Origin of the sequence: Dietzia sp. IN118 (assembly GCF_032905965.1) — a bacterium.
Taxonomy (GTDB): Bacteria; Actinomycetota; Actinomycetes; order Mycobacteriales; family Mycobacteriaceae; genus Dietzia; species Dietzia kunjamensis.
In genome coordinates this window covers 519,118-575,997 of the sequence record NZ_JAUMSR010000001.1, presented here as the reverse complement: position 1 = coordinate 575,997, position 56,880 = coordinate 519,118, and the positions used below count along the sequence as shown (strand labels likewise).

The following is a 56,880-nucleotide window of genomic DNA, read 5'->3' as shown; positions in this document are numbered from 1 at the left end:
CAGTTCCGACAAGGTGACATCCAGAGCGGTTCCGAACGTTGCCATCATCGCCAAGAACGACAGACGCGCATCGCCGACTTGTACGAGCAGCGGAGCATACACGGGATTCGCATCGGTGTCGGTCGGCTGTCGGTCATCGGAACCGTGGTGGGGGTAGGCGGCCAGCTCATCGTGGAGCGAGAGCATCTCGTTGTCAGCGAACGCCAGGGCACTCCGACGAAGTCCGCCGAGCACGAATGCGCGCCACTGAGAGAAGTTGGCGATGTGAGGTGCCATGCCCTCCGGATGCAGCGTCATGCGCAGTGCGTTGAGTGGTCGCTCGGCGAGCAGATCCGGGGAGACGACCTGGGTGAGTACACCGACCGCAGCGTTGGTCTCGATCACATTCCACATCCGGTCCACCGCCAGGGCCGGGTACGGCTCGTGGGCTGCGAGAATCTCGCGCACCGCAGTCCGAGCCGATGCCATTCCGGGAGAATCCAGGTCATTCTCGGAGTAGCGCGGCGCGAAGCCGGCAGCCATCAACAATTGGTTGCGGTCCCGCAAGGGTACATCGAGGTGCTCTGCAATCCGAAGCACCATCTCTCGGCTGGGTTGGGACCGCCCGGTCTCCACAAAACTGAGGTGACGAGTGGAGATTGCTGCCCCGTTGGACAACTCGAGCTGGCTCACTCGCCGATGCATGCGCCATTGCCGGAGCAGTGCGCCGACAGAAACGGAGGCGGCGGTGCCGGTGTTCGTCGTCATGGGACAAGTCTGTCCCAGTGAACGACCCGGTTCCATGACCTCCCAGGTAATCGACGCCACGACTCGGCTGAGTTCAGAGTGGAGTCCGGACGATCGGAACCGCTGATAGTCCGACTTCGTGGGAGGGCGACATGACCGACATCTACTACGCGGACGATCTCGAACCCGGCCAACAGATCCCACTCGGGAGCTACACCATCACCGAGGAGGAGATCGTCACCTACGCACGGCAGTGGGATCCGGTGTTCATCCACACCGACCCGACCGCGGCCGCGACAACCCCGCTCGGTGGCGTCATCGCCAGTGGACTACACACCTTGGCGATCTACCAGCGCTTGGCCGTGCCCGCCTTCTGGTCCCGTTTCACGGGAGGGGTGGGACGCGGTTTCGAGATTCAGTTCCGTCGGCCGGTGCGGCCGGACACCACGTTGATCGGACACCTGACAGTGCAAGAAATGACTCCACGACCCGAACGCGGCGATGCGAAAGTGACCATAACCGCAGAACTCGCCGACACCAGCGGCGAAACCGTTCTCGAGCTGACCAACCATTCCGTACTCCCGCTCCGCAGCGCTGCCGCAGGCTCAGCTTGATTGCTGCCAGCACACCGGGAGGAGCGCTGCGGATCTCTGGATCGCGCGGCTGTCGGTGGGGGCTAGGCGGACTTCTTGGCGGGCGTCTTGCGGGCTGTCGACTTCTTGGCGGTCGACTTCTTGGCGGTCGACTTTCTCGCCGCTGATTTCTTCGCCGGCTCCTTCTTTGCCGCTGCCTTCTTGGCGGGAGCCTTCTTCGCCGCCGTCTTCTTGGCCGGGGTCTTCCTTGCCGAGCTCGAGCTGCGCTTCTTGGCCGACGACTTCTTCCCGGAGCCGGAGTCCTCGTCGTCGTCTTCGTCGTCGCTGTCGTCTGCGTCGCCGCCGCGATCCTTCACACTCGCCCGCAGGGCGGCAAGCAGGTCGGCGACCTCGTCGTCACCGTCGTCGTCGCTCGCCTCCTCACGCTCCTCGACCGTGAACGCCTCTCCCCCGGCCGCCTTGGCCTCGATGAGCTCCTTGAGCTGCAGCTGGTAGTCGTCCTCGTACTTCTCCGGCTCGAAATCCGTCGCCATCGTCTCGATCAGCGAGGCCGCCATCTTGACCTCCTGCGGCCGGACCTTCGCCTCCTTGTCCAGGCCCTCCAGAATCGCCGGGCGGATCTCGTCCGGCCACAACAACGTCTGCAGCATCAGCACGTCCTTGTACACCCGCAGCGCACACAACCGAGTCCGGTTACGCAGCGTGAACGTGCAGATCGCCAGCCGGTCCGTCGACTCCAGCGCCTCGCGCATCAGCACATACGCCCGGTTCGAGCGCGACGCCGGCTCCAGGAAATAGGCGTTGTCGAAAGCCACCGGATCCACCTGGTCGGCCGGGACGAACTCCGTCACCTCGATCTCGTGGGACTGCTCCACCGGCAGGCTCGCCAGGTCCTCCTTGGTCAGGATGACCATCTCGCCGTCCTCCGACTCGTACGCCTTGGCGATGTCGGAGAACTCGACCTCCTCACCGTTGTCGTCCCGCACCTTCTTGTAGCGGATGCGCACGCCGTCGGGAGTACGCGATAGACAGCGCCTTGCGGCAGCCGAACGCCGGTGCCCCCGCTTCGGAAGGCCTCCGTAGCCTGTATCCGTGAGACCACGCTTTCGACGCCGCCGCAGCATCGTGGTGCTGGCGTTCGTCCTGGTGGTGGGTCTTGCGGTTACTGGTCTGTCCGCCGCGCGGGCCGTGCTGTTTCCGCAGGTCGACTCGCCGGAGCACGTCGATGCGATCGTGGTGGTCGCCGGCTCCAACGACGACCGCTACGTCTACGCCCGCAGCCTCGCCGAAGAGGGCGTGGCCGACCACATCCTCGTCTCCCAGCCGCCCAGGGGCACCGGCCGCTACGCCGCCGCCATTGACTCCTACTGCGCCTCCACCCCGGTACTCGCCCGCGACGGCCGTCAGATCGATGTCGAGTGCTTCGCCCCCGACGTGGACACCACCGAGGGTGAGACCACTGCCGCCACCCGCATCGCCCGCGAGCGCGAGTACAGCTCACTGCTGGTGGTCACCTACTGGGGTCACGTATCGCGAGTGCGAATATACTTCGAGCAGTGCTTCGACGGACCCGTCTACGTGACCGACACGCCCCGGCCGCTGTCCAAGTCGAGGAAGGACGCCTTGCTGCACGAGACCGGTGGCTACCTCAAGGCGTTCATCAAGCCAGCCTGTTGAGCGTGCGTGCGTCGCGGAACGTCGCCGCCGGGAGTGGTGGACCAATGAGGCGCGGGGCAGAAAGCTGATAGGCGGTTTGCCTCCGTGGGCGCTGGTTCCCCAGCCGGTTCTCAAACGCCACTGGGTCGGCACCGACGGACTACTGAGCTCAAGACGATTGAGTCGCCGGGGCCGCGGAGGGGGAGCCCGCAGCCGCCGGCGACTCTGTCGCGCACGATGCAGGATCGCGACCAAACGCGGTCAGCGTAGTCCGCATCGTTGCGGAGCCGGCGACACCTCGAGGGGGGATAAGGCTACGCCACCGACTGCCAGCGACAATATCCGCAGAGTGGCTACTACACAACTGTCAAGTTTGTATGCATGCCTAACGAATCAAGGCCCGTCAGGGCGGGCCTCCGCCTCCCGCAGAGCGCCCAGGCGGACCGGGCCAACCTGTTGATTAATCAGCAGGACGAGTCAATCGCGTCCTATGGTCAAGGAACACCCCCGCATTCCCCTCACAAAGGACCACCATGACCACGCAGACCATCGACATCCCGCACCTGGGCGGCTCGACCATCGGCTACAGATTCGGCCGCACCTACGACCCCTCCCTGCCCACCCTGGTGATGGCCAACTCGTTCACCACCTCCGTCGAGCTGTACCGCCCGCAGTTCGCCGACGACTCGCTCAGTTCGCGGATGAACCTGCTGGCGATCGAGCCGTACGGGCACGGCGCCACCCGCTCGCGGCACCGGCACTTCACCTACTGGGACAGCGCGATCGCCAACCTGCAGGTGCTCGACGCACTGGGTATCGACACTGCATTTGCCCTGGGAACCTCGCAGGGCGGGTGGATCGTCACCCGGATGGCGCTGCTCGACCCCGACGCGATCCGCGGCATCGTCGTGGTCGGGACCTCGATGGACTACGAGAGCCAGGCCAGCATGGAGCGCGGCTGCTGGGACGGCTCCGACTTCTGCAGCCCGGCGATCGACGCACTCGCGGCCCCCGTCGGCGACGACTGGGTGGTCGACGACGACTTCGTCCTGGGCGTCCTCGCCGCCGGCCTCGGCGAGAACGTCTCCGACGCGGAGAAGCAGTTCTGGCTCGACACCTACCGCACCAACTATCGCGGCGATGAGGGCCGGCACCGCCTGCGCACCGCGTCGGTCAACCTCCGCGACCGCGACGGCCTGGAGGCCCGGCTCGACGGCGTCACCTGCCCGGTCCTGTGGCTCCAGGGCACAGGACCGGGCAGGTGTACTCGGTGGCCAACGCCGAGGACGGCATCACGCGCTTCACCACCTCCCCCTCCGCCGAACTGCAGATCGTCGACGGCGGCCAGCACTTCCTCACGGCCTCGGATCCCGACACCGCCAACACCGCGACCCTGGCGTTCGTGGAGAAGTGGAGCTGACGTCACCGCGCAGTGAGCGACTCCCCGATCGCCTGGATGTACTCAGCCCGCACACAGGGCGCGACCATAGCATCAGGCCAGTGAGACCCCGCTCCGTCGCCGCCTGTCCACACTCGTGTCGGCGCTGCTCGTGCTGGGTGTGCGGGGGACCGTCGTCGTCGCTGGACTTACCGCCGCGCAAGCAGCCCTCTTCCGCAGACCGATTCGTCGGACGCGTCTCCGCCACCGGCAACCTCGGCATCGCGATCCCCGTCGGCGACGACGGCCTTCTCCGCGTGGGCACGCTCTACCGGGGCCGGTGGCGTTCGTAGATGGGGATTAGGGGCGGGAGCGGTCAGGCCGGGACTTAGTGCGCGCAGCGCGTGGTGCCCCTTCCGCTCGAGGAAGGGGCACCACCGCGTTTGCGGCCGGTTCGAGCCCAAGTATCCAGCTAGCTCGTGAAAATGCAGCAGTACGCGATGGTTGGCTCCCTCGAGGCGGGGCAGGGATGGACCCTACTGTTCCGTCGCGTTCCAGTCTCACTCCTCGGTTAGTGCATTATTCTCCATGTGAAACTCTCTCTTGCAGCTCTGGCTTCGCTTACCCTCTTGACCGTCGTTGCTCTAGCAGGATGCAGCGAGCCCAGTACTCCAATCAAGCCTGCTCCAGACAACACCGTGGAGGCAGAAATTCCCGATGTGCAAACTATCGCAGGCAGGACCTTCGAGAACGGAGTGCTGACCACACCCGATATGAAACTCAGCATCACAGATTACCGTGTGATCCCGGTAGGAGCTGAGGGCAACGAATATGGGAATACTCCCCTGCTCGCGATCTGGTACGACACCACTCATCTCGGTACCCCCGACAGAGAGGTCTCACCTCTGGCCGCCTTCATCGTGAACTTCATGGCCTACCAGGACAACGACCCCAACATCGTTAACAAGCTCAGCATGGGAGCCCTGCCCGATGACACCTACTTCGATACCCAGTCAGCAACGCTCAAGCCCGGCGGCACCATTGCGAACGCCGTGTCGTATCAACTGACGGACACGACTACCCCCGTTGACCTCGTGGCGATCCACCCTCTCGGGGAGGTCGGTCGAATGACCTTCACCCTGAACTGAGCACTGCAGCGGCGAACACGGGGCGGGGTGCAGCGCACCCGCCCCACTTCAGGCCGCCACTTCGCACCTGAGCGGTGTGAAAGCCCTACTACTGAACCCTGGCAGGCTTCTGTCACGTCTTATTGGTAGTGGACGCGTGCTGCTCTTAGGTGCTCGTCAGCCGATCACCCCGCGGGTGACCGTACGCACGGAACCCTTACTTGTAGTAGCCAGCCACGCTGGCAAGGTAAGTCGGGCATTCCCTGCCATAGAGCTCTACCAAGAACGGCACCGATTCTCCGTCGGCCAACTCCTTATCATTCGCCCCCGATCCCCTGCCTGCCTCGAAAAGCAGCTCGTCGTCGTCGAAGCAGAACACACTAACGGTGTAGGAGCCATCTATTGGGACGCCGCTTCGATTCGTAGCTTCCCCCACGAAGGTGTCACCCAAATGGTTCATTTCGGTGATTACGAGCGGGGCACGGTGGTATGAAGCCATGCTGGCCTCGTCGTATTCCACATCGAATGAATACTCGGCGTCGGAGGGAATTTCGACCGACGATGGGATGTAGATGTAGGAAGTACCGATCGCTCCAGGCTCAACGTGCGCGGGCATGTCGCCTTGACTGCCTCCGGTCGCGACCAGCTGACCGCCGCTACGAACCGTCGCGGTCCATTCCATCTCCGCGATGTAGTCGTCCGTATTGTTCCTATAGACAAATAGCAGCTTAGACCCTGTCCTCGGACCGACCATGATGACCGACACCTCCCCCGGGTCGCCCTCAGCGAAACCGGGATCCGCCGTCCCGCTTAGGAGCTCACCGTCCTCGTACGGCCAGGGCACCCGCTCCGAACTGTCTGAGTCAGGGTATTCAGCGATGTCAGGGGGCGGCGCGACCGCGGTGACCTGCGCTCCCTGAGACGGCCCCTCGCTGGATGAACCGGCCGACGAGCCGCATGACGCGAGCATGACGGTACTGAGAAGGAGAGCGGTTAAGCCGGCTAAGATCTTCATGAGCAAGACCTTACAGATGTAGTCGGTTTCGACCAGCCATAGGCCACGACTGCCGTGTACCCGCCCCGGCCCGCGCCGGGCCCGCACTAGACGGAGTGCTGGCCTTCTCTGCACTGGCGCTGTTTTCAACTGGCGCTATTTTCAGACGAATAGTCCCGATCTTGAGCTTGGCGTGCCGCGTTCCTCGCAAGAGCAGACGCCGTGTTAGTTGCGTGCGCCGTCGGAAGCGCTGCTTAAGAGCCTCGAGAGTCGACTAAATCTGTCGCCCGAGGCCATGCGTTTGCAGCTCGGCGCGGTCGAGGGATGCCAGCGCCGCCACGACCTAGGCGCAAGTCAGAGTTCGCGGGGTCGGTTCCTCCAGCGGGGCGAAATGTGGTGAATGGTTGGCCGGGATCTTTCGGCCCACCGCGCCACGGGCCAGTGCGTCCGGGTAGCGGGCGGGGCCGATCGAGCCCACGGTCCAATACGTGCACGGCACCCCGAACGCATCCGGGATGCGAGAGAGATCCTCCGACGCGGTGACGCGGGTGGCCTCGTACACTACGGACTGCCCGAAGTGCTCGACGAACGGCAGTGCCTCCCGCATAAGCACCTAGGCGAGCGTCAGCGCACAGTGAGCGACTCCCCGACCGCCTGGACGTACGCGTACTCGTCCCCGAACAGCAGCTGATCGGCCTTCGCCCGCCGGAAGTAGTGATGCAGCGGATGCTCCCAGGTGAACCCGATCCCCCCGTGCACCTGGATCGCCTCCTCCGCCGCCGTCATCGCCGCGCGCGAGGCCAGCACCCGGGACGCCGCGGCGAGGTCGGCCACCTCCGCCGCGCTCGGCCCGTCAGAACCCTGCTCGGCGCCACCCGAGGCGTCCAGCACGGTGGCCTCGGCCAGCTCGATCGCGACGAGTAGATCGACGAGCTTGTGCTTGATGCCCTGGAAGGAGCCGATCGTCCGCCCGAACTGCTGACGCGTCCCGGCATACTCCACCGCCATCTCCAGGCACCTCCGCGCGAGGCCCACCTGCTCCGCGGCCAGCGCGATGAGGATGCGCGAGCGCACCCCCTCGAGACGCGACGCGACATCCGGCCCCGAGATGCGGCGCGCCGCGGCTTATCCCGGTCGAGTCCCGCGAATAGCCTCTCGGATAACCCGGTTCCGTGCCTACGCGAGAAGGTTGATCTCTTGCGCACGATCCCACCTAGAACAGATCGGACCTACCGTGACCTCTGCTGTCGCCAATATCGCCGCCTGGACCTTCGTCGCAGAGTGCCCGATTCCAGAAGATATCGGGCCTCTGCTCGTTCAGGGTGAGCAGCCGATCGCCGCGTACAAGACATTCCGCGACTCGGCGATCTTCACCACCAAGCGCCTCATCGTGCGGGACGCACAGGGACTGACAGGCAAGAAGGTCGAGATCTACTCCCTGCCGTACAACGCGATCAACATGTGGTCGTCCGAGAACGCGGGGAGGATGCTCGACTTCAACTCCGAGCTCGAACTGTGGACACGGGCCGGCCACATCAAGATCAACCTGAACCGGGGAGTCGACATCCGAAAGCTAGACCACCTCATCGCGCATGTCGTCCTGGAGTGTTCCCGCTAAAGTGGCCACTGCAATTAAGGCTCTTCGCATCTGAGTGTGGGTGAGGGCGACACGCCGGTGAAGCAGTAGGGAGCAAGAGGGTCGAGGCCCTGAAGGATTGGAAGTACCTCTACACCCAATCCCGAAGGGGCCTCGACCCATGTCTGAGCCTATCGGGTGCTGCCGGCCTGCCGCTGGCGCCGCACCTTCGTCTCGTTGTTCCCGCTGCGATGTTCTCGTCGGTCTCGATGACGTGTACGTCCTTGATGCGCGCATGGTCGACGAGCACCTAGAGGTGACCGTCGAGTCCGAGCCTGGGCCTGTCGGGTGCCCCGACTGCGGCGCCGTCGGAGTAGGCCATGGCCGGCAGGTAGTGCGTCTGGTCGACATCCCCTCGTTCGGTCGCCCCGTCACGATCATCTGGCGCAAGCGCCGCTTCCTGTGCCCGGGAGCGGCGTGCGAACGCTGCACCTTCGTCGAACATCTTCCCGGCCTGGCCTCGCCGCGGCACGCCACCACGACCCGCGTAGTGGAGTGGGCGGTACAGCAGCTGCGACGAGAGCACGCCACCGTCAACGGACTGGCCCGCCAGCTCGGCACCGCGTGGCACACCGTGTGGACGCCGGTCAAGGCCGTGCTGCAGTCGCTCGCCGATGATCCGGACCGCTTCGACGGCGTCCTCACCCTCGGAGTCGATGAACACATCTGGCACCACGTCTCCCGCCGCAAACGCGGGCCGAAAGAACTGACCGGGATGGTCGACCTCACCCGCGATCGGGACGGAAAGGTGCAGGCCAGACTGCTGGATCTCGTGCCAGGCCGCTCCGGGGCAGTGCTGGCCGACTGGCTCACCGGACGCGGTGAGGGCTTCACCAGCGGTGTCGAGATCGCCGCCTTGGATCCGTTCCACGGCTACAAGCGGGCCATCGATGACGAACTCGAGGACGCCACCGCGGTGCTCGACGCTTTCCATGTCGTCAAGCTCGCTCTCGGTGCCGTGGACGAGGTCCGCCGTAGGTTGCAGCAGCAGATCTGCGGGCACCGCGGACGTAAAGGCGACCCGCTCTACGGGATCCGCACCATCATCCGCTGCGACCCGGCACGGCTGACCGAGCGGCAGTGGCGACGGTTCAATGACGCACTGGCCGCCGACCCCAGGCACGAGGAACTGTTCCTCGCCTGGCAGATCGCCCACGAACTCCGACAGGCCTACCACCATAAAGACCTGCCAGCCGGGCGCAGCGCTGCGGAGAAGATACTCGCGACCTTGCCGTCCTGCCCGATCCCAGAGATCGCCCGCCTCGGCCGCACTCTTCGCAAGTGGAAGGACTCCTTCCTCGCCTACTGGACCACCGACCGATCCAACAACGGAGGAACCGAAGCGATCAACGGCCTCATCGAACTCCACCGGCGCCTGGCCCGCGGCTACCGCAACCGCGACAACTACCGCCTGCGGATGCTCCTCATCGCCGGCGGGCTACGGACCTGACCCCACACTTAGATGCGAAGAGCCGCAATTAAGCGGCGAGTTCGTATATGTCTCTGAATCCTAGTTCAAACTCGGCTGGTGTCAAATAGCCCAGTGTGGAATGTCGTCGGGCCCTATTGTAGTACTCCTCAATCCAGGTGAATGTGCTCTTTTTGAGTGCTTTTAGAGTGGGCCACGGGCGCGTGTGAATGAGTTCCTTCTTGTAGCTCGCGAAGAATGATTCTGCGACCGCGTTGTCGAAACAAATGCCAGTGCGCCCCAATGATCGTCGGATATTGTTTTTCGTGCAGTACTTATCGAAGTCGGTGGACGTGTATTGAGTTCCGCGATCGCTGTGGAATATGACTTTTCCGGGTGGTCGACGACGAGCGATGGCCATGTCCAGTGCGTCGGTGACCAGCTCGGTTCGCATGTGGTCGGCCACGGCCCATCCGACGACCATCCGGGAGTGCAGATCGATGACGGTGGCCAGGTACGCCCAGCCGTTCCAGGTCCGTACGTAAGTAATATCGCCGCACCATTTGGTGTTCGCCTCGGCCGCCGTGAAGTCGCGGCCGATGAGGTCAGGTGCCCCAACGGGGCTGTCTCCGGCGACGGTGGTGCGTTTCCACGCCTTCGGGTGGCGGCCTTCCAGACCTGCGACCTTCATGAGCCGCCACACCCGCTTGTGCGAGACCCGGTGGCCGCCGGCGGCGAGTTCCGCACGCATGCGCCGAACGCCGGGACGGCCGTTGAGGTGCTCGTAGTGGTACTCGATCAGCGCTGTTAACTCGTCGTCTCGGAGGTCTCGAGCTGAGCGCGACTTGCCGCGCCACTTGTAGTAGCCAGAAGTCGATACGCCGAGTTGAGCACACATGAACGTGACCGGATATGAATCGGATTCAGCCCAGTCCGCGATAGCCGCGAATTTCACCGCGGGTCTTTCGCGAACCAGGTCGCTACTTTTTTTGCGAACTCCACCTCCATCCGGGCGTGCTTCACTTCTTCGCGAAGGCGCTCGAGTTCCGCCCGCTCGTCCTCATTCAACGGGCGGTCAGACTCACCGTTTCCCTCGTCTCGAGTCTTCTTCACCCATTTCCCCAACGTCATCTCGTGAACGCCGATACTGCGTGCAACTTCGGCGATCGCACGGCCATCATCGATGACCAAACTTACCGCGTTGGCCTTGTACTCGGCAGTGAAGCTCCGACGAGTAGATCCCATAATCCGCTCCCTCTATCTTGGGGGAACTCACCGCTCATCTCCGGGTGTCCACCAGAGCGGGAACGGTCCATCCTGAACGCGTAGCCCGTCGCTAGACGTTGTAGCTAGGCCGACTTCTTGGTCGGAGCCTTCTTCGACGCCGTCTTCTTGACCGGGGTCTTCTTCGCCGAGCTCGAGCTGCTCCTCTTGGCCGACGACTTCTTCCCGGAGCCGGAGCCCTCGTCGTCGTCGTCGTCTTCGTCGTCTTTGTCATCGTCGTCGCTGGAGCCCGCGTCTCCCCCGCGGTCCTTCACACTCGCCCGCAGGGCGGCAAGCAGGTCGGCGACCTCGTCGTCACCGTCGTCGTCGCTGGCCTCCTCGCGCTCCTCGACCGTGAACGCCTCTCCCCTGGCTGCCTTGGCCTCAATGCGCTCGTTGAGCTGGATCTGGTAGTCGTCCTCGTACTTCTCCGGCTCGAAATCCCCGTGATCCGGACGCGGCCGAGGCCGCGATGGAGGTGTTCGTCGACCGCTCCGCCCGGTACTACCGCCGCTACCTGGCCGACGTCATCTCCCAGCCCGTGAAGTGGGAGCTGTAGCTCATACCCCGTGACGCGCCAGGTAGGCGGCGGTGGCCGGGTCAGCGGGAAGGAACGTCTCGATGACCAGTTCCGACAAGGTGACATCCAGAGCGGTTCCGAACGTTGCCATCATCGCCAAGAACGACAGACGCGCATCGCCGACTTGTACGAGCAGCGGAGCATACACGGGATTCGCATCGGTGTCGGTCGGCTGTCGGTCATCGGAACCGTGGTGGGGGTAGGCGGCCAGCTCATCGTGGAGCGAGAGCATCTCGTTGTCAGCGAACGCCAGGGCACTCCGACGAAGTCCGCCGAGCACGAATGCGCGCCACTGAGAGAAGTTGGCGATGTGAGGTGCCATGCCCTCCGGATGCAGCGTCATGCGCAGTGCGTTGAGTGGTCGCTCGGCGAGCAGATCCGGGGAGACGACCTGGGTGAGTACACCGACCGCAGCGTTGGTCTCGATCACATTCCACATCCGGTCCACCGCCAGGGCCGGGTACGGCTCGTGGGCTGCGAGAATCTCGCGCACCGCAGTCCGAGCCGATGCCATTCCGGGAGAATCCAGGTCATTCTCGGAGTAGCGCGGCGCGAAGCCGGCAGCCATCAACAATTGGTTGCGGTCCCGCAAGGGTACATCGAGGTGCTCTGCAATCCGAAGCACCATCTCTCGGCTGGGTTGGGACCGCCCGGTCTCCACAAAACTGAGGTGACGAGTGGAGATTGCTGCCCCGTTGGACAACTCGAGCTGGCTCACTCGCCGATGCATGCGCCATTGCCGGAGCAGTGCGCCGACAGAAACGGAGGCGGCGGTGCCGGTGTTCGTCGTCATGGGACAAGTCTGTCCCAGTGAACGACCCGGTTCCATGACCTCCCAGGTAATCGACGCCACGACTCGGCTGAGTTCAGAGTGGAGTCCGGACGATCGGAACCGCTGATAGTCCGACTTCGTGGGAGGGCGACATGACCGACATCTACTACGCGGACGATCTCGAACCCGGCCAACAGATCCCACTCGGGAGCTACACCATCACCGAGGAGGAGATCGTCACCTACGCACGGCAGTGGGATCCGGTGTTCATCCACACCGACCCGACCGCGGCCGCGACAACCCCGCTCGGTGGCGTCATCGCCAGTGGACTACACACCTTGGCGATCTACCAGCGCTTGGCCGTGCCCGCCTTCTGGTCCCGTTTCACGGGAGGGGTGGGACGCGGTTTCGAGATTCAGTTCCGTCGGCCGGTGCGGCCGGACACCACGTTGATCGGACACCTGACAGTGCAAGAAATGACTCCACGACCCGAACGCGGCGATGCGAAAGTGACCATAACCGCAGAACTCGCCGACACCAGCGGCGAAACCGTTCTCGAGCTGACCAACCATTCCGTACTCCCGCTCCGCAGCGCTGCCGCAGGCTCAGCTTGATTGCTGCCAGCACACCGGGAGGAGCGCTGCGGATCTCTGGATCGCGCGGCTGTCGGTGGGGGCTAGGCGGACTTCTTGGCGGGCGTCTTGCGGGCTGTCGACTTCTTGGCGGTCGACTTCTTGGCGGTCGACTTTCTCGCCGCTGATTTCTTCGCCGGCTCCTTCTTTGCCGCTGCCTTCTTGGCGGGAGCCTTCTTCGCCGCCGTCTTCTTGGCCGGGGTCTTCCTTGCCGAGCTCGAGCTGCGCTTCTTGGCCGACGACTTCTTCCCGGAGCCGGAGTCCTCGTCGTCGTCTTCGTCGTCGCTGTCGTCTGCGTCGCCGCCGCGATCCTTCACACTCGCCCGCAGGGCGGCAAGCAGGTCGGCGACCTCGTCGTCACCGTCGTCGTCGCTCGCCTCCTCACGCTCCTCGACCGTGAACGCCTCTCCCCCGGCCGCCTTGGCCTCGATGAGCTCCTTGAGCTGCAGCTGGTAGTCGTCCTCGTACTTCTCCGGCTCGAAATCCGTCGCCATCGTCTCGATCAGCGAGGCCGCCATCTTGACCTCCTGCGGCCGGACCTTCGCCTCCTTGTCCAGGCCCTCCAGAATCGCCGGGCGGATCTCGTCCGGCCACAACAACGTCTGCAGCATCAGCACGTCCTTGTACACCCGCAGCGCACACAACCGAGTCCGGTTACGCAGCGTGAACGTGCAGATCGCCAGCCGGTCCGTCGACTCCAGCGCCTCGCGCATCAACACATACGCCCGGTTCGACCGCGACGCCGGCTCCAGGAAGTAGGCGCTGTCGAAGGCCACCGGATCCACCTGGTCGGCCGGGACGAATTCCGTCACCTCGATCTCGTGGGACTGCTCCACCGGCAGGCTCGCCAGGTCCTCCTTGGTCAGGATGACCATCTCGCCGTCCTCCGACTCGTACGCCTTGGCGATGTCGGAGAACTCGACCTCCTCACCGTTGTCGTCCCGCACCTTCTTGTAGCGGATGCGCACGCCGTCCTTCTTATCGACCTGCCGCGCATGCAGATCGTGGTCCTCCGTCGCCGAATACACCTTGACCGGCACATTCACCAGACCAAAGGAGACCTCGCCCTTCCAGATGGATCGCATGGGGAAAGTATGCGATATCGGGGCGCGTGGCGCCGCCGGTCGCGGGCAGGCGCAACTGGAATGCTGTGGTGCATGCCCGCCGACGTCGGTCCCCTCCTCCTGCTAATCGCGGCGGCATCCGTCATCCTCGGCACGGTCCTGCAACGGGTCAGCGGGATGGGGGTCGGGCTCGTGGTCTCGCCGACGCTCGCGCTGCTGCTCGGGCCCGTCACCGGCGTGCTGCTGACCAACATCACGACCACCGTCTCCGCGGCCCTCATCGCGATCACGCTGTGGCGCGACATCGACTGGCGCCGCTATCTCCACCTGGCACCGCTGATCGTCGTGGGGTCCGTGCCCGGCGCCCTCCTCGTGGGCGCTGCCGACCGCAGCTGGCTCGAGGTGGTGATCGGCGCTGCCCTGCTGGGCACCCTCGTCTTCACAGCACTCGTGCGCATCCCGCAGGTGGGCGGTCGGTGGCCGGCTGCAGTCGCCGGGACGGCCGGAGGATTCCTCAACACCGCGGTGGGAGTGGCCGCGCCCGCGATGCTCGTCTACGCGCAGGCGACGGGCTGGAACCAGCGGTCCTTCGCCGCCACCCTGCAGCCGATCTTCTTCACCATGGGCGCTACCTCCGTCATCACCAAGGTCGGTCTCGGGGCCGCGCCGATCTCCGGGTTGCCGCCGATCGGCGTGATCGGGCTCGTCGTGGCGATGGTTCCGATCGGCATTCTTCTGGGTGGCGCGGTGGCCACGCGAGTGTCCGCCACGGTGGGGCGACGGGTCGCCGTCGTCGTCGTCACCCTCGGGGCTCTCACCCTCCTCGGGCGAGGGATCGGGGGGTTGGCCGGGGTCCTCTGAACGGTGGGCCGACCTCGCCGTGACAGCCGACGCGCCGTCGGCCTGTTCGCGCCGAGGAGACACAATGGGGCCATGGCATCCCCGGAACAGCGCGCACAGTTCGAACGATTCGCCCCGCTCCTGGTCCGAGAAGGCGTCGACGTACAGACCGCGACCATCGCCGACCTCCAGGCCGGAATGGAACGCGCACAGCAGCGCCACAAGGCCGCCGTCGAGCAGGTCCGGGCCGTTCTCTACGCCCACGAACGGGGCGACACCTCTGCCGCCGGCGAGCTCCTCGAGGCCCTGGAGCTGACCGCCGATACCTCTCCCCCGCCGATCCCCGACGCCCTGACCGTGGCCTCCCGCTTCGGCCAGCTCGCCCAGTCGGTGGCACCGGATCTGCCCGCCGCCGTCATCGCCACGGTCCGCGACAGCGCACGGCTTCCTGACGCCCCGGACGGCATGGCCGGCCTGTGCGACGCGGTCCTGCTCGACTGCGACGCAACCTCCGGCATGCGCACCGCGATCGGCGAGCACGGGCTGGCCTCCGCCCTCTACGCGGCCGCGGCCATGACCAGCGCGGTGTTCAGCCTGTGGTCGAAACAGTCCGGGCGGTCGATGGACGAGCTCATCAGTAGCCACGCCTGAGCGGTCAGGCGGTTACGCGGGCGTCGGCGACGGTCGGGACCACGGGTTGCCGTCGTCGTCGTCACCCTCGGGGCTCTCACCCTCCTGGGGCGAGGGACCGGGGGCCCGGCCGGAATGTTCCTCGGGGGCGCGTGGTTACTCGGCGGGGAAGCAGTCACTCGTACCACCAATCCAGCGGAGCCGTCCCGACTTACGGGTCCCGCGGGAAAGAGGAACAATGACCGTCTCAACCAGCACCGTCCGCGCCGTCGGAGTGACGACCTACGGGGGCCCCGACGCCCTGCAGGTCGTCGACGTCCCCGCCCAGGAACTCGGGCCGACCGACGTTCGCGTGCGCGTCACGGCCGCCACCATCAACCCCACCGACACCTACACGCGCAACGGTTCTCGCTCGAAGACCGGAACCCCGCGTGGAGCTGCCGACGTCCCGGGCATGGACATCGCCGGAGAACTCGTCGAGATCGGCGAGAACGCGCAGACCTCCCTGTCGGTCGGCGACCGGGTGATGGGGATCGTGGTCCCCCGCGACGAGCACGGTGCGTACCGCGAGGACATCGTCTTGCCTGCACAGTCGATCGCCGCCGCACCCCGCGATGCCGACGACGTCGCCGCGTCGACGCTTCCGATGAACGGGCTCACCGCCCGGCGCGCTCTCGACCTGCTGGGGTTGAAGCCCGGTGAGGTGCTCGCGGTCACCGGCGCGGCCGGATCGACCGGTGGGTATGTGGTGCAGCTGGCCAAGCATGCCGGCCTCGTGGTGGTGGCCGATGCGTCCGAGTCTGACGAGGAGCTGGTGCGGTCGCTCGGCGCCGACCAGATCGTGCGGCGGGGCGAGGGCGTCGCCGACCGCATCCTCGAGCGCTACCCCGACGGCGTCGACGGACTCTTCGACGGAGCCGTGCAGGACGCCGCCGTCCTCCCCGCGGTCAAGACCGGTGGCGGGGTCGCGACGGTGCGCTGGTACCAGGGCGACGGCAGCCGCGACCTCAAGGTCCACGCCGTGAGCGTTGCGGATATGGCCGAGGAGCAGGACAAGCTCGACGAGTTGCGGCGGTTGGCGGAAGACGGCGTGGTCACCCTCCGTGTTGCGGACAGCTACGCGCCCGCGGACGCGTGGCGAGCCCACGAGCGTCTTGAGGCCGGTGGGACTCGGGGGCGGTTGGTGATTGACTTCACGAAATGAGGGGTGGGGGCGGGTCGGTGGCCCGGCGGGTCGGTGGCCGGCTGCGGTAGTTGGTGCTTCCGGAGGGTTCCTCAACATCGCGGTAGCCGCGGCCCGCTGGGTCGTAACTAGGGCCACCGTCATCCTAACGAAGATAGAATCGTTCCCGTGGCCCTTGATTTTAAAACGTTCGAAGACGCTATCGCGTTCGCAGACGACATAGGCGGGCCGAGATCAGTACTTCTCGGAAATGGCTTCAGCCAAGCATACAGCGATAAATTTAACTACGGCAGACTTCGCGATGTAATCCCAGCGAGCAGCCTCAACGTGGACCCCGTCAAGCTTTTCGACAAGGCGAGCAGTTCCGATTTTGAGACTGTGATTAAACACTTGCATAATGCAGCTTCGATCCTGCAATTGTATGACAATTCCAATGAGACTCTCCACTCCCTGCTCATGCAGGACGCAGATACAGTCAAGCAGCTATTGGTTGATTGCCTAAGTGAGATTCATCCAGAGTCATCATTCGATATCGACCCTGGGAGGTACGAGTCAACAAAGAAGTTCCTTGCCCCCTTCGGAGAGATCTTTACGCTAAATTACGACCTCCTGCTGTACTGGTGTTCACTACAAGCGAGTATCGAACCTGCCATACCAAAGGGCGACGGATTCCGCAGCCGCGACGACACGCTGAAGTGGGAAACCCCTAGCAGCCTGGAAGGGCAGCAGGTGTTTTACCTACATGGCGCAATGCACTTTTATCAAGATGAATACGATGTCAACAAATTGAGACACGGCGGCCCAGGCGGTAAACGGATACTCACCCAGATCCGCGACAACGTGCAATCGGGCAGGTACCCCCTTGTAGTCACCGAGGGGAGTCAAGCAGACAAAGAAGCGCGAATCGGAAATAGTCCGTACCTGAATTATTGCCATATGCGACTTTCCAAGCTAAAGGGTCACCTATTCATACATGGCGCCGCATTGTCCGAAAACGACCAACACATCCTCGAAAAAATTGCCAGCTCCGAAGGACTAAATTACGTTTACGTAGGACTTTTCGGCGCCGCCAACGACGAACACGATAAGATTCAGGCTGCCATGCAGGGACTCATCCGAAAGCAGAAAGAGACCAGGAGAAGCGCAACGGATGACGCCGAACTCCAAGTGAGGTACTACCCCTCGGAGACAGCCTATATATGGCAAGAAGAATCGTGATCGAATCTCTGATCTCACAGGATCCCAGGCTCGCACTATCGGCCTAAGTGAACTCTACTCCGGCTAAGTGAATTCCCCCGGTTTCGACACTTCAGATCACTTCGCCGGAAACCCACTGGCAATTGGCGGAAGATTCGCGCCCCAGAATGAAGTGACGTCAATCCGTCGACCATTCGAAACTGGTTCCGACTGGTAGGTACCGGCAACGCCGGTCGCCAGTGTCCGACTCGAGTGCCAGAGTGAACCCATGGCGAGCAAGGGTGAGAACGAGTCGGTCGAGGTCGACGGGCGGACCATCCGGTTCACCCACGCCGACAAGGTGCTCTACGAGGCCACCGGCACCACCAAGGCCGACGTGCTGGAGTACTACCTGGCCGTCGCCCCGCTGCTCATGACGTACGCGGGCCGGCGGCCGGTGACGCGCAAACGCTGGCCCGACGGCACCGACGACAAGTCCTTCTTCGAGAAGAACCTCCCCTCCCACGCGCCCGACTGGGTCCCGCGCGTCGCGATCGAGCACTCCTCGCGAACCGTCCGCTACCCGGTGCTGGACTCTCCCGCCACGCTCGCGTGGTTCGCGCAGCAGGCCGCGCTCGAGCTGCACGTGCCGCAGTGGACCCTGGAGAACGACGAGCCGGGCCGGACGCGCCGGATCGTGATCGACCTCGATCCGGGCGAGGACGTGGATCTGGATACGACGGCGAAAGTGGCCCTCCGCGTCCGCGACCTGCTGTCCGAGGCGGGACTCGACTCCTTCCCGGTGACCTCCGGGTCCAAGGGGATCCACCTCTACGCCCGCCTGGATAAAGCCGTCACCGCCGCCAGCGCCTCCAAGGTCGCCAAGCAGATCGCGCAGTCGCTCGCCAAGCAGACCCCCGACCTGGTCACTGCCACCATGAAGCGCTCCATCCGCGAAGGCAAGGTGTTCGTCGACTGGAGCCAGAACAGCGGCGCCAAGACCACCGTCGCCCCCTACTCCTTGCGCGGGCGGGCCGAACCGTGGGTCGCCGCCCCGCGCTCGTGGGAGGAGCTCGGCGACGGCGGACTCGCTCACCTGCACTGGGACGAGGTGCTCAAGCGCCTGGACTCCGACGGCGACCTCCTCGACGGGCTCGAGGGCACAGCCCAGAAGACGGCCACCAAGAAGAAGTCGACCTCCTCCACCGGTTCGGCATCGCGGGCGAAGAAATCGGGAAGCGGCAAGAAGAGCTCGTGGTCGTCGTCCGATGACGAGGACCCCGAGCCCGCCGCCACAGCCTCCACCGACGACAACACCACGCAATCTACGGACGTCGAGGGCTGCAACGCCGAACCCGCCAGCGAGGACGCGGTGGTCACCAGCCTGGCCGAGTACCGGCGCAAGCGGGATCGTCGGAGTACGCCGGAGCCGTTCGAGGGTGAGGTCGAGACCGATCGCGACGACGTCGACGGGCCGATCTTCGTGATCCAGGAGCACCACGCCCGCCGCCTGCACTTCGACCTGCGGCTCGAGCACCACGGGGTGCTGGCGTCGTGGGCCGTGCCCAAGAACCTGCCGACCGAGCCCAAGGACCGGCGGCTGGCCGTCAACACCGAGGACCACCCGCTGGGCTACGAGACGTTCGAGGGCACCATCCCCAAGGGCGAATACGGCGCCGGCCACATGACCATCTGGGATCGCGGCTGGTACGAGTGCGAGAAGTGGCGCTCCGACGAGATCATCGTATGGCTGCACGGCGAGAAGGTCTCCGGCCGCTACGTGCTCGTGCGCACCAGCGCGGAGAAGAACCAGTGGATCGTGCAGTACATGAAGGGCCAGTCGCCGGACTCCTTCTACGGTGGGCGCGACAACCCGAAGTCGTCGTATCCCGAGGGCGATAAGCGGGCGAAGGGGTCCGCCGCGAAGCGCTCTGGGGCGAAGAGTTCCGGGGCGAACCGCTCCGGCGGGTCGACCAAGGCCTCCGACTCCGGCACGAACTCGGGCGCCGACTCCGGCGGCCGTCCCGACACTCCCCCGCTGCCGATGATCCCCACCGCCGCCGAGGTCACGGCGCTGCCGGAGGACAAATGGGCCTTTGAGGGCAAGTGGGACGGTTACCGGGTGACGGTGGCGACCAGCGGGGCCGGCGGGCAGGCACGCCTGGTCAGCCGCAACGGCAACTCCATGGACTGGCTCTCCGACGGGTTCCCCGGGCTGGCCGACGCCCTGGAGCGGCCGGCGGTGATCGACGCCGAGCTCGTGGTGCTGGGCTCCGACGGCGTCCCGGACTTCGCCTCGCTCGCCAAGCAGGCAGCCGCCGAGGGCGGCGATTCCTCGCTGCCGCCGGTCGAGCTGTTCGTCTTTGACGTGCTGCAGGTCGACGGCGTGGATCTGCAGTCGCAGGCATGGGAGCGTCGTCGCGAAGTGCTGGAGCTGCTCACCCCGGCGCTGGAGGGCGTGGACCGGGTGCACGTTCCCGCCGTGCTCGACGGCCCCGGTGACCGCGCCCTGGCCGAGGCGGAGGAGTTCGGCTGGGAGGGCATCGTCGCCAAACGCCGGAACTCCCGGTACGAGTCGGGCCGACGGTCCAAGGCGTGGCTCAAGGAGAAGCTGCTCACCACCACAGAGGCCGTCGTGGGCGGCTGGAAGCCGGGCAAGGGCGGACGCTCCGGCTCCCTCGGCTCGCTGCTGCTGGGCCTTCCCGCCGAGAAGGGTCTGACCTACATCGGCCGCGTGGGCACCGGCTTCACCGACAAGCAGGCCCGCGCGCTGCTCGAGGAGCTCGAGCCGCTCAAGCGCAAGACCAGCCCGTTCGTCGAGCAACTGCCCGCCGACGCCCGCCGCGACGCCAACTGGGTCCTGCCCAAGCTCGTCGTGGAGGTCCGCCACCAGGGCTTCACAGACGACGGCCACATGCGCCAGTCCTCCTGGCGCGACATCCGCCGCGACAAGCTGCCCGGGGATCTGTAGGCACCGGTGCGCACCCTACGGCGGCTCTCACCGGCCGTCCGGTACTGACGGGGGCTCCCGCTGAGCCCTACCTAAGGGCGGGTAGCGCTACCGCTCCGTCGCGCTCCTTCCGCGCGCTCCAGATCCGTCAATCAGGACGATCGTCCAGACCGGTCTGTTCACCCCCGCGAAAGCCGAGGGCCGCCTCAGATGCGGTGCAAATCAACGGTTGTCCCAGGTTCTGGCGGAATGTGACTTTCTGAACACTTCCCCACGCAACGGTTGCTACCCGACGGTAGATAAGCAACACTAAATGAGATGCATCAACAAGTTGAGTTGGTGCCCCAGTCGCTCTCTCAGAAAGGCTCGCCATGAGCACTGCGCCCCAGACCCCCCAGCCCGCCGCCAAGAACCAGAACCGCCGCAAGAAGGCCCGCGCCATCATGGCGTCCGGTCTCGTGCTGGGCGTCGGCGCCGCCGTCACCCTGGCCGCGTGGTCGGACACCGTGTGGGGCGCGGGCACCTTTGGTACCGCGGGCAGCGACTTCAACATCCAGGGCAACTTCACCGGCACCGAGGAAGGCTGGGATGAGTTCGTGACCGCTGATGACGCGGGCCCCATGACCTTCACCCAGAACGCCAACGCCCTCATCCCGGGCGTGCCCGTCTATCAGCTGGTCGGCCTCCGCGAGACCAAGGAGAACCTCGGCGCGGACATCACGCTGACCCGCACGACCTCCGACGCCGGCAAGCTCGCGAACCTCGTCAAGGTGGCCGTCGCCGACGCCGGCACCGCGCTCACTGCGCCCACATGCGATGCAACCGCCACCTTCGGCACAGCGACGGCCATCGGCGCAGCGATGACCGATCCCGTGCTGACAACCGACGTCGAGGCGGGCGGTTACCGCTGGCTCTGCTTCTCCGCGACCCTTGACGCCGGAGCCACCCTCGATGTCGCGAATGTGACTTCCGAGAAGATCCAGTGGCAGTTCGCCGCGACCTCCCAGGATCCCGTCTGATCCACTCGCATTGCCGTGGTGGGCGCATCGAGCCCACCACCGCAATGACTGAACACTCTTGTTCACGTTCCGGTTAGGAGACCGCATGAGCACGCCGACCGCGCCGACGCCGTCTGAGGCCCCCGCCGTTGCCACCTCGCACCGGGCCCCGCGAGGCCGGTCGGTGTGGTCGTACATCGGGGCAGGCATCGGCAATGTCCTGGCCGCCGGCGGCGTCCTCTGCGTGGTGCTGGTGATCCTCGCGATCACGATGAACATCTCCCTGATCATGTTCAAGACCGGGTCGATGTCCCCGACGATCCCCACCGGGTCAGTGGCTGTGGTCAAGGAGATCTCCGCCGACGAGATCCGGGTGGGCGACGTCATCACCGTCGATCGCGGAGAGGGCCAGCTCCCGGTCACCCACCGGGTGGTCGAGGTGTTTCCCCAGACGCCGGGCGAGGCGCTCGTGCAGATGAAGGGTGATGCCAACCCCGACGTCGACCCTGGCATGTACCGGGTAGAGACGGTGCGCAAGGTGCTGTGGTCGGTGCCCGAGTTGGCGAACGTCATCGTCTGGTTCAGCAACCCGTTTGTTCTGGGCGGGATCACCTTGCTCGCCGCGCTGGGCGTGCTGTGGGCCTTCTGGCCGAGGGACGAGAGTGATGACGAGGTCGAGAGGACGAACGCAGATGCGTAAGTCTCACCCGCAACTGCGGACCTCCTTAACGATCGCCGGAGTGTTCCTCCTCGTCGCCAGCGTTGCCCTGGTCGTCGGCTCCGTGCGTCCGACAGAGGCCAGCTGGCAGGACACCGTAACCGGAACGTCGTCATTTACGACCCACAAGGACGTCGGCAGAAACAGTGCTCGCGCGACTGCGGCGTACGGGAGCATGACCTACCGGATCGCTGACCAGGAAAACCTTCGCAAGGTCGAGGCGCTCGGCAAGTCCGATAGTGCGGTACTCGGGCTCTCCACCGGCCCGACCACACGTAGTGTCCGGGGCGCGCTCCTCAGCATTCCCGCGTCGGTCGCGGGAACCGTCTGTGCGCGTTCGACCGCGACCGGCGTGATCTGTTCCGAAGACCCGCAGTCGACAGCTACCGCTTTCGCCCAGGCGCAGTCGTCCAAACTCGAGGTGTCGACCGTCGGGCTTCCCCTCGTTCGTTACGCCACCGCGGACGACGCCAAGCCCACCATCGCAACCGCGGCGTGCACGCCGGGAAAACCGGGCGTGACAGGGTTTACAAAGAACGGCTCCGTATACGAGTCCGTATATCTCGGACGCGGAAGCAGCCTTGTAGAAGTGCCGATGCCGGGTCGCAACAGCGAGACGCGAAAGCAACGAACGTACGGGAGCGTCACCTACACCGCCCGCCTACAGCGCACCGAAGTCAGCGGACTCGGGTACGCCAGAGCTGAGCTCAGACTCCACGTGACCGCAGATGGCGCCACGGGTGATCCCTGGACTCTCCACCTCATCCTGGCCAATGCCGAGTGTGGTGTCTCGCGGGGGATCGAGGAGAACCTCGCCCAACCGACCGCAACGAACTTCCAGTCTTTGGCGCCGTCAGTTGCGTCCTTCCGCACCGCTCAGCCACCTACTGCGCTAAAGCCGATCATCGATGTCGTCGACGAGGATGCGCCCGAACGCCCTGACGACGGGACCACTCTTCCCACACTCGACGGCGCCGCTGACGACTCGGCCACCGGTGCCACTACGAGTGCGACCACATCCACCGAATCCCCGGATCCGCTCGACGCCGAGACCGCGGATCTTGATCCCCGAGCCGAGTCAGGCGAGTCCGCCGGCGCGGAGACCGCAGTCCCGACAGAGAACGCTGCGCCCACAACCAGCGAGCCGACTACAGCCCTCACCGCCCCCACCGGCCCCCAGGAGCTTGAGTCGGTGCGCGTCGGGCGAGAATTCGCAGTCGTGAACCGCGACGGCGTCGAACTGGGCACCGCGAAGGTCGACGACATCGTGCGGACGCCCGGCTGCGGAGTCGAGCTCACGCTGAGCATCATGACCTCCGCCGAGGCGGGCCCGGACCGGTGGGCGTCCGTCGCCCCGGACGACTTCGCCGAGGTTCGCCCCGGCGGGTCTACCCGCGAGGCCTCACGGATCAGCTCGGACTGCGAGCGAGCCGCGCGTTCGACGACCACTTCCCTGTCACCGGGACGGGACTACGAGATCGTCATCGCCTTCCAGCTCGACGACTCCGCCGACCAGGCCATGCTCCGGCCCGACGGCACCGCCGGGTGGATCTTCGACCTACCGTCGCTGACCACTGTCGCCGTGACGACCAGCCCGACGGCCGCCACCGCCACCGAGCAGGCCCCCGGCGCGAGTACCGACACCGGCACCGAGCTGACGAGCGCGGTCGAGACAACCGAAGCGTAGGAGCCCCGCACGGAAAGCTGCCCCGGCCACGGAAGGATCGTGGTCGGGGCCGAGCCCGTCCGCCGGTTCCGCACACCGGGTGGCGGCGAACGGCGGCCGGAGCTGACCTCGTCGTCGTACTCTCCGGCGACGCACCCACAGCCCCGAACCAGGACCGCTCTCGCGGACGAGTAGTCACCCACAAGTCGCTGACCTGCGGCGCCCTGCACGGGCCCTTCACGGCACCGCAGGTCAGGGCAGTGTTCAGGGGGCGTCGTGTGCCGCGGTCCGGCTCGGCGGTCAGTCAGAGACGTACGGATTCGTCGCGGCATGACGGCCGACACGGACCGGGACCGCGAACAACATGACCGCGACGAACGCGGCCATCACGGCCGCCGCGACGAGGCCCCACGCGGTGCCCAGAACCAACGGGAACACCAGCGCCACCAGACCCACCAGCGCGATGCCCAGGATCGCCAACCCGGTACGGGCCAGCCTCGCCGACAGCCGCAGCACCCGATCCTTGCGGTGGGAGCGGAACACCGCGCGGTGGATCATCACCGGCGCCAGCAGGAGCACCGTCGACGCCAGCGTCAGCGAGAGCACCGCCAGGTAGAGGGCGCGAGCGCCGTCGCCGATCTCAGCGAAACGATCCTGGAACGGCAACACCAGCAAGAAGCCGGTGAGCACCTGGCCGCCGGTCTGGACGATGCGCAACTCCTGCAGCAGCTCGATCCAGTTGCGGTCGATGCGCTGCGCTTCGGTCTCGTTGCGTTCAGAGGCCTCGTGGTGTTCGGTGGCCCGTCCGGGCTCGTCGGCTCCTTCGATGTCCATGCCGCTCCCCTCCCTCCTACGCGTGCCCTCGATGATCGTCCGGTTGCCGCGGCGGTGGGGTCCAACCGGCGATTCGCCCGGCCGGGCCGCTGACCTGGGGTGCCCTGAACGGGGTCTGCAGGGCACCCCAGGTCAGCGCGGTTGTCGGTCGCGGCTGGCGGCGTGGCAGTGGGTGGCGACGGCAATCGACGACCGCGGGCCCGGTGGTGCGGCACGATGAGCGCATGGTCAAGCCGTCCAACACCGCCGCCATCGCCTCCGCCACCGGCCGCCCGTGGGACGAGTGGGTCGAACTGCTCGAGCAAGCCGGGGCGCGGGAGAAGAACCACACCGCGATCGCCCAGCTGACGCTCGAGCACATGCCCGGGTCGGTGGAACGGGCCGAGTGGTGGGCGCAGGGCACGGCCATCGCCTACGAACAGCACGCCGGCCTGCGCGTTCCGGGGCAGTCCTGCGACGGCGACTTCCAGCTCTCCACCTCGCGGACCGTCGCCGGAGACAAGGACTCTGCACTGCAGGCGTGGACCGAGCTCGTCGCCGGGCGCGAAGAGTTCGGCGGGATCCCGGTGGACGGCGAGGCGTCGGTGACGCGGTCGGAAAAGTGGCGCTACTGGCGCGTCCCGCTGGCCGACGGCACGCGCGTGGCGGTCAACTTCAGCGACAAGGCCGGCGGCAAGGCCAGCGTGGGGCTGGCGCACACCAAGCTCGACTCGGCCGAGGCGATCGCCTACTGGCGGCCGGTGTGGAAGGAGCTGTTGGCGCAGCTCAGCTGACCGCCCGGCCGGTTCGGCGGGAGCGAGCGACTGCGTGCGGGGGCGGCGGTGGCGGCCGTTGTCGTCGTCGTACTCCCCCGATGGCTACGCGCTGCTGTTCAGTGAGGTCGACCGCGAGTTCGTCACGCAGTTCATCGAGCGCAACCTCGGCCCGGTGCGCGACTTCGACCGCACCCGCGGCACCGCGCTACTCGACACCCTCGAGGCGTGGTTCGGCGCCGACGGCAGCCCCTCCGCCACCGCCGAGCGACTGTTCGTGCACGTCAACACGGTGTACCAGCGGCTCGACCGGCTCGATTCCGTACTGGGCACCGGCTGGCGCCGCGGCGACCGCGCGCTGGAGCTGCGGCTGGCGCTGCGCTTGGCGGAGTTGCGGGGGGCGTGAGGCGCGGGGTGTTAGGGCCGCGGCCGGCTCCCAGTGATCCACGCACCCGCCCCCTCACGAGCGACGGATGGTCTTGGCATGGGCGCTCGCCTGCCGTACGCTTGCGTCATCTGCGACATGTACGACACGTGCAACATCTGCATTCAACGAAATTCCGCCTTGTCAGCGGCGAGCAGGAGTGACCTCTAATGCATGCTCTCGCGACCGAGAACGTTCCCGTCGACCAACTCGACGCCCTCGAAGATTTCGCGCGATCCGACGCTGGCCCTGAACTGCGCGACCTTCTCCTCGACCTGACCCGCCGGGTGCGTGACGGCGATGAAGTCATCACAATTGACGCTGATTCCACGCTCACCCCGAACCAGGCGGCCGAGCGACTCGGGATGAGCCGCTCCCACCTCTACAAACTGCTGGACCGCGGGGAGATCCTCTTCCATCGAGTGGGCCGCGACCGACGCATTCGCGTGCGCGACCTTCTCGAATTCCAGTCACGCCATAACCGCGATCAGCGCGAGCTCGCCGAGCGCTTCGCGCACCAGCAGAAGACCGCCGCCTCTGTCGAGGACGAAATCGCCGACCTGCTCTGACGAAGACCTCGCCCTGGGTTCTCTTCAGAACGACGCTGATGTGCGACTTCTCAAGCAGGAGACTGCAGCACGCCTCCGCACCGAGTGGGAACTGGAGGCCCAGCGAACAGTTCTTGACGCACTGCGCAGTGTTCACTCCGGTGGGGAGTACCGAGCCCGAGTCCACCATCCGATCCCCGGAGTAGGCGATCTCGCTCACGTGAGCTTCAGCGTGGAGGCCGTGCGCGAAGATGACTATCGAGCGGACGAAATCACCGTGGAGATCACGCCTGAGCCACGCTTCGCTGCGAGTGATCTCTTATGGCAATTGACGATTCGAATTTTGATCTCGATTGATCCACCAGAGCAGGGCTGGGATCGCTACGGGGATATCTACTCCAACATCGCGGACCCGGGGGCATGGGCGAAGCGACGGGAGGCGCTGGCGACTTTGGTGACAGCGGGCGACCTGGCTCTCTCTGAGCCGGGGTCGATGAGCCACTACACCCATCGTGAGCACCTTGCGGGCAAGACGATTAACGGGGAAGCCGTACGCGCACTCTGCGGCCCTTTTTTCGTCCCGCGGCAAGACCATCACTCTTTGCCCCTCTGTCCGAAGTGCGCGGAGAGATACGCGGCACTCTGAGTAGGCATCAGGGCATCAGGATAGTGACACACGCTGAGGTGGCCTCATGGCCCTGCGCCGCCGACCCCCAGTGGACAACCAGCGAACCGATTGGAGACGCGGGCCCCGCTCTCCCGGAGGCGCTGACCTGCAATGCCCTGAACGGGCCCTGCAGGGCACCGCAGTTCAGCGGTGGTTTCGACGCAACGCGGCAGGGGGGGGCCGACTGTCAGACGGCAGGCTCAGACCACAGTGCCCGGCACGACCACCGGGTCAACTGCCGGGAAGTTGCTCTTCGCGTAGCCGGCGATCGATCGGATGCCCGCGATGTTGATCGTCCCGCCGACGGCCGCGCCCGCCACGGGCACGACCTTGACCAGGTTGATGGACCCCGTGGTGCCGAACTTGGTGACCAGACGGAAGCCCACCGCCTTGTTGATCTTGGTCAGGACGGTGCCCGGCACCCTCTTCAGGGCCGCGACGGCCGTCTTGGTGCCGATCTCGACGCCGGCCTTGGACATCGCCTCCACACCGGCGGATCCGATCAGCGACACCGCGATGACACTGCGGACCTCGTCGCTGTCGACGTCATATCCGCGTAGGTGCGCAACGGCCGCGATCATCCGGGTGGCGCGGGTGTAGAAGACGGTGACATCCGTGGGAATGGCCACCGCCATCGTGGCAAGCCCGCCAAGCCCGGAAACGAACCCCGACGCGCCCACGACCCTGGTGTGCGTGGCGATGATCCGCTTGATGGCCTTCTCGGCGTCGCCACCGGAGTGCTTGAGCGCCTCGTCGCCAGCGGGAGCTGCTGGTCGGACGCATCTCGCACCTGCAGGAGATGGTCTCCGCAGTCGACCGCATGAAGGAGGCGATCGATATGAACGCACCACTGACCCCTCAGGACAGGGCGGCGATGGTCTCCGCACCCTTGACCGGTCCGAAGCCGTTCACTCACGAATCGAGGATGAAGTTGATGGTGGACGTGGCCGCCGCTTCCATATCGCCTTCGGAGATCGACTTGGTGATCTCCTTGACACGCTTGGGTTGGGCAATCGCCATGAGGGGGCGCCTTTCGCACAGGCCTGAGGGAACGGTTCGCTCTCACTGCGGCCGATCAGTGAGCCCGCGGCGCCGGGGAGGGAGTCTCGGCGCCGAGAAGAGAACAAGCAGTCTTTGCCCCGAGCGGTTAACGGTGTCGACAATTCGGTGTGGGACGCGCGCCCGCGGCGTGGCCGGTCCGACCCCTCTAACCTGGGGCGCCCTGAACGGGCTGAGCAGGGCACTCCAGGTCAGAGGCGGTATCGGCGGGCGGCGGTCCGGATGCAGGCGCCGGCGCAGGCGCGCGGGCGCGGTGTCAGATCGCCAGTGCCGACGAGACGTCGTGGGCGGCGGTCGCATCAGAGGCGCCTGAGTGCGAGATCCGCCCGGACTCCATGACGTAGTAGACGTCCGAGGCCCGCAGCGAGAAACCCACGTGCTGTTCGACGAGCAGGACCGAGAGGTCGCCGCGAGATGCGAGATCCACGATGATGCGCTCGATCTCGGCGACGACGTTCGGCTGGATGCCCTCGGTGGGTTCGTCCAGCACCAGCATCCGGGGTTCGGTGATGAGCGTCCGGGCGATCGCCAACTGCTGCCGCTGGCCGCCGGAGAGCAGGCCGGCCTTGCGGTCGAGCAGCTCCTTCAGCGCCGGGAACAGGTCCAGCGACTCGTCGATCAGCGCCTTGCCGCGCTTGCGCCCATCGGCGACGAGCTGCAGGTTCTCGGCCGTGGTGAGCTGGGTGAACGACTGCTGCCCCTGCGGGACGTAGCCGATCCCGCGGGCCACCCGCGCGTGCGGACGCAGGGAGGTGATGTCCTCGCCGTCGAACTCGATCGTGCCGCCCTTGCACGGCAACAGTCCCACCGCGGTCCGCAGCAGCGTCGTCTTGCCCGCGCCGTTGTGACCGAGGATCGCAGCCACTCCCCCGGCCGGAACCTCGAGGTCGACACCGTGGACGACCTCCGAGCCGCCGTAGCCCGCGCGGACGCCGGTCATCTTGAGCAGTGCGGTCATCGTGGGGTCTCCTCGGTCTCGTCTGCCAGCTCGGTGCCGGTCGCGGCGGCGGTGCCCAGGTAGACCTGCTGCACCTTGGGGTCGGCCTGGATCTCGGCGACGGTGCCCTCGGCGAGCACCTTGCCCGCGGCCAGGACGGTGACGGTGGTGGCGAAGGCCCGCATGAAATCCATGTCGTGCTCCACCACCACGACGGTGCGGTCGGCGGCGATCCGCTGCAGCAGTTCCCCGGTGGCCTGCCGCTCCTCGGCGCCCATCCCGGCGACGGGCTCGTCGAGCAGCATGACGTCGGAGTCCTGCACCAGCAGCATGCCGATCTCCAGCCACTGCTTCTGCCCGTGCGCCAGCACCCCGGCTTTGGTGCCGGCCAGGTGCTCGAGCCCGATGGTCTCCAGCGCCTCGGTCACCTTGTCCTCCCGGCCGTGGCGGCGCCGCAGCAGGGTGAGCGGGCCGCGGCGGGCGCCGGCGGCGATGTCGAGGTTCTGCTCGACGGTGAGGTCCTCGAACACCGACGCCGTCTGGAACGTGCGGCCGATGCCCATCTTGGCGATCTTGTGCGTCTTGAGCCCCAGCACCGGCTGGCCGGACTTGTCGACGGTGCCGGTGGCGGGCACGAGCCCGGTGATCGCGTCGACGACGGTCGTCTTGCCGGCGCCGTTCGGGCCGATGAGGAAGCGCAGGTCGCCCTGGATCAGGGTGAGGTCGACACCGTCCACGGCCTTGAATCCGTCGAACGTCACCGTCAGGTCGCGGACCTCGAGGTAGGTGCCTGCGCCTCCTTCACCGGAGCGAGTGCGGGCGGACGCGCGGGCGGCGGAGCCGGGCAGGCCGATCTCGGCACCGGTCAGGGTGCCGGCGGACAGCGCGGCACCGATGCCGAAGGCGGTGGACGGGGTCATCGGGACTCCTCGGGGGAAGCGGCGCCGGGCGCCGACGCATCGGGATCAGGTTCGGCGATGCCGGTGGTGGCGGGCCGGTCGGAGGTGGCGGAGTTCGTCGTCGTCGTTGTCGTCGTCGTTGTCGTTGTCATTGCGGGGGTGCCCTTCGCGCGGGGACGTCGCATCACGAACAGCGACGCCAGGCCGCCGGGCAGGAACCCCACCACCACGATGAACAAGATGCCCTGCAGGTAGGTCCACTGCGACGGGTAGGCCTCGGAGAACGCGGTCTGCGCCCACGCCACCCCGATCGCGCCGAGCACCGGGCCGAGCAGGGTGGCGCGGCCGCCGATCGCGACGCCGATGAGGAACGCGATCGAGGGCGCGATACCGATCGCCGACGGCGAGATGATCCCCACGATCGGCACGAACAGCGCCCCGGCGAGCCCCGCGGCGAAGGCGGCCACGGCGTAGGCGAACGACTTGACCATCGCCGGGTCGTAGCCGAGGAACCGCACGCGCTCCTCCTGGTCGCGGACGGCCACGAGCAACTCGCCGAACCGGGAATTCATGAGCTGGCGCACCAGCAGCACCACGAGAAGCAGCGCGCCGCCGGCGAGGAAGTACAGCATCCGCCGGTTGGCCGGGTCGGACAGCGCGAACCCGAAGAACCCGGTGAAGCGGTTGAGCCCGTTGGACCCGCCCAGCTCCGGCCGGCTCACGAGGAAGATCGCGGCGGCCGCCGCCAGGGCCTGCGAGAGGATCGCGAAGTAGGCGCCCTTGACCTTGCGGTTGAATACCAGGTAGCCGAACCCGAACGCCAGCAGCGGCGGGACCAGCAGGATCACCGCGAGCGTGAACCCGGGCGAGGCGAACGGCACCCAGTACCCGGGCATCTCGCGCATCCCGGCGATCTGCATGAAGTCGGGCAGCGCGTCGGCGCCTCCGCGGTCGCGGGCGTCGGAGATCTTGAGGAACATCGCCATCGCGTAGGCGCCCACGCCGAAGTACACGCCCTGGCCGAGGGTCAGCATGCCGCCGCGCCCCCACGCCAGACCGATGCCACTGGCGACGATCGCGTAGCAGAAGAACTTGGCCAGCAGGCTCAGCCGGAAGTCGCTGAGCAGCGCGGGCGCGAGGCCGAAGATGATCAGCGCGGCCACCGCGAGCGCGGCCCAGAACATCCACCGTGGCCGCTCGGCGTCGCCGGTGAGCAGGCGTCGGGCGCGGGTGCGCCGGGGCGGCGAGGCCGCGGGATCGGGGGCGGTGGTGGCAGCGGAGTCGGCGGAGTCGGCGCCGCCAGCCGCTCGGGTGACGGAGATGGTCTTGGTCATGCCAGGCTCCTGGTCTTGACGGCGAACAGGCCCTGCGGGCGCACCTGCAGGAAGATGATGATGGCGACAAACACGAGCACCTTGGCCACCGACGCGGTGGTGGAGTACTCGAAGAACGAGTGCAGGACCCCGAGCGCGAACGCCGCGATCACGGCGCCCCGCAGCTGGCCGAGACCACCCACGACCACCACGAGGAACGCGTCGATGAGATACGACTGGCCGATCGTCGGGCTCGTTGAGCCTATGAGCGTGAGCGCCACCCCGGCGACGCCGGCCAGGCCGGAGCCGATGAAGAACGTGGTGATGTCGGTGCGGCGGGAGCTGATGCCCGACGACTCGGCGAGGTCACGGTTGAGCGTGACCGCCCGGATGCGGCGGCCCATGGGCGTGAACTTCATCGCGGCCATGACCGCGGCGACGCAGGTGATCGCCAGGACGAAGATGAACACGCGAGTCAGAGGCACCGACGCACCGAGCAGTTCGACGCTGCCGCGCAGGAACTCCGGCACCGCCACGTTGACGGCCGGCGCGCCCCAGATGTCTCGGGCGATCTGCTGCAGGACCAGGCCCACACCGAACGTGACGAGCAGGGTGTCCAGTGGACGGGCGTAGAGGCGCCGGATGAGCGTCACCTCGAGCAGCACGCCGAGCAGGCCGCCGACGACGAAACCCAGGGCCAGGGACAACAGCAGGCTCATCCCAGAGGCGGCGGTGATCTGCTGGACGACGTAGGCGGTGTAGCAGCCGGCCATGATGAACTCGCCGTGGGCCATGTTGATGACGCCCATCTGGCCGAACGTCAGGCTCAGGCCGAGGGCGGCGAGCAGGAGGATGGAGCCGATGCTCAATCCGGTCGCGAGTTGTCCGATGAGGATGTCCACATCGGCTCCTTTCTCCGGGTCCCGCCCTCCCCCTCCCCCGCTCCCGACTGACGGGCCGGGAGCGGGGTGGGTCGGGCGGGGTGGGCGGGGCTGGGTGATCCGGGCTGACGGTCGGGCGTCAGTTCCCGGACAGGTCGCCGGCCCAGTCGTAGGACTCGAGGAACGGGTCGGGCTCGATCGCCTCGCCGGAGCTCCACACCTCGTAGATCAGGCCGTCGGGGCGGATCTCGCCGACGATCGCGGTCTTGGAGATGTGGTTGTTCTCGCCGTTGATGGTGACGGTGCCCTCGGGGGCGTCGAAGCTGACGCCGTCGGCGGCGTCCTGGATGGCGTCGACGGCGAAGGAGTCCGCCTTCTCGACCGTGTTCTTCCACAGGTAGACCGACGTGTACGCGGCTTCCATCGGATCGGAGGTGACGCGGTTCGCGCCGTACTTCGCCTTGAACGCGTCGACGAACGCGGTGTTCTCCGGCGAGTCGATCGTCTGGTAGTAGTTCCACGAGGTCAGCTGGCCGTCAATATTCGCGGCGCCGATGCCCTGGACCTCCTCCTCGGCGATCGACACGCTCACCACCGGGGTGTCCTCGGCGGACAGGCCGGCGTTGGAGTACTCGCGGAAGAACGCCACGTTGGAGTCGCCGTTGAGCGTGTTGAACACGGCGTCCGGGTTGGCGGTGCGCACCTTGTTGACGATGGTCGAGAAGTCGGTCGAGCCGAGCGGGGTGTAGTCCTCGCCGAGGATCTCGACCTCGTTGGCCTCGGCCCACGCCTTGATGACGCGATTGGCGGTCTGCGGGAAGACGTAGTCCGAGCCCACGAGGTACATGGACTCCACGCCCTGCTCCTTGAGGTACTCCAGGGCGGGGACGATCTGCTGGTTGGTGGTGGCGCCGGTGTAGAAGATGTTCTCCGACGCCTCGAGGCCCTCGTACTGCACCGGGTAGTAGAGCAACGCGTTGGCGTCCTCGACCACGGGCAGCATCGCCTTGCGGGAGGACGAGGTCCAGCCGCCGAAGATCGCGGCCACGCAGTCACTGGTGATGAGCTTCTGCGCCTTCTCCGCGAACACGGCCGGGTCGGAGGCGCCGTCCTCCACCACGGGTTCGATCTGCTTGCCCAGCACCCCGCCCTCGGCGTTGATCTGCTCGATCGCCAGCGCCACCGAGTCACGCACGGTCTTCTCGGAGATGGCCATGGTGCCCGACAGCGAATGCAACGAGCCCACCTTGATCGTGTCGCCGGAGGTGTCCACGCAGGACTCGGCGGCGGCCGCGGCGGTGTCGCCGGTCCGGCTTCCGCAGGCGGTGAGCGCACCCGCACCCAGGATCACGAGGCCGGCGGTGGCCAGTGCACGCCGGGTGCGGATCGAGCGCGGCGTCTGGCTCGCGCGAGCTGTCTTCCCAGAGGAGATGGAGGTGGAGTTCACGTGGTTGACCTGACCTTCACTGACCGGCTGTCGAGTGCTCCCGCGGGCTGCGGGGCTCGAAGCGCGATGTGGATAAAGGTAAGGACATGATGTGAGTCAGCTGAGTCGCCGGTGTTTCGCCACCGTTGCCTCTACCGGCGTTGTGTGAACGCTGTGTTTCTCGTCCACCCCGCGATACAAGTGCGCGGGCGCGGCCGGCTGAGCCCGCACGCCGCTCCTGCGCGGGGTTACGCGTCCCCTTCGGCTTGTGATGCCTCTATGTACGCGTACGCGCGGGATGTGCTGGCGGAACGGTCCATAGAGGGCGCATACCTGGGCGTCGGCGGGCTGGGCGGCGGCCGTCGTCTCTCGGGGCCGGCCCGGCTCTCAGCTCTTGCGCAGGTCCGGCGCCGGCGCACCGAGGAGATGCACTCGCGCGGCGGACCAGACCGCGCGCACCGCTGCCTCCACGTTCTCCTGCCCGCGGCCGAGCACCCGCAGCCAGGCGCCGCAGCCGTCGGGCAGGGTGCTCACCCCGCACCGCACCGCATCAAGGCCATCCGAGTTCGGGGTCGCGGACCCGATCGCCTCGGCCGCGTCGCGCATGACCGCCGCGAGCTCCTCCGCCGGGCCGGGCGCCACGACGAACAGGGTCCCGATCGCGTCGGCGTCTCCTGTGACCAGCGGGTGGCCGGCCTCGTCGCGAGTGATGTGGGTGGTGTCCACGGCGAGCAGGGTGCCGTCGGGGCGGGAGATCTCCACGGCCGAGACGTAGGCGGCCACGTCCCAGCTCTCCCCGCGGGCCACGCGTCCGGCGGTGAGGACGTCGCCGGCGATGAGCACGGCGTCCTCGGGCACCTCGGCCCGCAGCCGCTGCTGGAACCTGCTGCCGCCGTACGGAATGAGCGGGTCCGGCAGCCACTCGCACACCGCGCCCTCGCCCAGCGTCAGGGAGACGGTCTGCGTGGCGTAGCCGACGTCCATCCGGTGCACCCGGTTCGCGGCCTGCGTGGTGACCAGCGCCTGCGCGCCCTCGGCCAGACGGACCTCCATGTCCAGCCGGTCGCCGCCGACGATCCCGCCGCCGGTCGACATCACGTACACCGTCGGCATCTCGCGGAGGACCGGGTCGATGTACAGCGACCGCATCACCTGCAGCGGCGACTTCTGGAACCGTTCGGCCAGTACCGTGCGGCCGCGGCCGTCCCGGCGGAAGGCCAGGTCCAGCACGCCGACCTTGCCGGGCGAGCCGACGGGCAGCGCGCCGGGCCCGGACTGCGGTCCGGCGGCGACGGCGGGCCACACGAACCCCGGGTCGGCGGCCCGGGTCAGCCGGTCGCTCACCGTGCGGGCAGCAGTTCCACCCGGCGGGACTCGAAGTAGTCGAGCACCTCGGCGATGCCGGTCCCGGAGAGGCAGTCGGTGAGCGCGACGGGCTTGCCCGAGCGGACGCGGTCAGCGTCCGAGGACATGATTCCCAGATCGCAGCGCACGTACTGGGCGATGTCGATCTTGTTGATCACCAGCAGGTCGCACTCGGTGATGCCGGGCCCGCGCTTGCGGGGCATCTTCTCGCCTTCGGCGGTGTCCAGGACGAAGACGAACAGGTCGACCAGTGCCGGCGAGAACGTCAGGGTGAGATTGTCGCCGCCGGACTCGTAGATGAGGGTGTCGACGTCCGGGTGGTCCTCGAGCATCTCCGCCCCCACCGCGAGGTTCATGGTGGGGTCGTCGCGCACGGCGGTGTGCGGGCACGAGCCTGTCTCCACGCCCACCACCCGGGCGGGATCGAGGACTCCGGCCAGGGTGCGGCGGACGTGCTCGGCGTCCTCCTGCGTGTAGATGTCGTTGGTGATGACGGCCGGGGTGCGTCCCCGGGCGATCAACTCTGGGACCAGCGCCTCGATGAGAGCGGTCTTGCCTGAGCCCACCGGCCCACCGATCCCGATCCGCAACACCTGCTGTGCCTCTGCCATGCAACGAACGCTAGTGCAGCCGTGTTTCGGCAGTGTTGCGCGGCGTACGCAGCGCGGCCCTGCCCTCGGCGGGATCCGCCCTGACCTGCGATGCCCTGCAGCGCACGTTCAGGGCACCCCAGGTCAGAGCGCTACCGGGTACGCAGGTACTCCGGTCAGGAGGGTGGAGGCCGGGTCACGAGGCGAACAGCCGGGCGTCGGCGCGTTCGTGGTGGCAGGACGCCAGGTCCAGCACTGGCGCGAACCCGCCGAGTTCCTCCAGCGACCGGCCCACCGCGGCGTCGGCGACCTCGGCGATCACCGGAGCCGCCCCGCGCACCAGCGCCTGCGCGGTGCGGTGATCGGCCAGTCGTAGTCGCAGCGCGGCGCCGGACAGGCTGATGACCAACGCTGTGAGGTCTGCGGCCACGGCCTCCCGCCGGCTCAGCCCGCCGCGGGCGTAGACCACGCCCATGACCACCGACTGCGACCCCGGCGACCGGCGGGCCCGGACGTGGTCGTTCCATGCGGACACCACCGGGTCGTCGAGTAGCTCGGCGGCCAGGTCGAGCACCTGTTTGCCGGTGCGGGTGGCGCCGTCGCGGAACTCGCGGGTCAAGCGGGTGGCGTGCAGCCGCCGGTCGATGCGGGTCAGCGCGGCGAGCAGAGCAGCAGTGTCAGTGCAAGCAGGATTGGCGGCCGGCGGCGGGGCGAGCTCGTGGGTCGCCGCCCAGGCGAGGGCCAGCGCGGTCGCCTCGGCCGGGCCAGCGGAATACCGCAGGATCCCGTGCACGGCCTCGGCCACGGACCGCGCCCCGGCGGCGGCGTCGGCTCCGGCCCCGGCGTCGACAGCGCCCAACTGCCGGAGCCCCTCGAGCCCGTGCGAGAGCGTGTACATGCCCGAGGGGAACGACGAGTCGGTGAACTGCAGGGCCAGCAGAAGCGTCGACAGTTCGGCACGGCCCGCGCCCTGCACAGGGCCCGCAGGGCAGCCGCCGGCCGCGTCGTGGTCGTCGTGGTCGTCGTGGTCGTCGTGGTCGGACATCACGCGAGGTAGTGGAGCTGGGCCAGCGGCAACGTGGTGGCGGGGGCGATGGTGGCGGGCTCGCCGTTGACGGTCACCACGTAGGTCTCGGGATCCACCTCGATGACCGGGCAGCGGTCGTTGCGGACCATGTCCTTCTTGCCGATCCCCCGGCAGCCACGCACGGGCAGGCACGGCGAGGTCAGGCCCAGCTCCTCGGGCACGCCGGCCTCGATCGCGGCGGCGGACAGGAACGTCACCCGCGTGGACTGCAGCGCCCCGCCGTACGCGCCGAACATCGGGCGGTAGATCACCGGCTGCGGCGTGGGCAGCGACGCGTTGGGATCGCCCATCGGCGCCCACACGATCATCCCGCCCTTGATGATCAACGACGGCTTGGCGGCAAACGAGTCGACCGGCCACAACACGAGATCGGCGAGCTTGCCTGGCTCGATCGAGCCGAGGTGGTCGGCGATGCCCGCCGCGATGGCGGGGTTGATGGTCATCTTGGCGACGTAGCGCAGGACGCGCTCGTTGTCGTTGCGGTCGCTGTCCTCCGGCAGCGGGCCCCGCTCGACGCGGCAGTGGTGGGCGGTCTGGAACGCGCGCTGCCACGACTCCCCGATCCGGCCCATGGCCTGCGAGTCCGACGAGAAGATCGAGATGATCCCCTCGTCGTGCAGGACGGTCTCGGCGGCGATCGTCTCGGCGCGCACGCGGGAGTCGGCGAAGCTCACGTCCTCCGGGATGTCGTGCGACAGGTGGTGGCACACCATGACCATGTCCAGCAGTTCGTCCACCGAGTTCACGGTGTACGGCAGCGTCGGGTTTGTCGAGGCGGGCAGGACGTTGGGCTCGCCGCACACCCGCAGGATGTCGGGGGCGTGGCCGCCGCCTGCGCCCTCGGAGTGGAACGTGTGGATGGTGGAATCGCCGAACGCGGCACGCGTGTCCTCGTAGAAGCCCGACTCGTTGAGGGTGTCGGTGTGGATCGCGACCTGCACGTCGTACTCGTCCGCGACCTCCTGCACGCAGCGGATCGCCGCAGGCGTGGTGCCCCAGTCCTCGTGGATCTTCAGCCCCGCCGCGCCGGCCACGATCTGCTCGACCGCCGACTCGGGCTGCGACGTGTTGCCCTTGCCCAGCACCCCGATGTTCACCGGCAGCCCGTCGGCGGCCTGCAGCATCCGCCCGATGTTCCACGCGCCCGGCGTGCAGGTGGTGCCCTTGGTGCCCTCCGCCGGGCCGGTGCCGCCGCCGAACAGGGTGGTCACGCCGTTGCTCAAGGCTTCCTCGACCTGCTGTGGCGCGATGTAGTGGATGTGGGTGTCCACGCCGCCGGCGGTGACGATCTTGTGCTCACCCGCCACCACCTCGGTGCCGGGCCCGATCACCAGCTCCGGATGCACCCCGTCCTGCAGGTGCGGGTTGCCTGCCTTGCCCACGGCCACGATCCGCCCGTCGCGCACACCGATGTCGCCCTTGACCACACCGAGCACCGCGTCGACGATGATCGCGCCCGTGATCACCAGGTCCAACGCGCCCGACGCCCGCGTGCCCGCCGGGTCCTGCGCCATCCCGTCGCGGATCGCCTTGCCGCCGCCGTAGACGGCCTCGTCGCCGTAGCCGCTGCTGCCGTCGGTGGTCACCGCGTTGTGGTCGGTGGCGATCTCGATCACCAGGTCGGTGTCGGCCAACTGAAGTCGGTCGCCGACCGTGGGTCCGTAGATATCGGTATAGGTGGCGCGCGAGAGCACGGTCGGCGGGCCCTCGGCTGCGGGCACAGCGTCCGGGGCGGGCGCGACCTCGTCGTCGTCGTTGTTGTCAGGGCTGTCGCCGCCCCCGCCGCTGTGCAGGAACCCCCCGGCGACCATCCGCTCCAGCGCGCGCTCGCGCACGGCCGGGTCGTCGAGCGGGCCGTCGACCAACCCGGAGAACCCGTGGCACACGCGCTCGCCCGCGAAGTCGACCAGTCGCACCGTCCGCGTCTGGCCCGGTTCGAAGCGCACCGCCAGGCCCGCGCCGATCGCCAGGTGCCGCCCGTACGCCGCGATCCGGTCGAAGCGCAGCTCCCGGTTGGCCTCGAAGAAGTGATAGTGCGAACCCACCTGGACGGCGCGGTCGCCGGTGTTGGTCACGCGCACCTCGATGGTCGCGCGGCCGGCGCCCAGCTCGATGTCCCCGTCGCCGTAGAGGTAGTGCACCGAACCGGACATGTGTGGCTCCTGGGGTCGTCGGGGTGGGGTGAGTCGGGGTGGAGTGGCTGGGGTGGCTAGTGGGAGTGGGTGTAGACGGAGCCGTCGGCGGCGACGTGCGAGTGGGCGTACCCGTGGCCGTCCTCGGCGTCGAGGGCGGCGTCGATGCCGTCGTCGCCGTGGTCGAGCCGGTGCACGGCCTCGCGGACGCGGGTGTCGATCACGCTGCGCAGCACGGCCGGGCCGAACAGGTGCTCGCCCTCGCCGGGCAGCTCGAGTCCGGTGACCGGCGCGGGGGCGAGGGTCGCCGAGACCAGCACCGGGCGTCGGCCGCCGAGGGCGCGGACGCGCTCGAGCCCCTCGGCGAGGTCGGGATCGGGTTCGTCGCCGCCGTGGAACGCCACCTCGACCAGGCCGGGCTGCCCGTACTGCCGCGCGAGCCGGGCGAGGCGGTACAGCTCGGCGTCGGCGAACGGGTCGATCGCGCGGCTCACCACGAGCGCCGAGCACACCGCGCCGTGCCGCCTGATCACCGCGCGCAGCCGGGTGATGAGCATCGTCGCGTCGCCGAGCGGCGCCGCCAATGCCACCGGGCCCATGGAACCAGCGGAGCCCGGGGCGAGCCGTGCGCGGTCGGTGCTGCCCCGGACGTCGCGTAACGTCCGGGAGCAGTCGGCGACCATCGCGGGCGCGCGGCCGAACGTCATGGGGACGACGACGACGACACCGGCACCCTCTCCCGCCGAATCCGGTCCCCCGGGCCTTCGCGCCTGCTCCTCCACCAGGTCGGCCAGGTCGCGGCCCGGCCGTGCGGCGGGGATGTCCAGGTCCGGCATCTGCTCGGACTCCGGGCCCAACGCGAGGACGATCCGGGCGGTCGCCGGGTCGGTGGGCTCGTGGCCGTGCTCGTGGGCGTCGCCGTGCCCGTGGGCGTCGCCGTGCCCGTGGCCGCTCACGCGCTCTGCTCCACCGGCCCGATGGGGTCGTGCACGGTGACGAGTTTGGTCCCGTCGGGGAACGTGGCCTCGACCTGGATCATCGCCAGCCGCTCGACCACGCCGTCCATCACCCGGCCGGCGTCGAGCACCTGCCGGCCGAGGTCCATGCACTCGGCGACGGTGCGGCCGTCGCGGGCGTGCTCGACGATCTCCCACGAGATGAGCGCGGTGGCCTCGGGGACGTTGAGCAGCACCCCGCGCTCGAGCCTGCGGCGCGCGACCTCGGCCGCGGTGAACAGGGTGAGCTTGTCCAACTCGCGGGGGGTGAGCTTCATCCTGGGGTCCTCTCGTGCTCGGGCGGCGGCGCGTCCGGGGACCGGCATGTGCGTCCGCGTGCGCGTCGACGTTTCTGAACGCTAGCGACGTTGTGTGTCGGCAGTGTTACTTGGTTCCGGCCCGGGCCTTCCTCCCGCCGCACTCCCGCCGCGCCCTCGCCGCGCGAGCCCCTGACCTGCGGTGCCCTGCGGGCGGCGTGCAGGGCACCGCAGGTCAGGGCGCCGGGGCCGATTGTTACGCCGTGTTACGACTGCCGCGTCGGCGGTGTTCCGGGCCCCTGCCGCTGCGATGATGAGCCCGTGCCCGAGACCACCACACCCCCCGTTTCCTCTGATTCTGCCGAGACCGTCGATCCCGCCGTGAGCGGATTCGATGCCGCGCGCGCAGAGGAACTGATGCCGGTCCTGACCGAACTCTCCGGGTCGAAGACCTGGGCGCGCGCGGTGTTGGAGGGGCGGCCGTACGGCTCCCGCGACGCGCTACATGCGGCGGCCCGGCGGGTGCTCGACGAGCAGAAAGACGCCGAGGTGCTGGCCGCGGTCGACGCGCATCCGCCGATCGGCGCGGGCTCGGGCGGCGCGGGCGGCGGCGCAGACACGGGCGCGCCCCGGGAGGTCGGTCAGGCCTCGGCGCGGGAGCAGAGCGCAGCCGCCACCGCGGACGCCGAGCTCGCGCGCCGGCTCGCCGAGGGGCAACGTCGGCACGCCGAGCACTTCGGCCACGCGTTCCTCGTGTGCGCGACCGGGCTGTCGGCCCGGGACATCGTGGCCGAACTCGACCGGCGGATCGACCTCACCCCGGCAGAGGAGCTCGCGACCACCCGTGACCACCTGGCCGCCATCAACGCCCTGCGGCTGGACCGACTGCTCGAGACCGGAGCCCTCTGATGTCGCTGAGCACCCACGCCCTGGACACCGCCACCGGCACCCCGGCGGTCGGCCTGGGCTACCGGCTCACCGACTCCGCTGGCACTGACCTCGCCTCCGGGGTCACGGACGTCGACGGCCGGGGCCCCGATCTGGCGCAGGTCGAGGTCGGGGCCGGGGTGTACCGACTGGCCTTCGACACGGGCGGCTATCACCGGGCCGCCGGAGTGAGCGGCTTCTACCCGGAGGCGGTGGTGTGCTTCGAGGTGACGGACCCGGCCGCGCACCACCACGTGCCGCTGATCCTGTCGCCGTTCGGGTACAGCACCTACCGCGGATCCTGAGGCGCGGGGCTCTCCGACGCTCTGACCTGCGGCGCCCTGCACCGGGCCTGCAGGGCACCCCAGGTCAGTGCCGGTCAGCGTCCGATGCCCCGCCGGGCGCACTGCTCGCGCAGATCCGCGGCCAGGGCCCGCTCGTCGGCGGTGACGAGCTCGAAGTCCCGCACCACCACCTGGCCGCCCACCACCACGTGGCGGGGCCGGCGCCCGGGTGCGGCCCACAACAGTCCTCGGATCGGATCCGCGACGCCGGCGTCCGCGACCCCGCTGACGTCCCACACCACCAGATCCGCCGCCGACCCCGGGGTGAGCCGGCCCAATTCGGGGCGCCCCAGGCCGTCGGCGCCGCCGGCGGTGATCATCTCCAGCACCTCGAGCGCGTCCAGAGGCCTACCGGCGAGCGGGGCGACCTGTATCGCCAGGCGCGCGTCGGCCAGGAGGTGTCCGGCGTCGTTGCTGCCACCGCCCGAGGTCCCGAGTCCCACGGTCACCCCGGCGTCGCGCAGTCGGGCCACCGGCGCCACGCCCCACCCCATCGGAAGATCGCAGGCCGGGGCATGGGTCGCGGTGACCCCGCTCCCGGCGATCGACGCGATCTCGGGGTCGGTGATGTCGCAGAGGTGGGCGAGGGTGACGTCGGGGGCGAGCCAGCCCCACTCCTCCAGCAGGTCCAGGGGGCGACGGCCGTACAGTTCGGCGGCCCGGGCCACGTCGACCTGCTCGTTGGCCTGGGTGCGCCGCCGCAGACCGAGCCGGCGCGCGACCTCCCCCATGGCGGCGAAGGTCGCGGGCCCGTCTGCGTGCACACCCGACGGCCCCACGGCCAGCTGGCGCATCCCGTCGGCGGTGGTCCCGCCGGACGCGCCGGGCAGGTGCGCAGCGTGGATCGCCTCGACCGACGCCGCTGCGGCATCCGGGTCGTCTCCGGCGGTGCCGCGGACGAAGGCCAGTCGCGATCCCAGCGCCTGCGCGCCGGCGTACGCAGCACCGGCGATCTGCATGGGGTCCGCGCCCGCCGGCCAGGTGAGGTGGTGGTCGGCCACGGTGGTGACGCCGCACAGCAGTGACTCGGCCAGCGCCACGCGGGCGGACAGTTCGACCAGCTCATCGTCGACCCGCGCGGCGACGTAGGCCTCGCGCATCCGGGCCAGCCACACGGCCATCTCCACGCCGCGGGTACCGGGCAGGGTGCGGAACGCGCTCTGCAGCAGGTGATGGTGGGCGTTGACCAGGCCCGGGGTGACGACGCCGCCGTCGGCGTCAAGGGTCTCGACCACGGCAGCGCCGTCGGGCGCGGCGGCAGCATCGTCCGGCGCGGCGGCGATCCGCCCGTCCACGCACTCCACCGTGGAGGCGTCCGCCGACTCGAGCCCCGGCGACCAGACCGCCGAGGCACCGGTCACCCGCAACACCCGCGCGCTCACGCGCGGCCGCCGGTCGACACGGCGGCGGACGGGGTCCGGCCCGTCGCCGCGGGAGACCCGCCGTCGCGCGGCGCGAACGACCTCATCCACACCAGGTCCGGGGTCAGGGGGATGAGGTCCTGCCGCACTCCGGTGGCCCGCCGGACCGCGATCCCCACGGCCGCGGCGACCGGGCAGTACGGGGCCTCGGACATGGACTTGGCGCCCAGGACGCCCTCGGGCTCGACGGTGTCGGCGAAGAACACCTCGGTGCGCGGGACGTCGCCCATGCGGGGTGGGTGGTAGTGCCGCAGGGTCGCGTTGGTGACCGCGCCGGTCTCGTCGAGCATCACCCGCTCGTACAGCGCCGCCCCGAGGGCCTGGGCGACGCCGCCCTCCACCTGCCCCCTCAGCTGCTGCGGGTTGAGGACCCGCCCGGCGTCGACGGCGTGGACGCTGTGCAGGACCTTCACCGTCCCGGTGTCGGGGCACACGGCCACCCGCACGCCCTGCACGGTGAACGCGGCCTGCCGACCCAGCCCGTCGGCGCACCCCTCGGCGGACACCGGCAGGCGGGCTCCGGCGCGGAGCAGCTCGGCGACCCGGGTTGCCGCGCGGTGCAGGGCGCGCCCACCGACCACGGTGCCGGCGGAGCCGAACGCACCCGTGTCGTGGGTGAGCAGGGCGGTGTCGGACGCGTGCAGGACCACCGAGTCGGACGGCACGCCCAGCGCCTCGGCGACGATCTGGGTGTGCACGGTCGCTGTGCCGTTGCCGAATTCGGCCGTGCCCACGTAGGCGTGCACGGTGCCGTCGGCGGTGATCTCGACGCGGGCCGAACCGTGGTGGCCCCCGGGCGGATTGGTGGCGATCATGCACAGCGCGATCCCGGTCCCCTCCGCCCACCCGGGCGGCGCGGTCTCCCCGCGACCGGAGGCCAGGGCCCCTGCCACCAGGTCCAGGCAGTGGTCGAGTCCGTAGGAGGACAGGGCCAGCTCGTCGTCGTCGCCCGCGGAGCTCACCAACGCGTCACCCGGGCGCACCACGTTGCGCCGCCGCAGCTCCACGGGGTCCAGCCCGGCGGCGTCGGCGAGTTCGTCCAGCGCGCTCTCCAGGGCGAACCCCACCTCCCCCAGCCCGTACCCGCGGAAGGCCCCCGACGGCACGGTGGTCGTGTAGACGGCCTCGGCGGTCACCCGCTTGGCCGGGCAGCGGTACAGCTCCACGGACTCGGTGATGGAGTGGAACATCACGCCCGCGGAGTGGCCCCCGTAGGCGCCGGCGTCGGACAGCACGTCCAGCTCGAGAGCGGTGAGCCGGCCGTCGTCGTCGCAGGCCACGGTGACGGTGGTGCGGTACGGGTGGCGCACGGTGGCGGAGGTGAACTGCTCCGCGCGCGAGTACTCCCACACCACGTCGCGGCCGGTGCGCAGGGCCGCGAGCACGGCCAGGTCCTCGACGATCATCTCCTGCTTGGCGCCGAACCCGCCGCCCACCCGCGCGGCGTGGACGCGCAGCTCATCGCGGTCGAGGCCGAAGATCCACGCCAACTCGTCGCGCACGAGAAACGGCACCTGGGTAGAGGAGCGGATGTCGAGCGACCCACCGACCCGGGGCCCGCCGTCGACGTGCCGCACGATCACCGCGTGGGTCTCCAGGTGCGTGTGCTGGACCCGCGAGGTGCTCCACGTGCCGGTCACCGTGTGCGCCGCGCGGGCGATCCCGGCGTCGACGTCGCCCACCTCGCCGAACCAGTCGGCCACCACGTTGCGCGCGGGGTCGGCGATCCGGGACTCCGGACCCTTGTCGCCGTGGATCGCTGGCGCTCCGGGGGCACGCGCGGCCTCGGGATCGAGGACCGACGGCAACACCTCGTAGCGCACCTCGATCAGCTGGCAGGCCCGCCGGGCGAGTGCCTCCGACTCGGCCACCACCGCCGCAACGCGCTGACCGTGGTAACGCACGACCGGGTCGAGCACGCGGGTGTCGTCGGGATCGTCGGTACGTCGCTGGTGGCGGGCGGTGGAGAACAGGACGTCGGGGTCGTCGTGGTGGGTGAGCACGGCGACCACGCCGTCCATCGCGAGGGCGCGGGAGGCGTCGATCGACACGATGCGGGCGTGCGCGTGCGGGGAGCGGAGCACCGCGAGATGCGCGCAGCCCGTCAGGTCGGTGTCCAGGGTGAAGGGTTCGGCGCCGCGCACCACGCGCTCGGTGGCCGGGGCGGCGACCGGGCTCCCGATCCCCCCGGCGGCGCACGCATTCCGGGCCCCGTCGAGGGCGTCCTCGACCGCCCGGTAGCCCGTGCAGCGGCACAGGTTGCCCTTCATCGCGGCGATCCTCGGCGCCGGCCCGCCGTCCCGGGCGCACGGCGCGTGCCCCAGCCCGGTGACCGTGGTGACCATCCCCGCCGTGCAGAACCCGCACTGGAACCCGGCGGCGCGGGCGAACGCGGCCGGCACCTCGTCGGGCACCCCGGCGGCGGTGCGGACGTCGGCGCCCTCGGCGCGGTGCGCGGGCAGCACACAGGAATGGGTGGGCACGCCGTCGACCAGCACGGAACACGCACCGCAGTCGCCGGTGTCGCAGCCCTTCTTCACCGCGTGCACCCCCGACTCGCGCAGCAGCGTCCGCAGGCACTGCCCGGGGCGCGGGTCCAGGTCGTGGGCGCGTCCGTCGACGGTGATCAGCATGGTGCCTCCCGGTACGTGGGGTGGGTGAGTTCGGCGACGACGGCGAGGGACGCGATCCCCGCCACGTGACGCCGCCAACCCGGATCGCCCTGGGGGTCGTCGTGCCAGCGGGGCAGGTCGCGCACGGCGGCCTCGGCCTCGCCGGCCGTGGGGGGCCGGTCCCAGGTGAGCACCTCCGGGGCGGGCACTGCGGCGGTCACGACGAGCGTGCAGCGGCCGCCGGGGTCCAGTCGCCCGGTGACCAGGGAGCCGGAGCGGCCGCTGGGCACCAGCGAGTGCCGCCGGACCGCGTAGCGCGCCCGGCTCGCCGACGCGGGGATGACGAGCGCGCGCAGGATCTCGCCCGGGGCCAGGCAGGTGCGACCCGGGCCCACCACCACCTCGGCGGCGGGGACGGTGCGGGTGCCGCCGTCGGGGGTCCAGATCTCGGCGGTCGCGTCGAGCGTGCAGGCGGCGGCGGTCCCGGCGCCGGCGGGCAGGGCTGCGCAGAGGTTGCCTCCCCAGGTGCCGCGGCCCCAGATCTTCCACGAGGCGAGCAGGCAGGAGAACGCGTCGTGGAGGAACGGGCGCAGGGGCGCGGTGAGCGGGTGGTCGAGCACGGTCCGCAGCGTGGCGGTAGCGGCGACCCGCAGGCCGCCGTCGGGCAGCGGTTCGACGTCGGGCCAGCGCAGGTCGAGCAGGTCCACGAGCGCGGTGAGCGGGGTGGTCTCCCCCGGCGGGGCCGCGGCGCCGGCCGGGTGCAGGTGCGCCTCCCCGTGCAGGGCGGTCCCGCCGGCCAGGGCCGTGGCGCCGGCGAGCAGGGCCGCGTGCGCCTCGTCCCGGCTGCGCGGTCGGTGGAGTGCGGTGACGCTGACCAGGTCCACCGCCCTCACCCCGCCCGGGCGAGCAGCCGCCGGCGGGCGGCCACCACGTCGCGGGCCACGGCGTCGGTGTCCACGGTGAGGACCTGCCCGTCGGCCACTATCCGGAGCCCCTGCACCCACACCCCGGCCATCGGCGGGCGGGACCCCAGGACGAGCGCGGCCACCGGGTCGTCGATCCCTGCGTGGGCCGGGGTGTCCAGGCGCCACAGTGCGACATCGGCCTGGTATCCGACGGCCAGCCGCCCGATCTCGCCCTCCCGCCCGAGCGCACGGGCGCCGTCCACGGTGGCCATCCGCAGCGCCGTGCGCACGTCCATCGCCCGGGGCCCGCGGGTGGCGCGGGCGAGCAGGAGCGCGGTGTGCATCTCTTCCCACAGCACGCCCGACTCGTTGCTCGCCGAGCCGTCCACGCCCAGCCCCACCGGGATCCCCGCGGCGAGCATGTCCGGGACGCGGGCGATGCCGGCGCCCAGACGACCGTTGGAGACGGGGCAGTGGGCGGCCGCCATCCCGCCGGCGGCCATCGCGGCGATCGCCGGGTCGTCGAGGTGCACGGTGTGGGCGAACCATACGTCCGGGCCCACCCAGCCCACCGACTCCATGTACTCCATCGGCGTGCTGCCGAAGCGTTCGCGGCAGAATTCCTCTTCGTCGTCGGTCTCGGCCAGATGGGTGTGCAGGCGCACGCCCCGCTCGCGGGCGAGCTCGGCGCTGGTGCGGAGCAGGTCGCCGGTCACGGAGAACGGTGAGCACGGTGCCACGGCGATGCGGCACATCGAGTCGGGCCCGGCGTCGTGGAAGCGGTCGATGACGTCGGCGGTGCCGGCGAGGATCGCGTCGATGCCCTCCACCACCGAGTCCGGCGGCAGGCCGCCCGAGCTGCGGCCCAGGTCCATCGACCCGCGGCTGGGGTGGAAGCGCAGCCCCACTGCCGCGGCCGCGTCGATCTCGGCGGCGAACACGTCCCCGGCATCCGCGGGAACGACGTAGTGGTGGTCCGTGGTGGTGGTGCAGCCGCCCAGCGCCAGGTGCGCGAGCCCGCCGAGGGCGGCGGTGTGGACGTCGTCGGCGTCGATGCCCGCCCACACCGGGTACGAGGCGGTGAGCCACTCGAAGAGCGTCGCGTCGGCCGCGAGCCCCCGGGTGAGCCACTGGTACAGGTGGTGATGGGTGTTGACCAGGCCCGGGGTGGCCAGACAACCCGTGCCGTCGACGCGCTCCGCGCCGGCCGGGATCCGCGCCGGATCGCACGGCCCCTCCCCCACCGCGGTGATCCGGCCGCCTTCGAGCAGCACGTGGCCGGTGGTGTACTCGGCACCGGCCCCGGCCCCGATCCCGACCCCGGCCCCGGCCCCGGCCCCGGCCATGGTCGCGACCGCGCAGTTCTCGATGAGCACCGCCGCGGCTCCGGAGGTCATGCGCGCACCAGGCCCGGCGTGAACGCCGGGGTGAACCCCCGCGCCCGGGCCGAGCGGATCATGCGCTCGGTGAGCTGGGCGTCGGCCTCGTCGGCGAGCGGGTGCAGGCTGCGCGCGCCCTCCGCCACCAGGCGTCCGCCCACGTAGACGTGGGTCAGATTGCGCAGCGAGCAGGCCAGGACGTACGTGGCGACGGGGTCCCAGATCGGTCCGGTGGCCGGGGACGTGGGGTCGACGACGACGAGGTCCGCGTGCTTTCCCACCTCCACGCTGCCCACCCTGCCGGACAGGCCGAGGGCCTCCGCGGCCCCCAGGGTGTGCATCCGCAGGACCTCGCGGGCGGCCAGCACCGCGGCGTCGGAGTGGACGGCGCGCTGGGTGTACAGGCCGATCCGCATGTTCTGGAACGGGTCGGACACGTCGGTGCAGGACTGGTCGTCCAGGCCCATCCCCACGCGGATGCCCGCGTCCCGGAACCGCGTGATGTCGGCGATGCCCGAGCCCAGCCGGCCGTTGGAGGTGGCCTGCCAGATGACGGCCGAGTCGGTCTCCGCGACCCGGCGGACCATGTGGTCGGTGGGGTGAACGAAGTGGCCGAAGGAGAAGTCGGGGCCCAGCACCCCGGCCCGGTCGTACCAGTCGAACTTGGCCCGCTGTACCTCGAGATGCTCGGCTGTCTCGACGAAGTGCGCCTGGTTGCCCACGCCGTGGGTGGCCATGGCGTGGCGCTCGCGCTCCGCGGTGACCGGCGACGAGGACCACTGCACCGACCCGAACACAGACCCACCCAGGTCCAGCTCCTGGGGGACGGTGCGCAGCCGGTGCTCGGTGACGTGGGCGAACGCGTCGAAGCACTCGGCCTCGGGCAGCTGCTCGTCGTCGAGGCGGGTGGAGGTGAGGCACCGGAGACCGGAGTCGGCCTGGGCGTCGATCTGCCGGGTGAGGAAGTCGACGTCGTGGACCCGCTCGGCGACCAGGGTCGAGGTGGAATGGTCGAACACCGCCACCACCCGGCTCTGGGTGAAGTTGTAGGCGCTGGTCACGCCGTTGCGCAGGAAGTCCAGGCAGCCGGCGAGGGTGAACCAGTACAGGTCCTCGGCCTCCGCACCGACCATCATCTCGCCCATCGTCGACACCCAGCCGTAGAGCGTGTCGTCCGGGGCGGTACCGCGCATCCCGGCGGTGAACAGGTGACTGTGCGCGGAGACGAACCCGGGCGCGAGGATCGCACCGCCCAGGTCGTGGACCGTGCCCGGCAGGCCGGGCGGCGGGTCGCCGGGGCCGAGTCCGACGATGATGCCGGCGTCGTCCACGTGGACCCAGCCGTGGAACCAGGCGGGGGCGGCCGGGTCCGCGGACACGGGCAGGACCAGCGCGTCGGTGAAGGTGATCATGGGTTCTCTCGTTCTCTCGTCTATCTCACCGCGGGAGGGGTACCGCAGGGGTTCCGCAGGGGTTCAGCCGGGCAACTCCTCGGCACGCCACCGCTGCCCGTCCGTCACGAACCGGCGGCGATGGGACGGCTCGTCGCGTCCGGCGGCCCAGAAGGTCACGGACCCGGGCCGCAGCCGCATGCCCAGCCACGTCTCGGGCGGCAGCGTCGGCGACGGACCCAGACGGTCGATGGTGGCGGCCCACATCCGGCGCCTGCCCGGCGGCGCGAGCTCGGCCGTCGCCACGTCGTTGGTCCAGGCCAGGAGCTTGAGGTAGTCACTGCGCAGGTGGTAGCTCGCGAGGTGCTCGTCCGGATCGGTGGGCCCCGCGACCCCGGTGACCGTGAGCTGCCGCGTTCGGTCCGCGGAGACCACGACCAGCGTCGCGCGGGGGTCGGCGGCCAGGTCCAGTGCCTTCTGGGACCGCGAGTCGGTGTGGAACGTGGGGCCCTCGGTGGTGGCCCCGGAGACCAGCAGGTGCCGACAGTGCGGGGTGCCGTCCGGGCCGACCGTGGCCAGGACCCCCAGTGGCGGATCCGCCGGGTCGATCGCCAGCCACGCGACCATCGCCTGCAGCGGGTCATCGGCGGGGCCGGGCATGGTGACGACGGGCAGCTCGGTGGAGGTCACGGCGCACCCCCTGCCGCGGCGGCCGGGGCGGCCGGGGCGGTCACGGTGGCGGCGGCGGTCACCCCGCGCGCCGGGTCGAACTCCTCGATCTCCGCGAGCGCGGCGGCCACGGCGTCCACGTGATCGGCCACCAACCGGCGGCCGATCACGGCGTCGGCCCCGGTGGGGTCGCCGATCACCCCGGTGTCGGACAGGTCGTCGGCCAGCCAGCCGAACCTCACGGGGCCGGTGAACCCGATGTGCTGACACTCCGCGATCCCGGCCGGGACCCTCGCCTCGGCCGCCGTCATGTCGACGAGCTCGGGGTGCAGGTGGAGCATCATCGACGTCTCCGCCCACCCGGCGTGGATGCCCATCCCCAGTTCGGTGGGGCCCGGGACCGCGCGCCCGGCGTAGAGGAAGGTGCGCAGTCCGAAGCGGCGGCGCAGTTCGCGCAGCGCCACCTCGAGCAGCGCCGAGTTGCCGCCGTGGCAGTTGACGAACAGCACCCGAGTGAACCCGCTGGCCCGCAGCGCCGAGCCGAGCTCGACCACCTCGCGCATCAGCGTCTCCCCGGAGATCCACAACGCCCCGGTGAGGTTGGCGTGCTCATCACTCTTCGTGTACCCCAGCGCCGGCATGAGCCAGGCGTCGACGCCCGCCTCCGCCGCGGCGGCCACCGCGTGGGCGGCCACGTGCTCGGCGACCAGAAGGTCGGTGGCCAGTGGCAGGTGCGGACCGTGGGGTTCGATCGCGCCGGCCGGGATGACGGCGACGGGGTCACCGGATCCGACCCGGCCCGCCTCGACGGTCGTGAGTTCGGCGTACCGCCGCTGCGGCCCGATCACGCCTCCCACCGCCCGGGGTTGAGCAGGCCATACGGGTCGGTGCGGGCCGCGAGCGCTCGGACTGCCTCGGTGTCGTGGTCCACGCGGTACTGGTGCGGCGAGTGCACGCGCACCCCCAGCTCCTCCAGCACCGGCACACCCGCGTACGCGGCCTCCGGCGAGGTGTAGTGACCGTTGAGCATCCCGAACATCCGCCCGTGTCCCGCCTCCAGGTGCAGGGTCCCGCCGGGGTACACGGCCTCCACCTCGTCGAGGCGTTCCACCAGGGCGTCGCCCTGGCACTCCATGTGGAACCAGGTGTCGGGTTCGGCCTTCTGCAGCCAGTGAGTGGGGTGGTTGTAGGACAGCGTCGAGACTTTGATCGTCTCGTTGACGCCGCTCCGGACCGCCTCGACCACTCCTCCTGCACCGTCGATGATCGCCCGGACCTCGTCCACCGCGGCGGCGTCGACGATCGCCCGCAGGCTCGCCCGGCCGGCGGGGATGGCCTCGTCGGCGGGCAGACAAGAGGCCACGTGGGCGCCGTCCGCCGAGCACAGGCGCGGCGCGGGTTCGACGAGGTGGACCCGACGCACCGCCGCGAACGCGTCGTGGTGGTCGTCGAAACTCGCGTACACGCACCGCCAGTCCTGCAGCGGTTCGATCCGCACCGTGGCGCGCACGATGATCCCGGCGACCCCGTAGGTGTGGACGAACGGCTGGGCGTCGGCACCCTCCAGGTGCACGATCTCGGCGTCCTCGTGGGCGAAGACCACGTCGAGCGCCTCGACGAACCCCTGGTGGTTGCGGCCGTGCACGATCGTGCCGGTGCCCGCCGACCCGCCGGCGAGGAACCCGCCGAGGGTCGACTGCACGGTGGACGGGTACATCCACAGCTGACTGCCGTGGTGGGAGGCCAGCCGCTTCTCGAGGGTCAGCATGCGGACCCCGGCCTCGGCGGTGACCACGCCCGCCTCCGTGTCCACGTGGTCGACGCCTCGCAGCGCGGTCAGGTCCAGGACCAGCCCGCCGTGCAGCGGGACCACCTGGCCGTAGTTGCCGGTGCCCTTGCCCCGGGAGGTGATGGGCACCCGTCGGCGGACGGCCGCGCGGACCACGGCGGGCACCTGCTCCACGTCCGTCGGCCGGCACACCACCTCGGGCCGGCCGATGGGCCACTGCGCCCGGAGGATCGGGCTGAGGTAGGACCCGTCCACCGACGCCTTGTCCAGGGCGCGGTCGTCGGTGTGCACGGCATCGGGACCGAGCAGGTCGAGCAGGTCGTCGACCAGGCCGGCGACGTCTGCGGTGGATCCGGGCGATCCGGTGGGCGGGGTGGGTGTGGCGGGTGCGGTGGAGGTCGCGGTCACGAGGGGCTCCGATCGGGTGCGGGGGCGGCGGGAACTGAAAAAGTGAACCGGGCAGCGGAGCCGGATCAGTTCATCCCGATGGCCGGGTCGATGAACTGGTTGGTGGCGACGGTCCCGGGCGAGACGTCCTCGGCGATCGCGACATCGGCGGCCTCGTAGACGCCCTTGACCTTGGCCACCATGTCGGCGAGGCGCTCGTCGTCGAAGTCACCGATCGTGGCGTTGGGTCCGTTGCCCACCAGTTCGCGCTCGAGCATGGCCTCGACGGCGAAGTCGGCCAGCTCAGCGCTGTAGACCCAGCCAGTGTTGAACTGCTCGACGGCGTCCACGATCACGGCGTTGGTGCGGGCCGGGTCCTCGAAGTACTCGACCTCGGCCTGCTGCAGTACGGGCACCAGCTTCTCCAGGCACGCCGCGCTGTCCTCGAGCTCGGCGCTGCGCACGGCCATCATCGACTTGTAGATCGGGTAGCCCAGGTCGTGGAGCAGTTGGTACTTCACCGGCTTGCCCCATTCGGCGACCTCGTTCTCGTAGATGAACGGCTCGGCGCTGGCGAAGCCCTGCTGGGCGACCGCACCGCCGGAGGCGACGAAGTTCGAGGGCGAACCGTCGTAGCTTCCGTCGACCTGGGCGGGGTCGAGGATGCCCTCGCCGAGGAGATAGTCCATGTAGGCGTTGCCCTCGAAGTACAGGACCCGCGTGTTCTCGTCCTTGAGGTCGCTGACGGTCTCGACGTCGGGGTAGGTCTCGGGGTCCCACATGATCATCTGCGGATTGATGTCCAGCGGTGCGAAGACGCCGATGGTGGGGTTGTTCAGCGAGTTCTGGACCGCCTGGTCGGCGTCCACGTAGCCGAGCATGATGTCGGTGTCCTGGTACATCTGCGCGGTGACCTGCTGAAAGCCGATCGCGGGGCCGCCGGCCCGGACCTCCACGTCCACACCGGTGTACTCACCGGAGGCGAACAGCGGCCCGGAGACCGACTTGGCGCCGGCGTCGATGGTCGGCTCCGGTCCGAGGAGTTCGTAGAGGTGGCCGTGCTCGGCCTCGGGGTTCCAGTCCGTCTGGACCACGACCTTCTCGGGGCAGACCTCGCTGAGGTCGACCGCGCCGATCTCCCCGCTGTATCCGGAAGAGGCCTCCGCGGACTCGGAACCGCCGCAGGCGGTGAGCGTGACGGCGCCGAGGGCGCAGAGCGCGGCCACGGAGACGGCGGTACGGGGGGCGGTGGTGCGTCGCATGGGAACTCCTGGGTGTGGGTGACGGAACGACGAGATGGGAGCGAGTGCTGTATTGATGTGATCAATAAAGGAGAGTGAACCGCTGCCGTGTTTCAGTGGTGTTGCGGGTTCGGTCGGGAGTCGTTACGGCTGGTCGCCGGGGGTTACGACTAGCGGTCGGCGTCCGGGTTGTACCAGCGCCCCACGACCCGACGGGACAGCAAGCCGAAGAACAGGAACACGGCCACGCCGAGCAGGGAGGCCAGGATGATGGAGGCGAACAGTTCCGGTGACTGCAGGCGGGCGCGGAAGGTGTCGATGAGGATGCCGATGCCCGGGTCGCCCTGCTTGAAGAAGAAGTCGCCGACGATCGCACCGACCACCGACAGGCCGGCCGCCACGCGCAGGCCCTCGAACAGGGCGGGCAGTGCCGCCGGGGCCTCGAGCTTGCGCAGCACCGTCAGGCGCCCGGCGTGGTGGAGCGTGAACAGCCGGCGCAGGCCCGGGTCAACGGACTTGAGACCGAACAGCGTGTTGGACACGATCGGGAACAGTGCGATCAGCACGCACACGAACACGCGGGCGGTGAACCCGAAGCCGAACCAGAAGCCGATCAGGGGCACCAGCGCGAGGATCGGGATGCACTGCAGCACCACCGCGTAGGGGAACAGCGAGCGCTCGGCCCACTTCTCCTGGCTCATGACGATCGCCCACACGACGCCGATCACGAACGCGATCGCCAACCCCGTCAGCGCGACGGTCGCGGTGCGGCCGAGCGCCTCGAGCATGCCCGAGATGCTGGGCCCGAACAGCCCGTCGGTGACCACCACGTGCGGCGCCGGCAGCAGGAACCGCCGCGACGGTTCGAGCACCACGTAGCTGACGAAGTACCACAGACCCAGCACCGCGGCCAGGACCGCCAACGGGCCGCCGTAGCGGACCACGGGCCCGTCGGCCGAGAGGCGGAACCGGGGGCGGGCGGGGCCGGCGGCGGGGGCTCCCCCGGCCGGTTCGGCCACGGGGCCGGGGCCCACGTCGGCGGCGGTGACCTCGTCGTCGTCGTCGTTCTTCACGTTCGCGCGGGCGGTGATTCCGTTCATCAGTGTGCCTCTCATCAGTGCGCCTCCTCGAGTGCCTGAGAAACCTCGCCGACGAGGTTCATGTAGTCCGCCGTGTATCGGATCTCGGGGTCGCGCTCCGGGCCGAACGGCACATCCACCGAATGGGTGATCCGCCCCGGCCGACCGGACATCACCACCACGCGGGTGGACAGGTACACCGCCTCCGCGACCGAGTGCGTGATGAACAGCCCGGCGAACCGCTTGGCCGCGAACAGCCCCAGCAGCTCGTCGCCGAGGCGCTGCCGGGTGATCTCGTCGAGCGCGCCGAACGGCTCGTCGAACAGGAACAACTCCGGGTCGAGGGTCAGCGAGCGGGCCAGCGAGACACGCATCTTCATGCCGCCCGACAGCTCCCGCGGCAGCGACGTCTCGAACCCGGCCAGGCCCACCAGTTCGATCGCCGCCGCCGCGCGGTCACGGCGTTCGGTGCGGCCGATGCCGTCGAGCTCGGCGAGCATCTCCACGTTCTGCTCGACCGTCCGCCACGGCAGCAGGGTCGCGTCCTGGAAGACGTAGCCGATGCGGTCGGTGCCGGTCTGCATGTAGCCGTCGGTGTGGGTGGCGAGCCCGGACGCGAGGCTGAGCAGCGTGGACTTGCCGCAGCCGGACGGGCCCACGACGCTGACGAACTCTCCGGCGCGGATCCGCAGGTCCACGCCGTCGAGCGCGCGGGTGCCGTTGGGGTAGGTCACTCCGACGCCGTCGAATCCGAGGATCTCGCTGCCGGGCCGGGCGGCCTGCGCCGCCCGCATGTCGGTGGGTGTGGTCATCGGGTCTCCTCGTAGGTGGGTGTCCGTGGGTGGGTGGTGGCGGCTTGGTCGTCGAGCAGCGCGACACCGGGGTCGACGACGACGAGGACCTCCCTCGCCGCCACCACGCAGCCCGCCCGCAGCACGATCCGGTCGGGTGGCGCGTCGGCGATCACGTCATCGAGCCCGCCCGCCCGGACCAGCAGCAGGTCGGCCCGCAGGCCGGGTGAGGGGCCGGCGGGCGGCAGACCCATGACCTCGCGGGCGCCGCCCGTGACGAGTTGCCAGGCGGTGTCCATGTCGAGGTGGGCGGCCACGATCAGCAACATCGCCGTCTCGGTGGCGTCGGAGCGGCCGACCGGGTTGAACGGGTCGCGCACGTTGTCGGCGCCGGCGGCGACGGTCACGTCGGTCTCGAGCAGGGCCCGCACCGGGGGCAGACCGCGCGGGACGGAGGTGCAGCCGGCGCGGCCCTGCAGATAGAGGTTGGTGATCGGCAGGGTCACCACCCCGACGTCCGCCCGGCTCAGCGCGCCGGCCGCGCGGGATTGGCCAGCCCCGTCGAGCGAGCCGATGCGGCAGCAGTGCCCGGCAGTGCGGATCTGCCCCGGCGGCCAGGTCGCGACACGGTCGGTGAACACCTCGAGCATGGCGTGGTCGCCGTCGAGGAACTCGTCCACGTGCAGGTCGATGCCGGTGCCCAGCTCCTCGGCGAGGTCCACCAGTCGGTTTGTCTCGGCGACCGGGTCGGTCGAGATGTGTGGGGCCCCGCCGATGAGGTCGGCACCGGCCGCGATCGCGGCGCGGGCCCGGTCCGACGGGTCGACCTCGTTGACCATCACCGAGATCTGCAGGTCCATCACGCCGGCGAGCTCGTCGCGGACGCGGACGAGAGCGCGGACGCCGCGCAGCGGGTCGTGGTCGTCGTGCAGGTCCACGTGGCTGCGCACCGCGGTCGTCCCGTTGGCCACGAGCTTGCGCGCTGCGGCGAGGGCGCGGGCGTGGATCTCGTCCTCGTCGACCGTCGCGGCGTAGGCCCGCCACGCGTCGATCGCGGCGCCCAGATCGCAGCCCGGCGGCCGCGTGGCGCCCCAGCTCAGGGCCTTGTCGAGGTGGGCGTGTGGCTCCGCGGACGCGGTGAGCACCATGTAGCCGCGGGCGTCGATCACCGATTCGCCCCCGGTAGGACCACCGCGCGTCGGGGTGGTCCCCGCATCCGTCACGGCCACGACCACCCCGTCGACGATGTCCACGTCGACCACCCGGCCGCCCTGCAGCCGGGCCCCCGCGATCCGGTCCACGTGCCGCGGCGCGACTCGCTCGGCCCCGGCTCCGCGCTGTGCATCGCGCTGTGCCGCTCGTCGTGGTTCCATCGTTCCCCTCCTCTGCCGACTCGTGCGTTCCCCGCCGACCCTCCGACTCGGCCCCTCTCGGCAGCCCGGGCTTTCTGATCGGGTGCGGCACTTGTGCATCCGACCCCGGGGCGGGATAGTGACCCCGGGTATTGATCGGATCAATAATGGTGAGTGTGGTGGCCCCGTGTTTCGGCGGCATTACCCCGCTGTTCCGGCGCGGTTCCGGTGTCCGCCGATTCCGCGCCAACGCGACTACATGCACGAATACCGACCCCGGCAGACCGCGTCCCACCAGATCCCGCCCCGCCAGACCCCGACCCGCCCCACCCCCCCCCCCCCCCCCCCCCCCCCCACCCCCCCCGCCCCCAAGGCAGGCCCCCGACCCCCCCCACACGCGGCCCCCCGGGGCCGCCCCCGGCCGCGCCCCCGCCCCC

General features: G+C 69.1%; 55 protein-coding genes and 1 pseudogene (1 of these 56 only partly in view). 21 read left to right on the top strand and 35 right to left on the bottom strand.

Annotated elements, in window-relative coordinates; genetic code table 11:
- On the bottom strand, positions 1 to 747 hold the 5' portion of the coding sequence (locus Q2K20_RS02765) for a helix-turn-helix transcriptional regulator (RefSeq protein ID WP_317176634.1). It extends 66 nt beyond the left edge of the window; only the first 747 of its 813 coding nucleotides appear in the window; the start codon lies at positions 745 to 747; its stop codon lies off the left edge, out of view.
- A gap of 131 nt (positions 748 to 878) precedes the next feature.
- Here Q2K20_RS02765 and Q2K20_RS02760 point away from each other — a divergent pair, with 131 nt between their 5' ends.
- Positions 879 to 1,340, top strand: coding sequence for a MaoC/PaaZ C-terminal domain-containing protein (locus Q2K20_RS02760; protein ID WP_317176633.1), 462 nt, complete (start codon positions 879 to 881; stop codon positions 1,338 to 1,340).
- A 62-nt stretch (positions 1,341 to 1,402) separates the two neighbouring features.
- Here Q2K20_RS02760 and Q2K20_RS02755 read toward each other — a convergent pair.
- Positions 1,403 to 2,332, bottom strand: a pseudogene (locus Q2K20_RS02755) (Ku protein); the annotation flags it as partial.
- Positions 2,333 to 2,411: 79 nt separating this feature from the next.
- Here Q2K20_RS02755 and Q2K20_RS02750 point away from each other — a divergent pair.
- The 3 genes from Q2K20_RS02750 (at position 2,412) to Q2K20_RS02740 (ending at position 5,501) form a co-directional block, all read left to right on the top strand.
- A complete protein-coding gene (locus Q2K20_RS02750; protein ID WP_317176642.1) occupies positions 2,412 to 2,996 on the top strand; it encodes an ElyC/SanA/YdcF family protein in 585 nt (194 codons plus the stop codon).
- Positions 2,997 to 3,508: 512 nt separating this feature from the next.
- On the top strand, positions 3,509 to 4,411 hold the full coding sequence (locus Q2K20_RS02745; protein WP_317176641.1) for an alpha/beta hydrolase: 903 nt from the start codon (positions 3,509 to 3,511) through the stop codon (positions 4,409 to 4,411).
- 532 nt (positions 4,412 to 4,943) lie between these two features.
- Positions 4,944 to 5,501 (top strand): DUF5067 domain-containing protein, encoded by a 558-nt coding sequence (locus Q2K20_RS02740; RefSeq protein ID WP_317176640.1) that lies wholly within the window; start codon positions 4,944 to 4,946, stop codon positions 5,499 to 5,501.
- Positions 5,502 to 5,697: 196 nt separating this feature from the next.
- Here Q2K20_RS02740 and Q2K20_RS02735 read toward each other — a convergent pair whose 3' ends face one another.
- The 3 genes from Q2K20_RS02735 to Q2K20_RS02725 form a co-directional block, all read right to left on the bottom strand.
- Positions 5,698 to 6,495, bottom strand: a complete 798-nt coding sequence (locus tag Q2K20_RS02735; protein WP_317176639.1) for a hypothetical protein — start codon at positions 6,493 to 6,495, stop codon at positions 5,698 to 5,700.
- A 322-nt stretch (positions 6,496 to 6,817) separates the two neighbouring features.
- Positions 6,818 to 7,087, bottom strand: coding sequence for a hypothetical protein (locus tag Q2K20_RS02730; protein ID WP_317176638.1), 270 nt, complete (start codon positions 7,085 to 7,087; stop codon positions 6,818 to 6,820).
- Positions 7,088 to 7,098: 11 nt separating this feature from the next.
- Positions 7,099 to 7,548, bottom strand: coding sequence for an acyl-CoA dehydrogenase family protein (locus Q2K20_RS02725; protein ID WP_317176637.1), 450 nt, complete (start codon positions 7,546 to 7,548; stop codon positions 7,099 to 7,101).
- Between the two features lie 160 nt (positions 7,549 to 7,708).
- On the opposite strand from Q2K20_RS02725, the gene Q2K20_RS02720 reads away from it, so the two are divergent.
- Positions 7,709 to 8,092 carry a PH domain-containing protein gene (locus Q2K20_RS02720; RefSeq protein WP_317176636.1) on the top strand — a complete coding sequence of 128 codons (384 nt, stop codon included), beginning with the start codon at positions 7,709 to 7,711 and terminating at the stop codon, positions 8,090 to 8,092.
- Between the two features lie 253 nt (positions 8,093 to 8,345).
- Positions 8,346 to 9,560, top strand: coding sequence for an ISL3 family transposase (locus Q2K20_RS02715; protein ID WP_007631245.1), 1,215 nt, complete (start codon positions 8,346 to 8,348; stop codon positions 9,558 to 9,560).
- 28 nt (positions 9,561 to 9,588) lie between these two features.
- Here the strand turns inward: Q2K20_RS02715 and Q2K20_RS02710 are convergent, their stop codons facing one another.
- The 4 genes from Q2K20_RS02710 to Q2K20_RS02695 all read right to left on the bottom strand — a co-directional run bounded on the left by Q2K20_RS02710 (position 9,589) and on the right by Q2K20_RS02695 (position 12,154).
- Positions 9,589 to 10,473: an IS3 family transposase gene (locus Q2K20_RS02710; RefSeq protein ID WP_204650704.1), complete on the bottom strand. Its 885-nt coding sequence runs from the start codon at positions 10,471 to 10,473 to the stop codon at positions 9,589 to 9,591.
- Complete coding sequence (locus tag Q2K20_RS02705; protein ID WP_006898371.1) at positions 10,470 to 10,763, bottom strand: transposase; 294 nt, start codon at positions 10,761 to 10,763, stop codon at positions 10,470 to 10,472. Before Q2K20_RS02705 ends, Q2K20_RS02710 begins: the two co-directional genes overlap by 4 nt.
- A 104-nt stretch (positions 10,764 to 10,867) precedes the next feature.
- Complete coding sequence (locus Q2K20_RS02700) at positions 10,868 to 11,056, bottom strand: hypothetical protein (protein WP_317176635.1); 189 nt, start codon at positions 11,054 to 11,056, stop codon at positions 10,868 to 10,870.
- Positions 11,057 to 11,341: 285 nt separating this feature from the next.
- Positions 11,342 to 12,154, bottom strand: a complete 813-nt coding sequence (locus Q2K20_RS02695) for a helix-turn-helix transcriptional regulator (RefSeq protein ID WP_317176634.1) — start codon at positions 12,152 to 12,154, stop codon at positions 11,342 to 11,344.
- A 131-nt stretch (positions 12,155 to 12,285) separates the two neighbouring features.
- Between Q2K20_RS02695 and Q2K20_RS02690 the strand changes: the two genes are divergently transcribed.
- Positions 12,286 to 12,747 carry a MaoC/PaaZ C-terminal domain-containing protein gene (locus Q2K20_RS02690; protein WP_317176633.1) on the top strand — a complete coding sequence of 154 codons (462 nt, stop codon included), beginning with the start codon at positions 12,286 to 12,288 and terminating at the stop codon, positions 12,745 to 12,747.
- Positions 12,748 to 12,809: 62 nt separating this feature from the next.
- Here the strand turns inward: Q2K20_RS02690 and Q2K20_RS02685 are convergent, their stop codons facing one another.
- Complete coding sequence (locus Q2K20_RS02685; protein ID WP_317176632.1) at positions 12,810 to 13,850, bottom strand: Ku protein; 1,041 nt, start codon at positions 13,848 to 13,850, stop codon at positions 12,810 to 12,812.
- Between the two features lie 72 nt (positions 13,851 to 13,922).
- On the opposite strand from Q2K20_RS02685, the gene Q2K20_RS02680 reads away from it, so the two are divergent.
- The 8 genes from Q2K20_RS02680 (at position 13,923) to Q2K20_RS02645 (ending at position 24,011) form a co-directional block, all read left to right on the top strand.
- Positions 13,923 to 14,690: a sulfite exporter TauE/SafE family protein gene (locus tag Q2K20_RS02680; RefSeq protein ID WP_317176631.1), complete on the top strand. Its 768-nt coding sequence runs from the start codon at positions 13,923 to 13,925 to the stop codon at positions 14,688 to 14,690.
- A gap of 72 nt (positions 14,691 to 14,762) precedes the next feature.
- Positions 14,763 to 15,320 carry a hypothetical protein gene (locus Q2K20_RS02675; RefSeq protein ID WP_317176630.1) on the top strand — a complete coding sequence of 186 codons (558 nt, stop codon included), beginning with the start codon at positions 14,763 to 14,765 and terminating at the stop codon, positions 15,318 to 15,320.
- A 217-nt stretch (positions 15,321 to 15,537) separates the two neighbouring features.
- Positions 15,538 to 16,503 carry an NADP-dependent oxidoreductase gene (locus Q2K20_RS02670; protein WP_317176629.1) on the top strand — a complete coding sequence of 322 codons (966 nt, stop codon included), beginning with the start codon at positions 15,538 to 15,540 and terminating at the stop codon, positions 16,501 to 16,503.
- Positions 16,504 to 16,650: 147 nt separating this feature from the next.
- Positions 16,651 to 17,700 carry a DUF4917 family protein gene (locus tag Q2K20_RS02665; protein WP_317176628.1) on the top strand — a complete coding sequence of 350 codons (1,050 nt, stop codon included), beginning with the start codon at positions 16,651 to 16,653 and terminating at the stop codon, positions 17,698 to 17,700.
- Between the two features lie 247 nt (positions 17,701 to 17,947).
- Positions 17,948 to 20,629, top strand: a complete 2,682-nt coding sequence (locus Q2K20_RS02660; RefSeq protein ID WP_317176627.1) for an ATP-dependent DNA ligase — start codon at positions 17,948 to 17,950, stop codon at positions 20,627 to 20,629.
- A 350-nt stretch (positions 20,630 to 20,979) separates the two neighbouring features.
- Complete coding sequence (locus Q2K20_RS02655; protein WP_163376405.1) at positions 20,980 to 21,627, top strand: SipW-dependent-type signal peptide-containing protein; 648 nt, start codon at positions 20,980 to 20,982, stop codon at positions 21,625 to 21,627.
- An 85-nt stretch (positions 21,628 to 21,712) separates the two neighbouring features.
- Positions 21,713 to 22,306, top strand: coding sequence for a signal peptidase I (locus Q2K20_RS02650; RefSeq protein ID WP_067713516.1), 594 nt, complete (start codon positions 21,713 to 21,715; stop codon positions 22,304 to 22,306).
- The gene (locus tag Q2K20_RS02645) at positions 22,299 to 24,011 is read left to right on the top strand and encodes a hypothetical protein (RefSeq protein WP_317176626.1); all 1,713 of its coding nucleotides are present in this window, start codon (positions 22,299 to 22,301) and stop codon (positions 24,009 to 24,011) included. The genes Q2K20_RS02650 and Q2K20_RS02645 overlap by 8 nt, the downstream gene beginning before the upstream one ends.
- Positions 24,012 to 24,290: 279 nt before the next feature.
- Here Q2K20_RS02645 and Q2K20_RS02640 read toward each other — a convergent pair whose 3' ends face one another.
- On the bottom strand, positions 24,291 to 24,824 hold the full coding sequence (locus Q2K20_RS02640) for a DUF6328 family protein (RefSeq protein WP_317176625.1): 534 nt from the start codon (positions 24,822 to 24,824) through the stop codon (positions 24,291 to 24,293).
- A gap of 224 nt (positions 24,825 to 25,048) precedes the next feature.
- Here Q2K20_RS02640 and Q2K20_RS02635 point away from each other — a divergent pair, with 224 nt between their 5' ends.
- The 4 genes from Q2K20_RS02635 (at position 25,049) to Q2K20_RS02620 (ending at position 27,194) form a co-directional block, all read left to right on the top strand.
- Positions 25,049 to 25,597 (top strand): hypothetical protein, encoded by a 549-nt coding sequence (locus Q2K20_RS02635; RefSeq protein WP_163376403.1) that lies wholly within the window; start codon positions 25,049 to 25,051, stop codon positions 25,595 to 25,597.
- A 34-nt stretch (positions 25,598 to 25,631) separates the two neighbouring features.
- Entirely contained in the window at positions 25,632 to 25,982 is a 351-nt protein-coding gene (locus tag Q2K20_RS02630) for a PucR family transcriptional regulator (protein WP_163376402.1), read from the top strand.
- 188 nt (positions 25,983 to 26,170) lie between these two features.
- Entirely contained in the window at positions 26,171 to 26,569 is a 399-nt protein-coding gene (locus tag Q2K20_RS02625; RefSeq protein WP_159147733.1) for a helix-turn-helix domain-containing protein, read from the top strand.
- A 199-nt stretch (positions 26,570 to 26,768) separates the two neighbouring features.
- Positions 26,769 to 27,194: a DUF3039 domain-containing protein gene (locus tag Q2K20_RS02620; RefSeq protein ID WP_083249764.1), complete on the top strand. Its 426-nt coding sequence runs from the start codon at positions 26,769 to 26,771 to the stop codon at positions 27,192 to 27,194.
- A gap of 221 nt (positions 27,195 to 27,415) precedes the next feature.
- On the opposite strand, the gene Q2K20_RS02615 is transcribed toward Q2K20_RS02620, so the two are convergent.
- The 12 genes from Q2K20_RS02615 to Q2K20_RS02560 form a co-directional block, all read right to left on the bottom strand.
- Entirely contained in the window at positions 27,416 to 28,063 is a 648-nt protein-coding gene (locus tag Q2K20_RS02615) for an EcsC family protein (protein WP_317176624.1), read from the bottom strand.
- A 467-nt stretch (positions 28,064 to 28,530) separates the two neighbouring features.
- The gene (gene urtE / locus Q2K20_RS02610) at positions 28,531 to 29,232 is read right to left on the bottom strand and encodes an urea ABC transporter ATP-binding subunit UrtE (RefSeq protein WP_163376400.1); all 702 of its coding nucleotides are present in this window, start codon (positions 29,230 to 29,232) and stop codon (positions 28,531 to 28,533) included.
- The gene (gene urtD, locus Q2K20_RS02605) at positions 29,229 to 30,131 is read right to left on the bottom strand and encodes an urea ABC transporter ATP-binding protein UrtD (protein ID WP_132063624.1); all 903 of its coding nucleotides are present in this window, start codon (positions 30,129 to 30,131) and stop codon (positions 29,229 to 29,231) included. The genes urtE and urtD overlap by 4 nt, the downstream gene beginning before the upstream one ends.
- The gene (gene urtC / locus Q2K20_RS02600; RefSeq protein WP_317176932.1) at positions 30,128 to 31,294 is read right to left on the bottom strand and encodes an urea ABC transporter permease subunit UrtC; all 1,167 of its coding nucleotides are present in this window, start codon (positions 31,292 to 31,294) and stop codon (positions 30,128 to 30,130) included. The genes urtD and urtC overlap by 4 nt, the downstream gene beginning before the upstream one ends.
- Before the next feature lie 146 nt (positions 31,295 to 31,440).
- A complete protein-coding gene (urtB, locus tag Q2K20_RS02595; RefSeq protein ID WP_061228856.1) occupies positions 31,441 to 32,325 on the bottom strand; it encodes an urea ABC transporter permease subunit UrtB in 885 nt (294 codons plus the stop codon).
- A 118-nt stretch (positions 32,326 to 32,443) separates the two neighbouring features.
- Positions 32,444 to 33,691, bottom strand: a complete 1,248-nt coding sequence (urtA, locus tag Q2K20_RS02590) for an urea ABC transporter substrate-binding protein (protein ID WP_096907488.1) — start codon at positions 33,689 to 33,691, stop codon at positions 32,444 to 32,446.
- Between the two features lie 426 nt (positions 33,692 to 34,117).
- Entirely contained in the window at positions 34,118 to 35,074 is a 957-nt protein-coding gene (locus Q2K20_RS02585; protein ID WP_240341401.1) for an urease accessory protein UreD, read from the bottom strand.
- Complete coding sequence (ureG, locus tag Q2K20_RS02580; RefSeq protein WP_061228858.1) at positions 35,071 to 35,706, bottom strand: urease accessory protein UreG; 636 nt, start codon at positions 35,704 to 35,706, stop codon at positions 35,071 to 35,073. Before ureG ends, Q2K20_RS02585 begins: the two co-directional genes overlap by 4 nt.
- A 175-nt stretch (positions 35,707 to 35,881) precedes the next feature.
- Complete coding sequence (locus Q2K20_RS02575) at positions 35,882 to 36,730, bottom strand: urease accessory protein UreF (RefSeq protein WP_317176931.1); 849 nt, start codon at positions 36,728 to 36,730, stop codon at positions 35,882 to 35,884.
- The gene (gene ureC / locus Q2K20_RS02570; RefSeq protein ID WP_317176623.1) at positions 36,730 to 38,925 is read right to left on the bottom strand and encodes an urease subunit alpha; all 2,196 of its coding nucleotides are present in this window, start codon (positions 38,923 to 38,925) and stop codon (positions 36,730 to 36,732) included. The genes Q2K20_RS02575 and ureC overlap by 1 nt, the downstream gene beginning before the upstream one ends.
- Before the next feature lie 56 nt (positions 38,926 to 38,981).
- A complete protein-coding gene (locus Q2K20_RS02565) occupies positions 38,982 to 39,860 on the bottom strand; it encodes a hypothetical protein (protein WP_317176622.1) in 879 nt (292 codons plus the stop codon).
- A complete protein-coding gene (locus tag Q2K20_RS02560) occupies positions 39,857 to 40,177 on the bottom strand; it encodes an urease subunit gamma (RefSeq protein WP_067713537.1) in 321 nt (106 codons plus the stop codon). Before Q2K20_RS02560 ends, Q2K20_RS02565 begins: the two co-directional genes overlap by 4 nt.
- 360 nt (positions 40,178 to 40,537) lie before the next feature.
- On the opposite strand from Q2K20_RS02560, the gene Q2K20_RS02555 reads away from it, so the two are divergent.
- Positions 40,538 to 41,065 (top strand): 2-oxo-4-hydroxy-4-carboxy-5-ureidoimidazoline decarboxylase, encoded by a 528-nt coding sequence (locus tag Q2K20_RS02555; RefSeq protein WP_143337742.1) that lies wholly within the window; start codon positions 40,538 to 40,540, stop codon positions 41,063 to 41,065.
- The gene (uraH, locus tag Q2K20_RS02550; protein ID WP_067713539.1) at positions 41,065 to 41,388 is read left to right on the top strand and encodes a hydroxyisourate hydrolase; all 324 of its coding nucleotides are present in this window, start codon (positions 41,065 to 41,067) and stop codon (positions 41,386 to 41,388) included. The genes Q2K20_RS02555 and uraH overlap by 1 nt, the downstream gene beginning before the upstream one ends.
- 74 nt (positions 41,389 to 41,462) lie before the next feature.
- Here the strand turns inward: uraH and Q2K20_RS02545 are convergent, their stop codons facing one another.
- The 12 genes from Q2K20_RS02545 to Q2K20_RS02490 form a co-directional block, all read right to left on the bottom strand.
- A complete protein-coding gene (locus tag Q2K20_RS02545) occupies positions 41,463 to 42,788 on the bottom strand; it encodes an amidohydrolase family protein (RefSeq protein ID WP_317176621.1) in 1,326 nt (441 codons plus the stop codon).
- Positions 42,789 to 42,805: 17 nt separating this feature from the next.
- Positions 42,806 to 45,481 (bottom strand): molybdopterin-dependent oxidoreductase, encoded by a 2,676-nt coding sequence (locus tag Q2K20_RS02540; protein ID WP_317176620.1) that lies wholly within the window; start codon positions 45,479 to 45,481, stop codon positions 42,806 to 42,808.
- On the bottom strand, positions 45,475 to 46,344 hold the full coding sequence (locus Q2K20_RS02535) for an FAD binding domain-containing protein (protein WP_167492436.1): 870 nt from the start codon (positions 46,342 to 46,344) through the stop codon (positions 45,475 to 45,477). Before Q2K20_RS02535 ends, Q2K20_RS02540 begins: the two co-directional genes overlap by 7 nt.
- A gap of 5 nt (positions 46,345 to 46,349) precedes the next feature.
- Entirely contained in the window at positions 46,350 to 47,762 is a 1,413-nt protein-coding gene (locus Q2K20_RS02530) for an 8-oxoguanine deaminase (RefSeq protein WP_132063634.1), read from the bottom strand.
- On the bottom strand, positions 47,759 to 49,156 hold the full coding sequence (locus Q2K20_RS02525; RefSeq protein ID WP_313314797.1) for an amidohydrolase family protein: 1,398 nt from the start codon (positions 49,154 to 49,156) through the stop codon (positions 47,759 to 47,761). Before Q2K20_RS02525 ends, Q2K20_RS02530 begins: the two co-directional genes overlap by 4 nt.
- 63 nt (positions 49,157 to 49,219) lie before the next feature.
- Complete coding sequence (locus Q2K20_RS02520) at positions 49,220 to 49,825, bottom strand: pyridoxamine 5'-phosphate oxidase family protein (RefSeq protein ID WP_317176619.1); 606 nt, start codon at positions 49,823 to 49,825, stop codon at positions 49,220 to 49,222.
- Positions 49,822 to 50,661, bottom strand: a complete 840-nt coding sequence (locus Q2K20_RS02515) for a creatininase family protein (protein ID WP_317176618.1) — start codon at positions 50,659 to 50,661, stop codon at positions 49,822 to 49,824. The genes Q2K20_RS02520 and Q2K20_RS02515 overlap by 4 nt, the downstream gene beginning before the upstream one ends.
- Complete coding sequence (locus Q2K20_RS02510) at positions 50,649 to 52,001, bottom strand: FAD-binding oxidoreductase (RefSeq protein ID WP_410494166.1); 1,353 nt, start codon at positions 51,999 to 52,001, stop codon at positions 50,649 to 50,651. Before Q2K20_RS02510 ends, Q2K20_RS02515 begins: the two co-directional genes overlap by 13 nt.
- Positions 52,002 to 52,066: 65 nt before the next feature.
- Positions 52,067 to 53,242 (bottom strand): nitrate ABC transporter substrate-binding protein, encoded by a 1,176-nt coding sequence (locus tag Q2K20_RS02505; protein WP_069390404.1) that lies wholly within the window; start codon positions 53,240 to 53,242, stop codon positions 52,067 to 52,069.
- 149 nt (positions 53,243 to 53,391) lie between these two features.
- Entirely contained in the window at positions 53,392 to 54,321 is a 930-nt protein-coding gene (locus Q2K20_RS02500) for an ABC transporter permease (RefSeq protein ID WP_410494217.1), read from the bottom strand.
- A gap of 14 nt (positions 54,322 to 54,335) precedes the next feature.
- Complete coding sequence (locus tag Q2K20_RS02495) at positions 54,336 to 55,112, bottom strand: ABC transporter ATP-binding protein (RefSeq protein WP_317176616.1); 777 nt, start codon at positions 55,110 to 55,112, stop codon at positions 54,336 to 54,338.
- Entirely contained in the window at positions 55,109 to 56,464 is a 1,356-nt protein-coding gene (locus tag Q2K20_RS02490; protein ID WP_317176615.1) for an amidohydrolase family protein, read from the bottom strand. The genes Q2K20_RS02495 and Q2K20_RS02490 overlap by 4 nt, the downstream gene beginning before the upstream one ends.
- Positions 56,465 to 56,880 lie beyond the last annotated feature (416 nt).

Coding starts and splice junctions, on each gene's coding strand:
- Q2K20_RS02505 (WP_069390404.1), bottom strand. CDS start 53,242: ATGCGACGCACCACCGCCCCCCGTACCGCCGTCTCCGTGGCCGCGCTC.
- Q2K20_RS02495 (WP_317176616.1), bottom strand. CDS start 55,112: ATGACCACACCCACCGACATGCGGGCGGCGCAGGCCGCCCGGCCCGGC.
- uraH (WP_067713539.1), top strand. CDS start 41,065: ATGTCGCTGAGCACCCACGCCCTGGACACCGCCACCGGCACCCCGGCG.
- Q2K20_RS02530 (WP_132063634.1), bottom strand. CDS start 47,762: ATGACCTCCGGAGCCGCGGCGGTGCTCATCGAGAACTGCGCGGTCGCG.
- Q2K20_RS02540 (WP_317176620.1), bottom strand. CDS start 45,481: ATGCTGATCACCGTCGACGGACGCGCCCACGACCTGGACCCGCGCCCC.
- Q2K20_RS02695 (WP_317176634.1), bottom strand. CDS start 12,154: ATGACGACGAACACCGGCACCGCCGCCTCCGTTTCTGTCGGCGCACTG.
- ureC (WP_317176623.1), bottom strand. CDS start 38,925: ATGTCCGGTTCGGTGCACTACCTCTACGGCGACGGGGACATCGAGCTG.
- Q2K20_RS02690 (WP_317176633.1), top strand. CDS start 12,286: ATGACCGACATCTACTACGCGGACGATCTCGAACCCGGCCAACAGATC.
- Q2K20_RS02490 (WP_317176615.1), bottom strand. CDS start 56,464: ATGGAACCACGACGAGCGGCACAGCGCGATGCACAGCGCGGAGCCGGG.
- Q2K20_RS02680 (WP_317176631.1), top strand. CDS start 13,923: ATGCCCGCCGACGTCGGTCCCCTCCTCCTGCTAATCGCGGCGGCATCC.
- urtC (WP_317176932.1), bottom strand. CDS start 31,294: ATGTTCTGGGCCGCGCTCGCGGTGGCCGCGCTGATCATCTTCGGCCTC.
- Q2K20_RS02685 (WP_317176632.1), bottom strand. CDS start 13,850: ATGCGATCCATCTGGAAGGGCGAGGTCTCCTTTGGTCTGGTGAATGTG.
- Q2K20_RS02575 (WP_317176931.1), bottom strand. CDS start 36,730: ATGTCCGACCACGACGACCACGACGACCACGACGACCACGACGCGGCC.
- Q2K20_RS02655 (WP_163376405.1), top strand. CDS start 20,980: ATGAGCACTGCGCCCCAGACCCCCCAGCCCGCCGCCAAGAACCAGAAC.
- Q2K20_RS02760 (WP_317176633.1), top strand. CDS start 879: ATGACCGACATCTACTACGCGGACGATCTCGAACCCGGCCAACAGATC.
- Q2K20_RS02625 (WP_159147733.1), top strand. CDS start 26,171: ATGCATGCTCTCGCGACCGAGAACGTTCCCGTCGACCAACTCGACGCC.
- Q2K20_RS02745 (WP_317176641.1), top strand. CDS start 3,509: ATGACCACGCAGACCATCGACATCCCGCACCTGGGCGGCTCGACCATC.
- Q2K20_RS02715 (WP_007631245.1), top strand. CDS start 8,346: ATGGTCGACGAGCACCTAGAGGTGACCGTCGAGTCCGAGCCTGGGCCT.
- Q2K20_RS02500 (WP_410494217.1), bottom strand. CDS start 54,321: ATGAACGGAATCACCGCCCGCGCGAACGTGAAGAACGACGACGACGAC.
- urtE (WP_163376400.1), bottom strand. CDS start 29,232: ATGACCGCACTGCTCAAGATGACCGGCGTCCGCGCGGGCTACGGCGGC.
- Q2K20_RS02735 (WP_317176639.1), bottom strand. CDS start 6,495: ATGAAGATCTTAGCCGGCTTAACCGCTCTCCTTCTCAGTACCGTCATG.
- Q2K20_RS02675 (WP_317176630.1), top strand. CDS start 14,763: ATGGCATCCCCGGAACAGCGCGCACAGTTCGAACGATTCGCCCCGCTC.
- Q2K20_RS02645 (WP_317176626.1), top strand. CDS start 22,299: ATGCGTAAGTCTCACCCGCAACTGCGGACCTCCTTAACGATCGCCGGA.
- Q2K20_RS02525 (WP_313314797.1), bottom strand. CDS start 49,156: ATGATCACCTTCACCGACGCGCTGGTCCTGCCCGTGTCCGCGGACCCG.
- ureG (WP_061228858.1), bottom strand. CDS start 35,706: ATGGCAGAGGCACAGCAGGTGTTGCGGATCGGGATCGGTGGGCCGGTG.
- Q2K20_RS02705 (WP_006898371.1), bottom strand. CDS start 10,763: ATGGGATCTACTCGTCGGAGCTTCACTGCCGAGTACAAGGCCAACGCG.
- Q2K20_RS02660 (WP_317176627.1), top strand. CDS start 17,948: ATGGCGAGCAAGGGTGAGAACGAGTCGGTCGAGGTCGACGGGCGGACC.
- Q2K20_RS02560 (WP_067713537.1), bottom strand. CDS start 40,177: ATGAAGCTCACCCCCCGCGAGTTGGACAAGCTCACCCTGTTCACCGCG.
- Q2K20_RS02640 (WP_317176625.1), bottom strand. CDS start 24,824: ATGGACATCGAAGGAGCCGACGAGCCCGGACGGGCCACCGAACACCAC.
- urtD (WP_132063624.1), bottom strand. CDS start 30,131: ATGACCCCGTCCACCGCCTTCGGCATCGGTGCCGCGCTGTCCGCCGGC.
- Q2K20_RS02650 (WP_067713516.1), top strand. CDS start 21,713: ATGAGCACGCCGACCGCGCCGACGCCGTCTGAGGCCCCCGCCGTTGCC.
- Q2K20_RS02635 (WP_163376403.1), top strand. CDS start 25,049: ATGGTCAAGCCGTCCAACACCGCCGCCATCGCCTCCGCCACCGGCCGC.
- Q2K20_RS02670 (WP_317176629.1), top strand. CDS start 15,538: ATGACCGTCTCAACCAGCACCGTCCGCGCCGTCGGAGTGACGACCTAC.